Genomic DNA, 53,133 nt, shown 5'->3' with positions numbered 1-53,133 from the left:
GATGCTCCTTGGGCGTGACGTAGCAGAGCATCGCCGTGCCGTACCAGCCGATCATCGCCGCACCGATGCCGCTGGTGATGTGGTCGTAGCCCGGCGCGATATCGGTGGTGAGCGGCCCCAAAGTGTAGAAGGGCGCTTCGCCGCACACCTCCAGCTGCTTGTCCATGTTTTCCTTGATCTTGTGCATCGGCACGTGGCCGGGGCCTTCGATCATCACCTGCACGTCCTGCGCCCAGGCGCGGTGGGTGAGCTCGCCCAAGGTGTAGAGCTCGCTGAACTGCGCCTCGTCGTTGGCGTCGGCGATGCTGCCGGGGCGCAGGCCGTCGCCGAGGGAATAGGCGATGTCATACGCCTTCATGATCTCGGTGATCTCGTCGAAGCGTTCGTAGAGGAATGATTCCTTGTGGTGCGCGAGGCACCATTTCGCCATGATGCTGCCGCCGCGGCTGACGATGCCGGTGACGCGCTTGGCGGTCATCGGGATGTAGGGCAGGCGGACGCCGGCGTGGATGGTGAAATAGTCGACGCCCTGCTCGGCCTGCTCGATCAGCGTGTCGCGGAAGATCTCCCACGTCAGCTCCTCGGCGATTCCGCCGACCTTTTCCAGCGCCTGGTAGATGGGGACGGTGCCGATGGGCACGGGCGAGTTGCGGATGATCCATTCGCGCGTGTCGTGGATGTTGCGGCCGGTCGACAGGTCCATCACCGTGTCGGCGCCCCAGCGGATCGACCAGACGAGCTTGTCGACTTCGCTGGCGACGTTGCTGGCGACGGCGCTGTTGCCGATGTTGGCGTTGATCTTCACGAGGAAGTTACGGCCGATCGCCATCGGTTCGGATTCGGGGTGGTTGACGTTGTTGGGGATGATCGCGCGGCCGCGGGCGACCTCGTCGCGGACGAATTCGGGCGTCACGAAATCGGGGATGGCGGCGCCGAAGGATTCGCCGTCGCGGGCATATTCGCGCAGCCGCTCGCGGCCGAGGTTTTCGCGGGTCGCGACATATTCCATCTCGGGCGTGATGATGCCGCGGCGGGCGTAGTGCATCTGGCTGACGTTGGCGCCGGCTTTCGCCCGCAGGGGGCGGCGGACGGTGTTGGGGAATTGCGGCACGCCGCCCGAACGGTCGGGACCGAGCTGGCCGTTGTCCTCCGGCCGGATCTCGCGGCCGTCATAGGCCTCGACGTCGCCGCGGGCCATGATCCAGTCGCGGCGCAGCTGCGGCAGGCCGGCCATGATGTCGATGCGGGCGTTGGGATCGGTATAGGGACCCGACGTGTCGTAGACGCGCAGGGGCGGCTCGCCCGAGGCGGGGTCGAGGTGGATTTCGCGCATGGCGACGCCCAGCGGGCCGACGTGGACCTTGTGCGATCCGCGGATCGGCCCGGTGGTGACGCCGATTTCGGTGCGGGCGGGAACGTCGGCCATGGTCTTGCTCTCCAATGGACGGAGAGCGGGCGGTTCATGGGTGTGAGACCGCTCCCTCCCTCCGCCGGTGTCAACCGGATCAGGTTCAGCGGGTCGAGGGCTGCGGCCCTCCTCTCAAGCGCCGGTTATCGCGCTCCCCCGGGGATGGGGAGGGTGTACGCGCTTTTTGGGACATTGGCCAATCGAAACGTCGCGCCTGTGGCTAGCCCTTAACTGCGCGCTCCTCCCCTGCTGCCCAGGGGAGGAGCGTGCGAGGTCAGCCGCTGGCGGCGCTGGTGCGGATGTTGCCGTTGACGCCCGAGGGGAAGAACCCGCCCGATCCAACCGCGGCCTTGTTGAGGTAGACGATGTTGAGCACCTGGCCGGTCGACCGGCTGTAGGCGAGGCCGTTGGTGTCGGTGGGGACGATGTTGGCCGTGGTTGCGTCGCCGATGCCCTGGTCGATATCGCCGCTGCCATCCAGGCTGTCGCGCGCATCGGAGATGAGGCGGGCGTTGTTGAGGATGGTGGGGTTGTAGAGCGCCTGGGTCGCATCGACGCCCTTGCGGTAGAGCGTCGAGCGGATCAGGCCGGCGTGGTAGCTTTCGGTGGCGAGGATGCCGGCCGCCGCCTCAAGGAACACCGCATTGTTGATGAGCGGCGAGGCGCCCTTGTACGCGGACACGCCGACATCCTCGAACAGATAGGCGCCGAGCAGGAAGCTGATGTCGTCGGCATAGGGGTTGAACACCCCCGTCGCACCGACGACGCCCGCCGCGCGCGCGGCGGCGGTGAAGGCGCCGGTCGCATCGCCGGCGATGTTGATCGCCGGCATCGCCACCGCCGAACTGCCGAGCACGGAGCGGAGGAAGACGACGTGCTGGATCTCGTCGAAGGCGATCTCGCGCGCATATTGCGCGACGATGGGATCGGAGAAGCTGACGGCGGCACCGCCGGTCACCGCGCCCAGCGTGCCGATGCCGGAGGTGAGGCCGGCGGACAGCGGCTGGCCGAACGCCGCCCAGCTGTAGAATTGCGCCTCGAGATATTCGAGGTTCAGCGCGAAATTGAGCACGTCGGCATCGGCGCCGACGGTGGGCACGGTCGCACTGGGCGTCGGCGTGGGCGACGAACTGCCGGTGTCGCCGCCGCAGGCGTTGAGCAGCGACAGCGCGCCGGCCGACGCGGCGGCGCCGCCGGCATAGCGCAGGAAATTGCGGCGTTCGGCGCGGCGTTCGGCGATCTTGTCGAAGATGGCGGCGTTGCGCGCGATGTCGGTCGAATGGTCGGTCATCGGGTCAGATCCCCTGGATACGCGAGGGTGAGGGACGAGCGGACGGATCAGGAGGCGACCGCCGCCTTGATCGTGCCGTTGAGGCCGGAGGGGAAGAACCCGCCCGCGCTCGCCGCCGCGGCGTTGAGGTAGACGATGTTGAGCACCTGGTTGGGGGTGCGGGTGTAGGTGATGCCGTTGGCATCGACCGGCGCGATGTTGGACACCGTATAGGACACCGAGGGCGTCGGCGTCGGCGACGGGGTGGCCGTGGAGGTCGGCGTGGGCGTGGGCGTCGGAGTCGGCGTCGCGGTGGACGAAGGCGTCGGGGTCGGCGTGACCGAGACGGTGCGCGTCTGTGCGGCGATGCCCTGGTCGATATCGGTGCCGCCATCCAGGCTGTCGCGCGCGTCGGAGATCTTGCCGGCCTGGTCGATCAGCGTCGAACCGGTGGCGAGCCCCTTGCGGTAGAGTTCGCTGCGGATCGTCGCGGCATGATAGGCCTCGACGGCGAGGATGCCGGCGGCCGCCTCGACATAGGTCTTGGTGAGCAGCGGGGCCGCGCCCTTGTAGGCGGTGACGCCGACGTCCTCGAACAGGAAGGCGCCGAGCAGGAAATTCTCGTCGCTGGCATACGGATTGAAGGTGCCGCCGGCGGTGATCAGCCCGGCCGCGGTCGCGGCGAGCGAAAAGGCGGTGCCTGGCCCGACCGAGATGTCGATCACCGGCTGCGCCACCGCGACGCTCGCCCCCAACGTGTTGCGCAGATAGGTGACGTGGGCGAGTTCGTCCGCCGCAATCTCACGCGCGTAGCGGGCGATGACGGGATCGCTGAACTGCACCTGCTGGCCGCCGCGCACCGCGCCTGCGGTGCCGGTGCCGCCGAGCAGGCTGGCGGGCAGGCCGGCACCGGTGGTGGCGTAGGCATAGAATTGCGCCTCGAGATATTCGAGGTTCAACGCAAAATTGAGGATATCCTGATCCGTGTAGGTCGTGGTCTGCGCCTCGGCCCGCTGCGCCAGCGTCAGCGCGGCGGTGCCGGCGGCGGTGACCGCCATCGCGCCGAATGCGTTGCGGAAGAAGTCGCGGCGTTCCTCGCGACGGGCGACGCGGGCGTCGAGCGCCGCGGTCATCACGGCGCTGTCGATATCGGTTCGGGCGGTCATTACTCGGGTTCTCCCCATGACGCGGGCGGAAACGAGCCGCCCAGGATGCCCGCAGCCGTTCCGCATCCGGCCCGGTGCGTCAAGCCCGGACGCGTGCGAATCGGCCGGTCGGAGGCGATGAGCGGCACGATGGACGCGTCTGCCGCCCGTTTCGCAGGCACGCCGGCGCCTTGACACGCTGCTGCCATGGCATGGCAGGATGCCAAACGGGAGGACGATGGCCGATGTCTCGCGCGCAGCGACTGCTCGATCTGATCCAGGCGCTGCGCCGGCATCGCCGCCCGGTGGCAGGCGCGGTGCTGGCCGCCGATCTCGGCGTGTCGCTGCGCACGGTGTATCGCGACATCGAGACGCTGAAGGCGCAGGGCGCCGATATCGAGGGCGAGGCGGGCCTGGGCTATGTGCTGAGGCCGGGCTTCCTGCTGCCGCCGCTCATGTTCTCCGAGGAGGAGATCGAGGCGCTGGTGCTCGGCTCGCGATGGGTGTCGGACCGGGCGGACGGCGCGCTGGGCGCCGCCGCGCGCAACGTGCTCGCCAAGATCGGTGCGGTGCTGCCGGAGGCGCTGAAGGAGGGCATGGGGGCATCCGGCTTGTTGATCGGTCCCGGGGAACGGATCGCGACGCGGGAGAGCGACCTCGTCGCCATCCGTCATGCGATCCGGTCCGAATGCAAGATACGGATCGGTTACGCGGACGAACGGGGGAGCACCACCGAGCGGACGATCTGGCCGCTCGCCCTCGCCTTCTTCGATCGGGTTCGCGTCGTCATCGCCTGGTGCGAACTGCGCGGCGGCTATCGGCATTTCAGGATCGATCGCATCGCCTCGCTCGATCCAACGACGGAACGCTACGCCGGGCGGCGCGCGAGGCTGCTGAAGGCATGGCATGCCGTGCAGAACGTGCTCGAACAATGACTGCTGACAGAAACTGACAGTGACGCGTCGTACCCCGTACATCGGCCGGCGCCCGATCCTGCGCGCCGCCGAGGAATGAGGGGATCGTGATGCCGGAGTTCAATTTTCTGCTGCTGCATGTCGCCGATCCGGCTGCCAGCGCGGCCTTGTACCACGCGCTGCTGGGCATCCCGATCGTCGACCGGAAGCCGCACATCGCGCTGCTGCCCCTGCGCGAGGGCGTGATGCTGGGCCTGTGGTCGCGCGAAACGGTGGAGCCGGCGAGTTCGGGCGGGACGGGCGCGAGCGAGATCGCCTTTGCCGTCCGCGATGCCGCGACGGTCGAGACGATGCACGCCGATTGGCGGCAGCGCGGCCTGAGGATCGTACAGGCGCCGACTGCGATGAGCTTTGGCATGACCTTCGTCGCGCTCGATCATGATGGCCACCGGCTGCGGGTCTTTGCGCCGTCGGCGGTGTGAGCGCGCCGTGGGGGGCGGATGTGGAGATCGACCTGCCCAATCCCCTCCCTGGACCGCAGGGGTTATCGGATATAGCTTGAACCGCTGCCGGCTTGGGGTGGAGGGGCATGCCAGACCGGTATTCCCCCGTCACCCCGGACTTGGTCCGGGGTCCACCGCGCCGCAAAATTAGTAGCGTATGGGTATGCGGCACGGTGGATGCCGGACCAAGTCCGGCATGACGGAGGTTGAAGAACACCACCGCGGATTGGACAGCCAATATGCGATAGCCCTCATCCAGACCGGGAGGCGTGTCGGGAAGCGTCGTAATCGATGGAGTGAGGATGATGGGTGGACCGACAGCCGCCGACGCGCTGTTCGCGCGCTTCGCTCGCCCGCCCTGCGCCGATACATTGGGCTGGCAGCTGGTCGCGGCCGATCCGGCGGCGGGAACGGTGCGAGTGACGATGGAGGGGCTGCCCGCCTTCTGCAATCCGGGTGGCACCATCCAGGGCGGTTTTCTCGCCGCGATGCTGGACGATACGCTGGGCCCCGCATTGCTCGTGCGGTCGGGCGGGATGCATTATGGCGCGACGATCGCGCTCAACGTCAGCTACCTGCGCCCTGCCCGGCCCGGCCGGTTCACCGGCATCGGCCGGGTGGTGGAAGCGGGGAAGACGATCGCGTTTCTGGAGGCGGAATTGCTGGACGCCGATGGTCGGTGCGTTGCGCGTGCCACCGCGTCGGTGCGGGTCGTTGCGATGGCCGCTATCGGGCAAGCCGAGACGCCGGGGGCTGGAGGGACAGTGCCCCTCCAGCCCTGACGGTGCGGTTATCCGAGGCCGACGGTGAAGGCCGGGTTGGGATTGTTGGTGCCGCTCGGGAAGAATCCGCCGCGGGTGCGGTTAGAGCCGTTGACGTTCAGATAGGCGATGTTGTGCACCTGTTGCGTGGTTCGGCTGTAGGCGATCGCATTGGTGTCGGCCGGCACGATGTTCGATACCGCGGTGGCGAGGACGCCGATGTTGGTGCCGGCGATGCCCTGGTCATCGTCACCCGATCCGTCGAGCAGGTCGCGCGCGTCGGAGATCTTGGTGGTGGCGGTGATGAGGTCGGCATTGCTGACGCCGCGGGTGTAGAGCGCGGTGCGCACCAGACCGGCATGATAGGCCTCCGCCGCCAGGATGCCGGCCGCCGCGTCGAGGTACATCGCCGAGATCACCGGCGAGGCGCCCTTGTAGGCGGTGACGCCGATATCCTCGAAGATATAGGCGGCGAGCAGGAAGTTGGTCGGGCTGGCATAGGGATCGAACGTGGCGTTCGCCCCGACCACCCCGGCCGCGCGGGCGGCAGCGGTGAATGCGCCGGTTGCGGTGCCCGAGATGTCGATCGCCGGCTGTGCCACCGCCGACGCGCCGAGCGCATTGCGCAGGTAGATGACGTGCGCATTCTCGTCGCCCGCAATTTCACGCGCATACTGGCCGATCAGCGGATCGCCCGAGAAATCGACCGCGCGCGGGAAGCCGGCGCCGGAGCCGGTGACGACCGCTCCTTGCGTGCCGGTGCCGGTGAGCACGGCCGGCGACAGGCCTGTGCCGAACGCCGCATAGCTGTAGAATTGCGCCTCGAGATATTCGAGGTTGAGCGCGAAATTGAGCACGGCGACGTCGGTGCTGGCCGTGGTCGCCGTGGGGGTCGGCGTCGGAAACGGCGTCGACATGGCGCCGTCGTCGTCACCGCAGGCGGCGAGCAGCGAGAGGCCGCCGACGGCGGCGGCGCCGCCGGCTGCGGCCTTGATGAAGGCCCGGCGCGCATTGCGGCGGGCGATGGTCGCGTCGACGATGTCGAGGACCGAGCTGTCCTGGGTCATGGTGCGTCCTCTTCCGATCAGTTCGCTGCGCTCGCGCGGAGCGCGGTGTTGCCGTTGTTGATGCCGTTGGGGAAGAATCCGCCCGCGGTGACCGACTTCGGATTGAGGTAGACGACGTTGAGCACCTGCGCCGGCGTGCGGCTGAAGGCGAGGCCGCTGGGATCGAGCGGCGCGATGTTGGCGACGATGCCGGTCGCGTTGGTCGTCGGCGAGATGCCCTGGTCGAGATCGGTGGAGCCGTCCACCGAATCGCGCAGGTTGGAGATGGTGTCGGCGGTGGTGCGCAGCGACGGGGTGTTGAGCCCGCGCGCATAGAGCGCGGTGCGGACGAGCGCGGCGTGATACGCCTCTACCGCCAGGATGCCGGCCGCCGCCTCCAGATAGGTCTTGTTGTTGAACAGTGCGCCGGCTGCGCCCTTGTAGGCGGTGACGCCGACGTCTTCGAAGACGAAGGCGGCGAGCAGGAAGCTGTTGTCGTCCGCATAGGGATCGAAGCCGGTGATGGCCGGGCTGGCGGCGGCTGCCGCAGCGGCGAAGGCACCGCCGGCCGATCCCGAGATGTTGATCTGCGGCATCGCGGCGGTCGAGGCGGCGCTGCCGATCGCATTGCGCAGGAAGGTGACGTGCGCGACCTCGTCGGCCGCGATCTCCCGCGCATAGGCGGCGATCGCCGGATCGCTGAACTGCACTTGGCGGGCCGAGCCGGCGCCGGTGCCGGTGACCACCGCGCCCTGCGTGCCGACGCCGCCGGTCAGCAGGTTGTTGGGCAGGCCGGTGCCGAACGCCGCATAGCTGTAGAATTGCGCCTCGAGATATTCGAGGTTCAGCGCGAAGTTGAGCACGTCGATCTCGGAGGGGCCGGTGGACTGCGCCTCCGCCTCGCTCGCCATCGACATCGCCGCCGCGCCGGCTGCGGTCACTGCCGCGACGCCCATGGCGTTTTTGAAGAATGCGCGACGATCGTCGCGCCGCCTGGCGCGCGCGTCGAACGCCTCGATGATCTGGTCCGCCTGCGTCATCGTCAGCAACCTCCCACAACCTAATTCCGTCAAACGCCGCCGCCGTGCCACTGCACGGATCGACCCGGTTAACTTCGATCAGGTACGCGCGGACCCGGCAAAGGATGCGGAGGATGAAAAAGAAAAGCGCCGAACATCCGATCGAACCTGGATCAAACCGGCAAGTTCGCAACGGGTTGTTGCCCGATGGTGCAAGTGACGTTAGCCATGGACGCCGTGTCCGCGACCGACCCCAATCCGGCCGATGCTGCCCGCGCCGCCCTGGTGGACGCCCTGATCCGTACCGGCGAAGAGGATCGCGAGGCATTTCGTGCGGTGTACCAATCGACATCGGCGAAGCTTTTCGGGATCTGCCTGCGTATCTGCGACGACAGGCAGGGTGCCGAGGACGTGCTGCACGACGTATATCTCACCATCTGGAACCGCGCGGGCGCCTATCAACCGGGGCGGGCGAGCCCGATTTCCTGGCTGGCGACGATCGCGCGCAACCGGGCGATCGACTGGCGCCGGCGGCAGGGGCGCAGCCAGGCCGCGCCGGTCGAGGCGGCCGACGCGCTGCCCGACGCTGCGCCGGTGCAGGACGACGTGCTGCTGGCGGAGGAGGCGCGCGCCCGGCTGCACCTGTGCCTGGATGCGATCGAGGGGCGGCAACGCACGGCGATCCGCAGCGCGTTCTTCGGCGGGCTGACCTATGCCGAACTCGCCGAACGGCAGGCGGTGCCGCTGGGGACGATGAAGAGCTGGGTGCGGCGCGGGTTGCTGGCGCTGCGGAGGTGCCTGGATGCCGCCTGATCCCGCCCTGCCCGATCCAGCGGGGACCGATCCCGACCTCGTTGCCGCGGAGCTGGCGCTGGGGCTGCTCGACGGCGCCGAGCGCGAGGCGGCGTTGCGGCGGCTGGCGCGCGAGCCCGGCTTCGCCATCGCGGTGGAATGGTGGCAGGCGCGGCTGGCGGCGCTGTTCGCGGCTTGGCCCGGGGTGGAGGCGCCGGCCGCGGTGGCGCGGCGGATCGAGGCGACGCTGGATGCGCGCGGCCGCGCGGCGAACGACGATGCCGCGCCGGTGGCTGCGCAGCGGGCGGCACGCTGGCGGCGGGTGGCGATCGGTGCCGCCATGGCCGCCTGCCTGTTGCTGGCGGTGACCGCGACGCTGCTGCTGCGCCCCCCGCCCGCGCCGGTGCGCGTGGCGGTGCCGGTGCCGGTGCCCGTGGCAGCGCCGCCGCCGCTGCTCGCCGCGATCGTGCCGAGCGGCTGCGGTGCGCCGATCGCGGCCGCCTACGATCGCACCGCCGGCACGGTGCGGATCGCGGGCGCGGTGGCCGCGCCGGCCGGGCGGGTGGCGGAGCTGTGGGCGATCCGGGGTGCCGAGCCGCCGCGCTCGCTGGGGCTGCTGCCGACAGCGGGCGCGGCGCGGATCGCCGTCGCGCCGGCGCTGCGCCCGGTGCTGGCGGCGGACACGGTGCTCGCCGTCTCGATCGAACCGGCCGGCGGATCGCCGACCGGCCTGCCGACCGGACCGGTGGTGGCGACGGGCAAGCTGAGCGGTTAGGCCCCCTCCCGACCCAGGAGGGGACGCCCGGCGTCAGAAGGTGTAGGCGATCCCGACCGCGCCGAGCCACTGGTTCTTCGAACCGGCGATGCTGACCAGCGGGCTGTTGGCGAAGTCGTTGAGCATGCGGCGGTAGGTGGCGCCGGCGACGACCTTCCACCCCTGCAGCAGGTTGCCGGTCAGCGAATAGGTGGCGAGGCCGCCCAGCGTATAGTTCTTCCACCCGCCGCGCGCGTAATAGGTCGGCAGGCCGCTCGCGACCGTCTGCTGCGGCGACACCGAGAAATAGGTGGTGGCATAGCCGCGGCCGGCGCGCTCGGCGGAGGCGAACAGGCCGACCGCCGCCTTGGTGCTGAGCGGCGTCAGATAGTTGACGCTCGGCTGCCAGATGCCGCTGTCGTGCGCGCCCGCCACGTCGTGGCGGTAGCTGACGGTCACCGACAGTTTGTCATAGGGGCTGGTGATGACGCCGGTCTTGCCGATGCCGACATAGCCGCCGAGCTCGATCGCCGTATCCACCTCGCCCAGCGCGCGAACGCGGCGATCGTCGATGCTCTTGACGCTGTTGCGGTTGAAGTTGACGACGCCGATCGGCCCGGCCTGCAGGTCCCACACCGGCCCCGGCTGGTTGCGGATGAGATCGACGCTGAGCCGGTTGCCGGCGAGGGTGAAGGCATAGCCCTTGATCGAGCCGATCGCCGCAGGCGCGGGCACGAAGCGATAGTCGTTCGAGCCTTCGTAATCGGTCAGGTAGACGCCGGCGACACCCGCGGTGATCATATCGCGATCGACGTCGAGCTGCGCCGCGGTGGCGGCCGAGCCGGTGTCGGGCGGCAGCCCCTGCGCATCCTGGGCGAAGGCGGGCGCAGCGACCGTGGCAGCCGCAACGGCCAGCGGCAGGAAAAACTTGGACGACAAAGGGTTGGCTCCGAACCTGTTACGTCGCCGTAACGCGGCGCGATCCCTTATGGCTCCACCGTTCGGACTAGAGGATGTAACGCATCGTGATCTGTTGCCGGTTTGCATCACCCGTCACCGCGAACCGGGCGGCGGCGAAGCGCGGCGGGCCGAAGCGGATCGCCGGATTGCGCGAAAAGCCGAAGCCTTCGCGCGGGATGCCGGCGAAGGTATCGAGCTTGGCATTGCCGTTCTCGTCATGGATCACCGCCACCGCATAATTGCCGAGCGGCAGGCCGTCGAAATGCATGGCGTGCGCGCCGGCGGGCACTGAACGGGTGATGGCATCGGCATCGTCTACGCAGGCGGGGAAATTATCCGGATCGGCGGTCAGGCAGACGCGCAGCAGCCCCTTGGCCGAGCGCATATGGTCGACGCCGACGTCAAGCCGCGCGATCGGCGCCGCGCCGAGCACCAGCGCCGCCGCTGGCAGCAGCGCCGCCAGCCGGGCCACGCGCCGCCGCCCGGGCATGCGAGCGCGCGAAATCACCGACCCCCCGGTCGGTGCCGCACAGGCGATCCCAGAAGCGGAAATAGAGCCCATAGTTACACCCGTATTGCTCGTGGTGGCGTTGATGATGGCTTGCGGTGATCAGCCATGCCCCCAATGGCCCCCGCCACATGAACCGCGGGAAAACCTCCCACCCCATATGATTGGTCACACCCATAACCGTCATCACCGCCAGCACGAAGCCCAGAGCGCCGACGTGGATCGGAATCAGCAGCACCAGTAGCGGAATTGCCACAGCCCCGGTCACCGCCTCGATCGGGTGGAAGGCCATCGCCGCCCAGGCGGTCGGCGGGCGGCTGGCGTGATGCACCGCATGCGCCGCCTTGAACACCGCGGGCCGATGCATCCAGCGATGCGTCCAGTAGAACCAAGTGTCGTGGAGGACCAGGTAGGCGAGCACCGACACCGGCAAATACCATAGCGGCCGGGCGTGCACGTCCTCGTAGATGCGCGTCCAGCCATGCGCCTTCCACCCCCAGGCGAGGACGCCGGCGGGGATGCCGTAGATCGCGGCGGAGGCGAGGCTCCAGGCGATCTCGCGCCGCATCTGCGCATCGAGGCCACGGTAGAGGCCGGGATGCCGCACCCGCGTCGCCGCCGCGAACGCGCCCGAGACGATGAGGTAGCGGACCCCGACGATCAGCGTCATCGCCAGGGCGGACAAGGTGATGGCGAGCAGCATGGGTGCGGTATAAAGGAAACGGGCCGGCGGGGGCAGGTGTTTATTGGGTCGGCTGGTGACGGTAGCCAGTGAGCCGGGAGCGTCGTGCGTGCGGAGACGCCCCCTCCCCCGCTAAAGCGAGGGAGGAAGCGGTTACCCCCCCCGCCAGGGCAGGGCTGGCGCATATGGGCCGCCTGATCCCGGGCACTGGTTTTTAACCTTCGTCATGCCGGACTTGGTCCGGCATCCACCGTGCCGCACACCAATACGCTATTGGTTGCGCTGCACGGTGGACCCCGGAACACGTCCGGGGTGACGAAGGGTATTGGGAGGGCATGCCCCTTTACCCGAAGCCAGCAGCCATCCCAGCCATAGGCGCCCTCCCCCGCCAGGGGGAGGTGGCCGCCGCAGGCGGTCGGAGGGGGAGGTAAGCCGCGAAACCGATGCTTGCACGACACGCCTCCCGCCGGCGCCGTTCACCGCTCCAGCACGCATACCGCCCGGCCGTTGTACGCCGCATCGCGCGCCGGCCGGTAGCCGAGCTTCGCCGCGAGCCGCAGCGATGGCGCGTTGGCGGGATCGATGATGCAGGTGGTGCGCGCGATGCCCTGCGTCGCCGCCCAGGCGAGGATCGCGGTCAGCGCCTCCCCGGCATAGCCCCGGCCGTGCACGGCGGGCGCGAGCACCCAGTTCGCCTCGGGCAGGATCAGCGGCGGATCGATCGCGCGCCGCGCCTCCATCAGCCCGCCTTCGCCCACGACCGTGCCGGCGGCATCGCGCCACACCCAGCTGCCATAGCCGAACGCCTGCCACTGCCCGATCGAACGCAGCAGCCGCAGCCACACCTCCTCGCGACTCCGCGCCACGCCGCCAATCATCGCGTAGACGGCGGGTTCGGCCCACATCGCCGCCAGCGCGTCGAGATGCTCGGGGTGGTGCGCGACGAGCGAGAGGCGATCGGTGGCGAGGGCGGGCGCGGTCATGGCGAACAGGCTAGGAGCGGCAGGAAGGGATTGGAACGGTACACAGTCGCGGGGCGGCCTGACAAAGCGGCCTTCAGGTCAGCAGATCCCAGACGGCGCTGCGACATTCTGGGTGAAAATCGTGACAAGCCGTACTTGAGTTTGGAGTTGGCGAACATTTCTTGTTCATGATACGCAAGTCGGGTGGCTGAGCGTTACGAACCCTCTTCAGCTTTTCTGAAAGCGGTTGCGGCAGAGGAACTGCCGCTCACAGGTTCGGTATTCGCTGACGAGAACATGCGACAGCTCATCGCAATGACGCAGGATGACGACCTCTCCAACCGTGACTGGGCGACGATGCTTCTCGCATCAGAAGAAGCCGATACGCTCTACATCCGCGAGGCGCTGCTATCGGCAGCAAAGGACGAAAACGACTTTGTACGCGCAGAGGCGCTTGTCGGTATTGCGCAGCGTGATCCAAGTTTGGCGCTACCGCTCGTTCTTGAGGCGTTATCTGGTGAACAGGTAAGTATGCCCGTGTTCGAGGCGGCCGCGTTGATTGCTGATCCCGCCTTGGTGGATGTGCTACGGCCTTGGACGCAGCCGTCGGATAACGAGTGGCTCGACCAGCTAGCGCGCGACGCCTTGGCAGCTTGCGAAGGTGGCAAATCCGTCCTCTAGCCGCTGGATGACCGCTAACAGGCGGCAGCGGACCATGTCTCACCGACATGCGTGATCCACCCACCCGCCCGCGCGCTTCAGAAATCCCGGTTCTCGCCCGCTCCGCTTTCGGCTAGGCGCTTCAACGATGGGTAGGACGATCCCTTGCGACGTGGCGATCGTCGGCGGCGGGCTGGCCGGTGGGCTGATCGCGCTGGCGCTCAAGGCGAAGCGGCCCGATTGCGACGTGCGCGTCATCGAATCGGGGGCGGCGTTCGGCGGCGATCATGTCTGGTCGTTCTTCGGCAGCGACGTGGAGAGCGCGGACCGCTGGCTGGTCGCGCCGCTGGTGGTGCATGGCTGGCGCGGCTATGACGTCGCCTTTCCCCGGCTGAAGCGGCAGGTCGATGCGACCTATTATTCGCTGACCAGCGAACGGCTGGACGCGGTGGTGCGCGAACGGCTGCCGGCGCAGGCGGTGATGACGGGGCGCAAGGTGCTCGCCGCCTCCGCCACCGCGGTGGTGCTCGCCGACGGCGACCGGGTGGAGGCGGGCGGCGTGATCGATTGCCGCGGGCCGGGCGACCTCGCCACGCTGGACCTCGGCTGGCAGAAGTTCGTCGGGCAGGAGCTGGCGCTGCGCGAGCCGCACGGTGCCGGCGGGCCGACGGTGATGGACGCGACGGTCGCGCAGATCGACGGCTATCGCTTCGTCTACTGCCTGCCCTTCGCCGAGCGGACGATGTTCGTCGAGGATACCTATTACAGCGACACGCCCGACCTGGACGGCGCCGCGATCGGCGCGCGCATCGCCGATTATGCCGCGCAGCGGGGCTGGCAGGTCGAGGCCATCGTCCGCGGCGAGGCGGGGGTGCTGCCGATCACGCTGGGCGGGGATTTCGACGCCTATTGGCGCTCGACCGGCGGCAACATCGCCAAGGCGGGGATGCGCGCCGGGCTGTTCCAGCCGGCGACGGGCTATTCGCTGCCCGATGCGGTGCGGCTGGCGGTACGGATCGCCGGGCTGACCGACCTGTCGGGCGGGGCGCTCGCACGCTTCACCCACGATCATGCGGCGGCGGCGTGGAAGCGCGGCGCCTTCTATCGGATGCTGAACGCGATGATGTTCCGCGCCGGCGATCCGGCGGAACGCTGGCGCATCATCGAGCGCTTCTACCGGCTGGACCCGACGCTCATCACCCGTTTCTATGCCGGGCGATCGAGCCTGAGGGACAAGGCGCGGATCCTGACCGGCAAGCCGCCGGTGCCGGTCGGTGCCGCGATCAGGGTATTGCGGACGACACAATGGCGGTGACGGTGTGGCCGGGGACGGTGTGGCGATGACGAGACAGGGAATGGACAGCATGCAATCGGCAATCGTCATCGGTTCGGGCTTCGGCGGTTTGGCGCTGGCGATCCGGCTGCAATCGGCAGGCGTGCAGACGACGATCGTCGAGGCGCGCGACAAGCCGGGCGGCCGCGCCTATTATTGGGAGCGTGACGGCTTCACCTTCGATGCCGGGCCGACCGTCATCACCGATCCCGCCTGCCTGAAGGAATTGTGGGCGCTGACCGGGCGCGACATGGCCGAGGACGTGACGCTGGAGCCGGTGTCGCCCTTCTACCGGCTGAACTGGGCGGACGGCACCAACTTCGACTATTCGAACGACGAAGCAGCGTTGCAGCGCGAGATCGGCAAGCTCAACCCCGCCGACGTCGCCGGGTACCACCGTTTCCTCGAATATGCGGAAGGGGTGTATCGCGAGGGATACGAAAAACTGGGGCATGTCGCCTTCCTCGACTTCGCCTCGATGGTGAAGGCGGCGCCGGCGCTCGCCAAATACCAGGCGTGGCGATCGGTCTATTCGATCGTGTCCAAATATGTCGCCAACGAGAAGCTGCGCGAGGCGCTGAGTTTCCACACCCTGCTGGTCGGCGGCAACCCGATGACGACCAGCGCGATCTATGCGCTGATCCACAAGCTGGAGCGCGACGGCGGCGTCTGGTTCGCGCGCGGCGGCACCAACCGGCTGGTGGCGGGCATGGTGGCGCAGTTCCAGCGGATCGGCGGCACGCTGCGGCTCGGCGATCCGGTGACCGCGATCGAGACGCTGGGCGACCGCGTCACCGGCATCACGACGCAAAGCGGCTGGTCGCAGACCGCCGACGCGGTGGCGGCGAACAGCGACATCATGCACACCTATCGCGACCTGCTGTCGACGTCGCGCAGTGCGCAGCGGACGCGCGGCAGCCTTGAAAAGAAGCGCTATTCGCCGTCACTGTTCGTGGTGCATTTCGGCATCAAGGGCGCGTGGCCCGGCATTCCGCACCACATGATCCTGTTCGGCCCGCGCTACAAAGGGCTGCTGGAGGATATCTACGACCATGGCGTGCTGGCGCAGGATTTCTCGCTGTACCTGCACCATCCGACGGTGACCGACCCGAGCCTGGCGCCCGAGGGGCATTCGACCTTCTACGCGCTGGCGCCGGTGCCGCACATGGGCAAGTTCCCGGTCGACTGGAACGAGGTCGGGCCGATCCTGGAAAAGCGCATCCTCGACGAGGTCGGGCGGCGGCTGATCCCCGACATCCACGAGCGGATCGTCACCAAGTTCAGCTATGCGCCGAGCGATTTCGCCACCGACCTCAACGCGCACATGGGCTCGGCGTTCAGCCTGGAGCCGATCCTGACGCAGAGCGCCTATTTCCGCGTCCACAACCGCGACGACCATATCCCGAACCTGTATTTCGTGGGGGCCGGCACCCATCCGGGCGCGGGGATTCCGGGCGTGGTCGGCAGTGCGAAGGCGACCGCGGCGCTGATGCTGGGGGGACGGTAGACCCGGTCCCATCCAAGGACCGGCGGCGCGGCGAACGTGCGCGTGCGTCCGCCCGGCCGCATCGGCGACTAACCTGCGTTGGGGTATGGCCTTGATCCATATCTATACTGCCGCCATGACAACGAAGACGCGCACGCACGCGGCATGGCGCCACCGCCGGGACAGGCGCTCGCTGGCGCAGAGACGGCGCGCGTCGCCGTTCCGGCGCACGCTGATGCAGCGCCTTCGCCACTGGTTGGCGACGGTGCTGCGGCACCTTTGACGGTGGCGCCGCTTTCCCGACACCGACACTGATACCGACATTGGCACGATCGGGCGGCTGATCGGCGAAGCCCGCCCCATGCTGCGGGACCAGCCGCGGCATGGGGCCGGTGGTCAGTTCGGTTGCGAGCGCTCGTTCGTACTGCTCATGTTGAGCGCCCTGCGGAAATCGGTGACGCCTTGCTGGGTGACGCCGTCGAACCGCGCCCATTCCGCCTCCGTGTTGCAGACGCGCGTCGGCAGGAACGATCCCGTCGGGGTCAGCGAACGGCATTTCTTTTTCGGCTTGGCCGGAGGCGTCATATCGTCGGCCCTGGTCTGTGCCGCTGCCGGCGCGACGAGCAAGGCGATGGCGAGCGCCGCTGCTGTGCCATGGACGTACCTGAACATGCGTGCCGTTTCCCCGGTTGTTTCGGGCAGAGGTTGCGACAGCGCAGCTGTCTTATCAAGCCGTTGAATGACGCACGATGTCGTCCGGCGAAACGGACACGAGCCTGCATGAGGACGGGCGCAAGGCTTGTCCCTGCCCGGCCCTTGGCGTAGCGCCGGCCCATGAAACGCCTCGCCATCTATTGCGGCTCCGCGACGCCGGCCGACCCCGTCTACATCGAATCCGCCCGCGCGATCGGGCGCACCCTTGCCACACGCGGCATCGGCGTCGTCTATGGCGGCGGCCGGCTGGGGCTGATGGGGGCGATCGCCGACAGCGCATTGGAGGCGGGCGGCGAGGTGATCGGCGTGATCCCGCAGGCGCTGGTCGATGCGGAGGTGGCGCATCGCGGCCTCACCGAACTGCACGTCGTCGCCGGCATGCACGCGCGCAAGGCGGCGTTCACCGACCTCGCCGACGGCTTCGTCACCATTCCCGGCGGCACCGGCACGATGGACGAATTGTGGGAAGCCTTGTCCTGGGCGCAGCTTGGCTATCATGCCGATCCGGTCGGGCTGCTCAACGTCGCGGGCTATTACGATCACCTGATCGCCTTTTGGGAGAAGTCGGCGGAGGTCGGCTTCCTGCGGCCGCAGCATCGCGACCTGCTGATCGTCGACGATACGCTGGACGGGCTGCTCGCCAAGATGGACGCCCACGTGCCGACGCAGCCGATCGTGCGGATGAAGACGTCTGACCTTTGAAGCCGCTGGAATCGTTGGTGCTGAGCCTGTCGCAGCACAGGTGAGTCTCATCGCCCTTCGACACGCTCAGGGCTAACGGGAGTAGGTGAACGCCGTGTCCGCTTCATCAGCGCCCTCGCCCAGCCGCGACGCGATCGTCGCCACCGCGCATGAATCGATCGCGCGCGGATCGAAGAGCTTTGCGGCGGCGAGCCTGTTGTTCGATCCGCGCACCCGCGAACGGGCGTGGCTGCTCTATGCCTGGTGCCGCGCCTGCGACGATATCGCCGACGGGCAGGATCATGGCCACGACCTGCGCGCGGTGGAGGATGCGCCGCGGCGGATCGCGGCGATGGCGACGCTGACCGAAGGCGCGCTGGCGGGAGAGACGATCGGCGTTCCCGCGTTCGACGCGCTGCGCATCGTCGCGGGCGAGACCGGGCTGCCGGCGCGGTTCGCGCGCGACCTGATCCAGGGCTTCCGACTGGACGGCGAGGGCTGGCGGCCGTGGTCGGAGGACGACCTGTACCGGTACTGCTACCATGTCGCCGGCGTCGTCGGCTGCATGATGGCGGTCGTCATGGGCGTGGCGCCGGACGACGAGGCGGTGCTCGACCGCGCCTGCGACCTCGGCATGGCGTTCCAGCTCGCCAATATCGCGCGCGATGTGGACGAGGATGCGCGCGGCGGGCGCTGCTACCTGCCCGGCGCGTGGCTGGCGGAAAAGGGCATCCCTGCGGATGCGGTCGCGGCGCCGGAGCATCGCGAGGCGATCGCCGACCTCGCGCGGCGGCTGACGGATCGTGCTGCGGCGTTCGAGGCGAGCGCGCGGCAGGGGACGCGGGCGCTGTCGTTCCGCTCGGCCTGGGCGGTGCTGGCGGCGGCGGCGATCTATGGCGCTATCGGGCGCAAGGTGGCCGCGCTGGGGCCGCGGGCGTGGGATGCGCGGGTGACGACGTCGAAGGGGGACAAGCTGCGCTTCATCGCGCGGGCGGCGGTGGAGGCGCGGGGGCGAGGGGCGTTGCCGTTCGTGGCGCGGGATGCGGGGTTGTGGACGCGCCCTCGATAGGGTTTCGCTCTCACCCTTCGGCCGCTTCGCGGCCTCTTCCCTCTCCCAACGGGAGAGGGAACTTGGATCAATGACTCCGGCCGAAGTCGGGCTTGGCGTCGTCCTGGCCCTGTTCGATGATCGAGCGGCGGATCGCGCGGGTGCGGGTGAAGAGGTCGAACAATTGGTCGCCGTCGCCCCAGCGGATCGCGCGCTGCAACATGGTGACGTCTTCGGTCAGGCGCTGCAGGATCTCCAGCACCGCCTCGCGATTGTTGAGGAAGACGTCGCGCCACATCGTCGGGTCGGAGGCGGCGATGCGGGTAAAGTCGCGGAAACCGCCGGCGGAGAATTTGATGACCTCGCTCTGGGTCACCTCCTCCAGGTCGCTGGCGGTGCCGACGATCGAATAGGCGATCAGATGGGGCACGTGGCTGGTCACCGCGAGGACGAGATCGTGGTGCCGGGGCGTCATCACCTCGACCGCGGCGCCCAGCGCTTCCCAGAAGGCGCGCAGGCGGGCGACGGGGGCTTCCGGCGTCCCCTCCTCCGGCGTCAGGATGCACCAGCGGCCGCGGAACAGCGTCGCGAAGCCCGCCTCCGGCCCGCTGTGCTCGGTGCCGGCGACGGGGTGGCCGGGGACGATCGTCGCGTGCGGCAGCACGGCGCGCAGCGCGGCGAGCACGCTCTCCTTGGAGCCGCCGACGTCGCTGACGATCGCGTCCGCAGGCAGATCGTCGGCGAATTCGGCGGCGACCGCGCCCATCGCCCCGACGGGGACGCAGAGCATGACGAGATCGGCGTCGACCACCGCCGCGCCGGCGCTGTCGGCGATATCGTCGGCAAGGTCGATGCGCGTCGCGATGGCGCGCACCTCCGGCGAGGCGTCATAGCCGGTGATCCGCACCGTCGGCATCGCCTGCCGCACCGCGCGGGCGACCGACGAGCCGATGAGGCCCAGGCCGATGATCGTGACGCGTGCGAAGGGGAGCATCAGCCGGTCCGGTCGGTCTCGGCGCGCAACACGGCGACGACGTCGCGCATCTCGGCTTCGGTGCCGATGGTGATGCGCAGGCCGTGGGGCAGGCCCTGCCCCGGCAGCCAGCGCGTCGCATAGCCCGCCGCCATCAGCGCCTTGTAGGCGTCTTCCGCGGTCAGCAGCCCTTCGAACAGGACGAGCACGAAATTGGCCTTGCTCGGCACCGCGCGCAGGCCGGGCAGCGCGTCGACCTGTTCGCTGAACCACGCGCGCCATTGCCGGTTGTGTTCGCGGCTGTGCGCGACGAACCCGGCGTCGCCGAGCGCGGCGATCGCGGCGGCCTGCGCGCCGATGCTGAACGCGAAGGGCGCGCGGATACGGTGCATCGCGGCGATGATCTCAGCGCTGGCATAGCCCCAGCCGACGCGTTCGGAGGCGAGGCCGAAGATCTTCGAGAACGTACGCGTCACCAGCACGTTGGGCTGGCTGCGGGCGAGTTCCAGCCCGCCGTCGTCATCCTCGGGATCGAGATATTCGGTGTACGCCTGGTCGAGGACGAGCAGCACCGATTTGGGCAGACCGGCGTGGAGGCGCGCGATCTCTTCGCGGGTCGAGTAGGTGCCGGTCGGATTGTTGGGGTTGGCGACGAACACGACCTTGGTCCGCTCGGTCACCGCGGCGAGGATCGCGTCGACATCGGTCGCATAGTCGCGGTCCGGCACCACGACCGGCGTCGCACCGACGCGGCGCGTCGCGATCTCGTACACCGCGAAGCCGTAGCGGACGTGGATGATCTCGTCCCCCGGCCCGGCGAAGGTGCCGGCGGCGAGGTGCAATACCTCGTCCGAGCCGGTGCCGTAGATCAGCCGGTCCGCCTCGACGCCGTAATGCGCCGCCAATGCGGCGCGCAGGTCGACCGCGGCGGCATCCGGATAGCGTTCGAGGTGCGTCGCGGCGTCGCGATAGGCGGCGCGTGCGCCCTCGGGCGTGCCGAAGGGGTTTTCGTTCGACGACAGCTTGGCGACCTTGCGGCCGTCCTCGCTGGTGGCGCGGCCGGGGACATAGGGCGCGATGCCGAGGATCCACGGCTTGGGGGCAGGTGCGGTCATGGCTGCGGCCATAGCGGCCGCGACCGAACGTTGACAACTTGCTTCCGCGCGGCGTGGGCCGTAGCGGACGCATCACGATGACCGACGATCAGCGCTTCGGATGTGGCCGCCACGTGACGCTGCCGGGGCCGCTGCGGCTCGACGGCGGCGTGCTGCTGTCGCCGGTCGAGATCGCGTACGAGACCTATGGCACGCTGGCCGCAGACGGCGGCAACGCGATCCTGATCTGCCATGCGCTGACCATGGACCAGCATGTCGCATCCGCGCATCCGCGCACCGGCAAGCCCGGCTGGTGGATCAGCATGGTGGGGCCGGGCAAGCCGATCGACACCGACCGCTATTTCGTGATCTGTTCGAACGTGCTCGGCAGTTGCATGGGATCGTCCGGCCCGGCGAGCATCAATCCCGCGACCGGGCGGCCGTGGGGCATGGCGTTTCCGGTCATCACCATCCGCGACATGGTGCGCGCGCAGGCGCTGCTGCTCGACCATCTCGGCGTCGGCCGATTGAAGGCGGTGGTCGGCGGGTCGATGGGCGGCATGCAGGCGCTCTCCTGGCCCGCGACCTTCCCGGATCGCGTGGCGGCGGCGGTGGTGATCGCCTCGACCGCGCGCCATACCGCGCAGAACATCGCCTTCCACGAGGTCGGCCGGCAGGCGATCATGGCCGATCCGACCTGGGCGGGCGGCGATTATTACGGCGGCGAGCCGCCTGCCGCCGGCCTCGCCGTCGCACGGATGGCGGCGCACATCACCTATCTCTCCGAAGCGGGGCTGACCGAGAAGTTCGGCCGGCGGTTGCAGGCGAGGGACGCCAAGAGCTTCGGCTTCGACGCCGATTTTCAGGTGGAAAGCTATCTGCGCCACCAGGGGTTGAGCTTCGTCGACCGGTTCGATGCCAACAGCTACCTCTATATCACCCGCGCGATGGACTATTTCGACCTCGCCGAGGAGCATGGCGGCCTGCTCGCCAACGCCTTCCGCGCCAGCGCCGCGCGCTTCTGCCTGGTCAGTTTCGATACCGACTGGCTGTATCCGACGATCGAATCGCGCAGCATCGTGGCGGCGCTCAACGCGGCGGGCGCGCCGGTCAGCTTCGTCGAGCTGTCCAGCCCCTATGGCCACGACGCCTTCCTGCTCGAGGCGCCGGAGATGAACCGGGTGGTCGACGGCTTCCTGAAGGGGGGACGATGATCGCGCTGGACGACGATCGGGCGCGGCTCGACGTGGCGCGCATCCATGGCTGGCTGGCCTCGAGCTATTGGTCGCCGGGGATCGACCGCGCGCTGGTGGAACGCGCAATCGCCGGGTCGCACTGCCTCGGCGCCTATGCGGATGGCGCGCAGGTCGGCTTCGCGCGGGCGATCACCGATCACGCCACCTTCGCCTGGATCGCCGATGTATGGGTGGACGAGGGCGCGCGCGGCCGCGGGCTGGGCCGGCGCATGGTCGGCTGGTTCGTCGACCATCCGCGCTTCGCCGGCATCCGCCGCATCGGCCTGGTCACCGCCGACGCGCACGGCGTCTACGAAGCGCTGGGGTTCCATGCCCCGCTGCGGCCCGACCGCTATATGGAGCGGCTGTCGCCGGACGCGGCGGCGCAGCTGCGGGCGGCACCATGAGCCTGCGACCCGACCTGGCGGTGATCGCCAGCCACGTCGCCACCGGTGCGCGCGTGCTGGATATCGGCTGCGGCGACGGCGCGCTGATGGCGGCGCTGCGCGACACCCGCGGCTGCGACGCGCGCGGGCTGGAGATCGATGCGGGCAACGTCGCGGCGGCGGTGGCGCGCGGGCTGTCGGTGATCCAGGGCGATGCCGACGTCGATCTCGCCGCCTATCCCGACAAGAGCTTCGACTATGCGATCCTCAGCCAGACGCTGCAGACCGCGCGGGCACCCGACGTGGTACTGGAGCATCTGCTGCGCATCGGCCGGCGGGCGTTCGTCAGCTTTCCCAATTTCGCGCAATGGCGCGTGCGCCTGTCGCTGCTGTGGGGCGGGCGGATGCCGGTGACGCGGCAGCTGCCCGAGCAATGGTATGACACGCCCAACATCCACCATGTCACCATCGACGATTTCCGCGCCTTCCTGAAGGAACGGCGGGTCGTGGTGGAGGATGCCTGGTTCCTGTCGGGCGACCGCGAGCGCAGTTCGGCGGCCGCCAACCTGCTCGCGCAGCATGCGGTGTTCCTGTTGCGGCGCTGACACGCGCGTGTCGAATTCGGACACACCAGCGAAAAATCGTGGAACCAAAGCGATTAACCTGGGTTTGGCTATGCCAAGCCAGGATGCACGATGACCAAAACAGCCCTGATCGTCGAGGATGAGATTTTCGTTGCTCTCGACCTTGAACGTATCCTGCTCGACGCGGGATATGCGGTTGCCGCCATCGCCGCCGACAGCGCGAGCGCGATCGAGGCGGCGCCGGGATGCGGCTTCGCCTTCGTCGACGTGAACCTGCGCGATGGGCCGACCGGCCCCGGCATCGCCGAGCGGATGGCGCGCGATTATGGCGTGAAGGTCGTATTCGTCACCGCCAACCCGTCGCAGATCGATTGCAGCAGCGATTGCGCGATCGGCTACATCCGCAAACCGTTCAGCGAAGCCGCGATCCTGGCGGCCGCCGCGATGGCGACCGAGCCCGAGGCGGCGCCTCCCGCCAATGACGATGTCGTGGTGTACCGTTCGACGGGCAGCTGATCGGCGCGCAGGGGAATAACGAAGACGGGTAGATCAACCCGCCGCAGGGGTGTCACCCCGTCACGCCGATGCCATCACGTCCGGCTGAACGCGGCGAGCGGTACGCGGATCGTCGCGACCAGGCCATCCGGCCGCCAGTCGCGATCCACCGCCCCGCCGAGCTGGCGCACCGCGGACAATTCGATGAGCTGGCTGCCGAACCCTGCGGACAGATCGGGTTTGATGACGGCCGGGCCGTGCCGTTCCACCCAGCACAAGGTCGCCTCGCGCCCGGCGCGCGTGACCGTCAGTTCGACCTCTCCGGCATCGGCGGACAGAGCGCCATATTTGGTGGCGTTGGTGGCAAGCTCGTGGAACAGCAGGGCGAGCGGCGTCGCCGAGCGATCATCGATCTCGATCTCGTCGCCGCGGATCACGATCGGATGGCGATCGGCGCGACGATAGGGTTCGAACAATTCGCCGAGCAGGCCGTGCAGGCTGTTCTGCTGCGCCGAGGGCCGCGACGCCGGGCTGTGCGGGCGGACGAAGTCGTGCGCCCGGCCCAGCGCGGTGATGCGCTGGCGCAGATCGCTCGCCGCCGGCGCGAACTCCGGCCGGCTGCGCGCGGCAAAGGAGATGAGGCCGGAGATCACCGCAAAGATGTTCTTGATCCGGTGCGACAGTTCCTGGCTGATGATCTCGCGCTCGTGCAGCGCGAGCTTTTGTTCGTGGATGTCGGTGCAGGTGCCGAACCAGCGGGTGATCCGCCCGTCGGCGTCGCGGATCGGCAGCGCACGGCCCAGCACCCAGCGATAGCTGCCGTCGAAATGCCGCAGCCGGTATTCGATCTGATAGGGATCGCCGGTGGCGAGCGAATGGCGCCACACCTCCCACGCCCGTGCCTGGTCCTCGGGATGGAACACGCCGTTCCATCCTTCGCCGTCGGTCGATCCGGGCGGGGTGCCGGTGAAGTCGTACCAGCGCGCGTTGTAGTAATCGTGATAGCCGTCGGGCAGCGTCGACCAGACCATCTGCGGCATGGTGTCGGCGAGCGTGCGGAAGCGATCCTCGCTATCGGTCAGCTGGCGCTGCACGTCGCGTTCCGCCGAGCGATGCGCCGCCGCCTCGCGACTGCCGCGCAACCGCGCCATCACCGCCTCCGCCAGCGTCACCAGCCCCTGTGCCTGCAACGGGGTCAGCCCGGCGGCGCGCGGCACGGTGTCGATGATGCACAAGGCGCCCAGCGGCACGCCGTCGTCGGCGATCAGCGGCGCGCCGGCGTAGAAGCGGACCTGCATGTCGCCGGTGACCAGCGCATTGTCGGCGAAGCGGGGATCCTGCGTCGCATCGGGGATGACCATGATCCCGCTCTGCCGCATCGCATGCTGGCAGAAGGACAGGTCGCGCGCCGTTTCGGCGAGCACCAGCCCGCTGCGCGCGAGGAAGCTCTGCCGCGTTTCCTCGACCAGGCTGACGAGCGCGATCGGCGCCTCGCACAAGGCGGCGGCGAAGTCGGTGATCCGCTTCAGCGCCGCGCTGCCGCGCAGCGTATCGACGTCGTGCGCCGCGATCGCGGCGGCGCGCGTCTCCTCGTCGATCGCAGCCTCCGGCGTCACCGCGCAGAGCGCCCCCGGTGCCGTCATCTCCGGCGCCGTCACATCGGGCGGGGGCGTGCTCAGAACGGCACGTCGTCGTCGAGGTCGTCGGCAAAGCCGCCGCCCTGACCGAAGCCGCCACCGCCGCCGCCGCCACGGCTGGCGCCGCCGCCCGACGAACCGCCACCACGGCCGCCGCCGCCATAGCCGCCACCCGACGAACCGCCGCCGCTGCCGCCACCGAAGTCGCTGCCGCCGCCGCCCCAATCGTCGCCACCGCCGCGGCTACCGCCGCCGCCGCCACCCTGGCCGCCGCCGGCGCCGTCGAGCATGGTCAGCACGCTGTTGAAGCCCTGCAGCACGATCTCGGTCGAATAGCGGTCCTGCCCCTGCTGGTCCTGCCATTTGCGGGTGGTCAGCGCGCCCTCGATATACACCTTGGAGCCCTTGCGCAGGAAGCGCTCGGCGACGTTGGCAAGGCCTTCGTTGAAGACCTTCACCGTGTGCCATTCGGTCTTTTCCTTGCGCTCGCCGGAATTGCGGTCCTTCCAGCTTTCCGACGTCGCGATGCGCAGTTCGACGACCTTGCCGCCGTTCTGGAACGACCGCGATTCGGGGTCGCGCCCCAGGTTGCCGACGAGAATGACCTTGTTGACGCTGCCCGCCATGCCTTGCCTTTACGAAGATGCTAGAGGCCGGCGAACACCGCCAGCCAGTATGTGAGTCCGGCCATGATGTAGGCGGCGGCGAACAAATAGCCAACCATGAACAGCGGCCATTTCCAGCCGTTGGTCTCGCGCCGGGTCACCGCGATCGTACTGATGCATTGCGGCGCAAAGACGAACCACATCAGGAAGGCGAGCGCGGTCGGCAGCGTCCAGCGGCCGCGGATCTGGTCGGTGATGCGGTCGGTGCCGCTGCCGTCCTTGTCGTCGATCGCATAGACGGTGCCGATCGCCGACACCGCGACTTCGCGTGCCGCCATCGCCGGCAGCAGCGCCAGCGCGATGTCGCGGTTGAAGCCGATCGGCTTCACGACATATTCGATGGCATGGCCGATGCGGCCGCCGACCGAATAGTCGACCGGGCTGATGCCGCTCCCTTCCGGCGGCTTGGGAAAGCTGAGCAGCAGCCACAGCACCATCGTGGTCGCGGCGATGATCGTGCCGGCGCGCTTCAGGAAGATCACGGCACGCTGCCAGAGCCCCAGCGCGACGTCGCGCATCCGCGGCATCTGGTATTTCGGCATCTCCATCATGAAGCCCGACGACGCGCCCTTGGTGACGGTGCGGCGCAGCACCAGCGCGGCGACATAGGCGCCGGCGATGCCGACGACGAGCAGCCCGAACATCACCACCCCCTGCAAGCGCACGAAGGGGGCGAGCGGCGTGTTGGGGATCATCGCGCCGATGATGAGCGTGTAGACCGGCCAGCGCGCGCTGCACGTCATCAGCGGCGCGATCAGGATGGTGGTCAGGCGATCCTTTTCATCGTCGATGACGCGGGTCGCCATGATCCCCGGCACCGCGCAGGCGAAGCTGGACAGCAGGGGGATGAAGGCGCGCCCCGACAGGCCGACGGTCGCCATCAGCCGGTCCATCAGAAAGGCGGCGCGGACCATATAGCCCGACGATTCGAGCACCAGGATGAAGAGGAACAGGATCAGGATCTGCGGCAGGAACACGATCACCGCGCCAACACCGGCAATCAGGCCGTCGGTGAGCAGCGAGCGCAGGAAGCCGTCGGGCATCGCCGCCTGGATCGCATCGTGCAGCCAGCCGAAGCCCGCATCGATCGCATCCGCCGGCACGCTCGCCCAGGTAAACACCGCCTGGAACATCACGAACAGGATGGCGATCAGCAGCAGCGGCCCGGCGACGGGATGCAGCGCGACCGAATCGAGCAGATGCGCCCAGCGTCGTCCCGCCGTTTCCGACACGGTCGCCGCCGCGGCGATCTGGCGCGCGCGGCGTTGCAGGTGGACGATATCGGCCTGCGTGCCCGCGCCGGGAGCGGGCTTGCGCGCCGCGCCGCCGACCGCATCGCCCAGCGCGGCGCGCAACCCGTCGAGCCCGCGCTTGCGCACCGCGACGGTGGCGATCACCGGCACGCCCAGTTCCCGCTCCAGCACCGCGGCGTCGAGCGTCAGCCCGTCGCGTGTCGCGAGATCGACCATGTTGAGCGCCACCACCACCGGCAGGCCCAAGGCGATCAACTGAAGCGTGAAGCGCAGGTGATTGTCGAGGTTGGCGGCATCGACCACCACGACCAGCGCGTCCGGCAGCCGTTCGAGGCTGCTGGCCCCGGTGACGACGTCGCGCGTGACCCGCTCGTCGGGGCTGGAGGGTTCGAGGCTGTAGGCGCCGGGCAGGTCGATCAGCTCGACCGGGCGGCCATCGTCCAGCACCATGCGGCCCGAATGGCGCTCCACGGTGACGCCGGGATAATTGCCGACCTTTTGCCGGGCGCCGGTGAGCGCGTTGAACAGCGCGCTCTTGCCGGCATTGGGATTGCCGACCAGCGCGACCAGCGGGGATGCGTGCAAGGGCTTATCCGGCGACGGCGGGGCTTACGTGAATGGCACCGGCGACGCCGCGGCGCAGCGCCACCGTCATGCGGCCGATGCGGCAGGCGATCGGGCCGCTGCCGAGCGAGGCACGGTGCAGCACCTCCACCGCGACGCCTTCGTCGAAGCCCAGTTCGCGCAGGCGCCGCGCCTCCGGCACCGCGAGTCGCGCCCAGTCGATGCCGGCGACGGTCGCCCGCTGGCGTCGGGGAAGCGACACGAGATCGAGGGCGGGGACGATGCTACGCGACATATCCATGCTGCGAGTGATTATCATTTACGCAGGGGGGAGTAAAGCGGGCCGGCGCTCGGTTCGACGTGGAAATGTCGGCTTTGGTGGAGTTTGCTCCCTCCCATCTTCCATCCCCCGCCAAGGCGGGGTCCATATCGGCTGACGTAGCTCACATGACATTCAATCCTCCCCCGCCAGGGGGAGGTGGCGCCGTAGGCGACGGAGGGGGAGGACTCCCAACGTCCGTCGTCGCTTACCTCCCCCTCGGTCAGGCTGCGCCTGCCACCTCCCCCTGGCGGGGGAGGACTATCGCTTATGGGCTGTCTGATCCGGGGGCGTTCTTTAATCCTCCGTCATGCCGGACTTGGTCCGGCATCCACCGGGCCGCACACCCATACGCTCTTTATTTTTGCGGCACGGTGGACCCCGGAACGAGTCCGGGGTGACGAAGGATACCGCGATGGCATACCCCTTCACCTCAATCTAGCAGCCGTACCAGCCATAGGTGATAGCCTTGCCTTGGCGGGGGAGGATGAGCGGATGACGATTCGCGTGGATAGGATCACACCACCGGATAGCGCAACCGACCGACGAAGCGCGACAGGCTCGGTCGATGCTCGTAGCGTTTGATGAAACCCGCCTTGGCCTTTTCGAAGCGCATGATGCCGTCGATCCGCCGCGACAGGAAGGCGCGGGTGTCGGCATGGTCCTCGCTCTCGTCGTCGAGGAAGACGGTGACGGTCGCGCCATAGACCGCGAGCAGCATCGCGCGCTTGGTATAGTGATTGTAGTCGGTCGCGGTATCGCCGGCGAGACGCCACATCGTATCGGCGCTGCGCCAGCCGAGGCGCGCGCCCCGCGCGACATTCTGCGGCAGGGCGAGGATCGCCAGGGCGCGGCGCAGCGATTCGCGGTTGGGGGCGACGGCGGCCAGCCGCGCCTCGACCAGCGCGGCGATCCGCGCGCGGATCTTCATCGCGGCCAGCACTTCGGGCGGCAGTTCGGCGGCCATTACGTCGTCGACATGCGCAAACCAGGCGTCGATCATCGTCACCGCACCGTCCGCGAAGGCGAGCCGGGCAAGGTCACGGTCGATCCCGGCCGCGTCGGCCGCCATGTCGCGTGCGGCATCGCTCCAGCCGTCGAAGGCGGCATTGTCCGCGATGCCGGGGGCGAGCGCGGCGCGGATCTCGTCGAGGGTCAGGTCTTCGCTCATGGCACCATCTCCTGCTCCCGGCCGCGCGCCGGCGCAACCTCCGCGCGGCGTACCAGCACCAGCGCCACCGCAACCAACGCGACACCGATCCAATCCGCTCCCTGCAGCCGCTCGCCATAGGCGATCCAGCCGACCGCGCCGGCCACCACCGGCTGGATCAGCAGCGCGATGCCGACGACCAGCGGCGACAATTGGCCGAGCGCGAAGATCATGCATCCCTGCCCCAGCACCTGGCTGACGAGCGCGAGGCCGATCAGCGGCGTCCACTGCTGCGGCAGCACCTGTTCGTGCAGGGCCAGCGCGAACAGCAGCAGCGGCAGCGCGGTGGCAGCGCTCGCCAGCGCCAGCGCCGGCAACGGCCGCATCGCCCCCCTCACCCGCGCCATCAGCACGATATAGACGGTGTAGAGGATGCCGGCGAGGATGCAGAGCAGATCGCCCGCGAGGTTGCGCGGATCGAGCTGGTAGGAGCGCCCCATCAGCAGCCCCGCCCCGATCGCGGCGAGCAGCAGCGCCACCCCTTGCGTCCGCGACGGCCACGCGCGCGCGGCGATGAAGCCGTAGAGCGGGTAGATCAGGATCGCCGAATTGCCGAACAGCGTCGCATTGGCCATGGTCGTGCGGACGATGCCGAGATGCCAGCTGCCGAGATCGGCGGCGAAGGCGACCCCGCCGATCGCGATCATCACCCACAGCGCCGGCGGCATCCGCACCGGCCGCGCCCCCGTGCCGACCGCCAGCGCGGCGAGGAACGGAATGGCGACGGTGATTCGCCAGAACCCCGCCGCGACCGGTCCGACGTCGGCGAGGCGGACGAACCACGGGCCGAAGGCGAGCGCGACATTGGCGACGACGAGCGCGGCGAAGGCCAGACCGGTGGATGCCGTAGCGGCAGGCGCCGGCGTTGCGTCCGGGACAGTTTTTCTTGTGGCGGCGCGCGCGTGCATGCCGCCCTGTAGCCGCCTATCTCCGCCGCGTCAGGCTTTTAAGGAGTAGTCATGCCAAGCCTTTTCGATCCCATCCAGCTCGGCGACATCCACGCCGCCAACCGCGTCCTGATGGCACCGCTGACCCGCGGCCGGTCGACCGACGACCATGTCCCGACCGAACTGATGATCGATTACTACCGCCAGCGCGCCGGCGCCGGCCTCATCATCAGCGAAGGCACCGGCGTCAGCCGGCAGGGCCTCGGCTGGCCCAACGCGCCGGGGCTGTGGACCGAGGCGCAGGTGGAGGCGTGGAAGCCGGTGACCGACGCGGTGCACGCGGCGGGCGGTCGGATCGTCGCCCAGATCTGGCACATGGGCCGGCTCGCCCGCCCGGATGTGATCGGCATGACGCCGCTGTCCTCGTCGGCGACGCGCGCGCCCTATCACAAGCCGGACAATCCGTATGCCGAGGCGCAGGCGGCGAGCCTGGACGACATCAAGCGCGCGCAGGACGATTACGCCACCGCCGCCACCAACGCGATCCGGGCGGGCTTCGACGGCGTGCAGCTGCACGGCGCCAATGGCTATCTGATCGACCAGTTCCTGCGCGACGGCACCAACCTGCGCGACGACGATTACGGCGGGTCGCCTGAAAACCGCATCCGCTTCATGCGCGAGGCGGTCGAGCGGGTGATCGATGCGATCGGTGCGGGCCGCACCGGCATCCGCCTGTCGCCCAACGGCGAGACGCAAGGGGCGGACGACAGCGATCCCGCCAGCGTCTTCGTCCCCGCCGCGGCCGCGCTCGACGCGCTCGGCATCGCCTTCCTCGAACTGCGCGAGCAGGCGCCCGACGGCACCTTCGGCAAGAGCGACGTGCCCAAGCTCAGCCCGCAGATCCGCGAGGTGTTCAAGGGGCCGCTGATCCTCAACCAAGATTACAGCCTGGAAGGCGCGCAGGCGGACCTCGACTCGGGGCTGGCGGACGGTATCGCCTTCGGCCGCAAGTTCATCGCCAATCCGGACTTGGTCGAACGCCTTCGCCGGGGCGCGCCGCTCAACGCGGACAACCAGGCGACGTGGTATTCGAAGGGGCCCGAGGGCTATACCGACTATCCGGCGCTGGAAACCGAGGCGGCGTAGTGGGCTGACGGCGCGCTGTTACGACGCGCGTCGCTTACCTCCCCCTCCGCCATGCCTTCGGCATGCCACCGCATCGGGAATGCGCAAGTCCTCCCTCGGCGCAGCCGGGGGAGGGGGACCGCCGGCGAAGCCGGTGGTGGAGGGGGCGGCTCCGCGGGCGGGACGCTTGCCGTTTCGCCCAGCGAACGTCGGACCAGATCCGTTAGCCCTGAGCCTGTCGAAGGGCATCGTGCCGCGAGCGTACTGCTTGTGGAGGCCCGCCCTTCGACAAGCTCAGGGCTAACGCGGTAGAGTGAACCGGATCTGTTGCGCGATGCCGTAGCCTTACCGCCCCAGGTCGGGCACCAGCCGCTTGAGGTCCGCCGGCGCTAGGCGCCGCACGTCGAGGGCATCGACGCCGGCGACCAGGATCTCGCCGAGGCTGCGTTCGCCGGTGTCGATCAGGATGCCCTCCGCCGTCGAGCGCAGCGCGCCCCAGGCGACCTCTCGCACCGCGATCCGCTTGCCGCGACGCTGCATCACCGCGACGCGGCCGGCGCGATCGATCGCCAGCGCGCCGCCGCCATCGGCGCCGACCACCGCGCCCTGCGTCTCGAACCCGGCCAGCGACGCCTCGGCCGCCTCCGCCGCATCCTCGGGCGTGCCGATCCGTTGCGGCCGCGCCCGCAGGCGCAGCAGCGCCCATCCCCCGACGGCGACGAGCAGCAGGATCGCTGCCGCGACGCCGGCCAGCAGGCGCGGATCGCTCTCCATTGCGATCACTGCGCGCCGGCGAGCGCATCCAGCGTCGGCCGCATCGCCGACAAATCGTAGCCGGCTGCCCTCGCCTGGTTGACCAGCAGTTCGGGATTGCGCCCCGCCTTTGCCGCGGCGAGCGCCCACAGGTTGCAGCTGCGCGTGCCCGAACGGCAATAGGCGAGCACCGGACCGTCGGCGTGGACCAGCACGTCCGTCATCGCATCGATCTGCGGGTGCGAGAAGCCGGCGTGGGTGACCGGGATGGCGGCATAGCCGAGCCCGGCCGCCTCCGCCGCCGCGCGGATCGCGTCGCCGGCGGGCTGGCCCGCCTCTTCCTCGTCGGGGCGGTTGTTGACGATCGCGACGAAGCCCGCCGCCTTGATCGCGGCGACGTCCTCCGGGGTGATCTGCGGGGCGACACTGACGGATTCGTTGACGGTGCGGATATCGGCCATCCGGTGCCGATACGCGATCGGCCGAGGCGCGTCAGCCGTTTTCGGACGTATCGCGGATCACTTGCAGGAACGCATCGCCATAGGCGTCGAGCTTGCGCGCGCCGATGCCGGAAAGGTGCATCAGCTCGGCGCGGCTGGCCGGCCGCTGCGCCGCCATCTCGCGCAGCACCGAATCGTGGAAGATGACATAGGGCGGCACGCCCGCCTCCTTGGCGAGATCGCGCCGGCAGCTGCGCAGCGCCTCGAACAACGGGTTATCCGCCGGATTGATGGCGACGCCGGTATCGCGCTTCCTGCCCCGCGTGCGCTTGGGCGGCAGCACCAGCATCACCCGCGCGCCCTCCTTCAGGATCGGCCGCGCGCCGGGGCCGAATTCCAGCCCGCCATGCTGGTTGGTCCTCAGCGCGTCGCGCAGCAGCAGCTGACGCGCGACCGGCTTGACCAGCCCCGCCTCCTCGCCCTCGACGATGCCCCAGACCGACAGCGATTCATGCCCGCGATCGATGCTGCGGTCGGTCGACTGGCCGATCAGCACCTGCTCGATATAGCCGACGCCGAACAGCTGACCGGTGCGGAACACCGCCGACAGGAATTTCTGTGCGACCGTCGTCGCGTCGACCGCATCGGGTGAGCCGAGGCAATTGTCGCAATTGCCGCAATCCTCTTGGGCGTCCTCGCCGAAATGCTTGAGCAGGATGCGGCGGCGGCAGCCCGCGGTTTCGACCAAGGCGCCGAGCGCGGCGAGGCGGGTGCGTTCGCCGGCCTGGCGCTCCGGCTCGACCTCGCCGATGCGCTGGCGGGCGCGGGCGAAATCCTCCGCCCCCCAGAAGAGGTGCGCGACCGCCGGATCGCCGTCGCGGCCGGCGCGGCCCGTTTCCTGATAATAGGCCTCGATCGATTTGGGCAGGCCGGCATGCGCGACGAAGCGGACGTCGGGCTTGTCGATCCCCATGCCGAAGGCGACGGTGGCGCAGATCACCATGTCTTCCGACGCGACGAAATCGGCCTGGTTCCTGGCGCGGATATGCTGTTCGAGGCCGGCGTGATAGGCGCGCGTCGGCCGGCCGGTTCTGGCGAGCGCCTCGGCCAGTTTTTCCGTCGCGGCGCGCGTCTGCGCATAGACGATGCCGGGGCCGGGCGTCGCGGCGATGATGTCGGCGATCTGCTTGTTGGTGTTCGCCTTGGGGGTGATCGCGTAGCGGATGTTGGGCCGGTCGAAGCCCGATACGATCAGCCCGTCCTGCGGGATGCCGAGCTGTTGCAGGATATCGCTGCGGGTGTGCGCGTCGGCGGTCGCGGTCAGCGCAAGGCGCGGCACATCCGGAAAGGCGTCCATCAGCGGCGCGAGCAGGCGGTAATCGGGGCGGAAATCGTGCCCCCATTCGCTGACGCAATGCGCCTCGTCGATCGCGAACAGGCTGAGCGGCGCTTGTCCCAACAGATCGCGGAAATGCCCGGTCGAGGCGCGCTCGGGCGCGATGTAGAGCAGGTCGAGGTCGCCGCCCTTGAAACGCGCGATCGTCTCGGCCCGGTTCTGGTCGGCGCTGGTCAGCGTGCCGGCGCGGATGCCGACCGCCTCGGCCGCGCGCAGCTGGTCGTGCATCAGCGCGATCAAGGGAGAGACGACGACGCACGTCCCCTCCAGCATCACCGCGGGCAGCTGGTAGCAGAGCGACTTGCCCGCCCCAGTCGGCATGACGCCAAGCGTGCGCTCGCCCGCCAGCACGCGACTGACGACATCCTCCTGCACGCCGCGGAACCCCGCGAAACCAAAGACGCGGGAGAGGACGGGCAGCGGATCGGGGATCATCGTGGGGCCCATGTAGGCGCGCGAGGCCGCAGCGTCGAGGCGCGCCGTCGCGTCCATGCCCGAATCGGCCTTGATTGCGCCATCGTAACGACATGCTCCCGACGCTTGATCACGCCGGACACAGGGGAGCGGGAACGATGCGGCGGACGATCACGGCGCTCATGGCCATGATGGCGATCGGCGCTACGCGGGCGCCGCAGGAGCGGGTGATCGCCGCCGACGGAATCGTCTCCGGCCGGATCGGCGACACGCCGCTGCGCCTGCGCATCGACCCCGCCGCCCCTGCCATGCCGCTCGTCACCACCGCCGTCGCCGAGCGCGCGGGGTTGAAGGGTGGCATGTTCGGTACGGTCTACGGCGTCGGGCCGCTGCGCATCCCGGGACGCACGGCGTTGACGCGGATCGATTTCGGCACCGGTGCGGTGAAGCGCCGGGTGTCGTTCGCCCCCCGAGCCTATGCCGCCGGCTTCGACGGCGTGGTCGGGCCGGGCGGGCTGGAGGAGCCGGTGGTCCGCTTCGTGTTGCGCGGGCCGCTGCCGGGCGAACGCACGGTCGCGCTGCCGATGGTCGATCAGGGCGGCATGATGGGCGGCTGGGCGGAACGGTTCGCGTCGATCACCGTCGGCGGCGAGCGGCTGCGCGTCCGTTTCGACCCGCATCATCCGCGCACGCTGGCGACGGCGGCCGCGGGCGTGCGGCTGGCCGCGGCGTTCGGCGGCACGGTATCGGGCACGGCCGGGGAAGAGGAGATCGCCTTCGACATCCGCCGCCCGGTACGCGCGCTGACGCTCTCCCGCCCGATCGACATCGGGCCGATCGCCATCCGGACGCTGGGCGTGCGGACCACCGACAATGGCGACGCCTCGGCCATCGCGGAAGCGGGCGTGGAGCCCGATCCCAACGAGATCGTCGTCACCGCCAAGGGCAAGCACGATCCGGATCGCGATCGCCTGTCGCTCGGCGCGGACGCGCTGGCACGCTGTTCTTCGATCGTCTTCGACAAAGCGGCCAAGGTGATCCGGCTGACCTGCGCCTGACGCGCTATTCCGCCGCCAGCGCGCCCTCGCCGGTGCCCGCCACGTCGGCGTCGTCGCGCTCCTGCGCCTGGCGTGCCCACATTTCGGCATAGAGGCCGCCCTGCCGCAGCAGCGCGGCGTGCGTACCGCGCTCCGCCACCCGGCCGCCGTCGAGCACGACGATCTGGTCGGCGTGGACCACCGTCGACAGGCGGTGCGCGATGACGATGGTGGTGCGGCCGCGCTCGATCGCCTGCAGCGTGTCGAGGATCTCCGCCTCCGTCCGGCTGTCGAGCGCGCTGGTCGCTTCGTCGAGGATCAGGATCGGCGGGTTCTTGAGCAGGGTGCGCGCGATGGCGACGCGCTGCTTTTCGCCGCCGGACAGTTTGAGGCCGCGTTCGCCGACGCGGGTGTCATAGCCCTCGGGCTGGCGCTCGATGAACCCGGCGATCGCCGCGCCTGCCGCCGCCGCCTCGATCTCCGCCCGGCTCGCGCCTTCGCGGCCATAGGCGATGTTGTAGCCGATCGTCTCGTTGAACAGCACCGTGTCCTGCGGAACGATGCCGATCGCATGGCGCAGGCTCGCCTGCGTCACGGCGCGGATATCCTCGCCGTCGATCGTGATCCGGCCGCCGCCGACGTCGTAGAAGCGGTACATCAGCCGCGCGAGCGTCGACTTGCCGGCACCCGACGGGCCGACCACCGCCAGCGTGCTGCCCGCCGGCACGTCGAGGTCGAGGCCGTCGAGGATCGTGCGATCGGCATCGTAGCCGAAGCGCACGCCCTCGAACCGCACATGGCCCTTGCCGATCGCGAGCGGCGGCGCGTCCGGCGCATCGACGACCTCGGCCGGCATGTCGATCAGGTCGAACATGCTCGCCATGTCGATCACCCCCTGGCGGATCGTGCGATAGACCATGCCGAGCAGGTCGAGCGGACGGAACAGCTGCGACAGCAGGGTCGAGACGAACACCACGTCGCCCGCCGAGAAGCGGCCTTGGCTCCACCCCCAGGCGACGAACGCCATGCCGCCGCCGAGCATAACGTTGGTGATGAGCGCCTGCCCGACGTTGAGCCAGGCGAGGCTGTTTTCGGACTTGGTCGCCGCCGCGGCATAGGCGGAGATGGCGGCATCGTAGCGCCGCGCCTCGCGCTCCTCGGCACCGAAATATTTCACCGTCTCGAAATTGAGCAACGAATCGACCGCATGCGCGACCGCGCCGGTATCGAGGTCGTTCATCCGTGCCCGCAAGGCGTTGCGCCAGTCGGTCACCCGCTGCGTGAAGAGGATATAGACCGCGACCATCACCACCGTCGCGGCGACCAGCGGCCAGCCGAAGCTGGTCCAGAAGATCGCCAGCACCATGGCCAGTTCGAGCACGGTCGGCGCGATGTTGAACAGCAGGAAATACAGCATCGTATCGATGCTCTTGGTGCCGCGCTCCACCACCTTGGTGACCGCGCCCGTCCGCCGTTCGAGGTGGAAGCGCAGCGACAGGCCGTGCAGGTGGCGGAAGACGTTGGCCGCCAGCCGCCGCGTCGCATCCTGCCCGACACGCTCGAACACCGCGTTGCGCAGATTGTCGAACAGGGTGGTCGAAAAGCGCGAGGCGGCATAGCCGACCACCAGCAGGATGACGATCGTGGCGAGGCCGCGGTCGCCCACGGCCATCCGGTCGACGGCGTATTTCAGCGTATAGGCGGCGCCGAAGACCTGGACGATCTTGCTCGCGACGACGAGCGCCATGGCACCGACGATGCGCGCCTTCAGCCCCGTCTGTCCGGCCGGCCAGAGGTAGGGAAGAAAGCGGCGGAGGGTCGGCAGCAGCGGCTGGTCGGCGCGGGTCTGGTTGGTCGGATCGGCGGGCGGCATCGCCTGCCATGTAGTCACGGCACGCCCCACGCGAAAGCGACGCGGCGGAACATATTGCGCCCCTTACGGATTTTACCGGACAAGAGCGGAGGGACTTATGGAACCGTTGTTCTACGTGATGGCGATCATGGGCTGTGCCGACGGCAACGTCCAGTGCACCGAAGCTCGGATCATCCCGGCCCGCTACCAGACCATGGCACAATGCCGAGCGGCGCTGCCCGCGCAACTCGCGCGCAACACCGACGTGCCCTACCCGATGATCGGCGCATCCTGCCGTACCGCGGGTGCGCAGGTCGCCAAGGCCGACGGCAAGATTCGGCGGTCCTGACGGTCCCGGTAACCGGCAGGCAGCCGCATCTATCCGATCAGGCTCAGCCTCGCATGATTCCGCTGGCTCCGCCCGATCCTTCGTCCAGCACGTTGATCGCCTGATACACCCGCGCCTCGATCTCGCCGCGCGGCAGGCCGGGCGGAATGATCTCACCCAGCCGGATCGTCACCAGGCCCGACCGCTTGGCACCGTGCTTCGGCCACACCCTGCCCGTATCCAGCGCGATCGGCACCACCGGCATCGCCAGCGTCCGATAGAGGCCGGCGAAGCCCGCCTGCAGCGGCGGCCGCTCGCCGGGCAGCACCCGCGTGCCCTCGGGATAGATCAGGATCGAGCGCCCTTCCGCCTTCAGCGCCTTCGCATCGCGCATCATCGATCGCAGCGCGGCGGCCGATGCCTCGCGATCCGCGACGATCCCGCCATAGCGTCGCGCCGCCCAGCCCCATAACGGGATGCGGCTCAGTTCGCGTTTCAGCACCATGGCCGGGCCGCCGAGCAGCAATTGCAGCTCCAGCGTTTCGAACATCGCCTGATGCTTGGCGGCGTAGAACACCGGCCCGTCCGGCACGTGCCCCTCCACCCGCACCCGAATGCCCATGATCGTGCGGTAGAGCAGGCGGTGCATCTTCGCCCAGACGTGCGCGTGCGCGATCACCGCCTGCCGCCCGAACAGCGCCGATACCGGCACCGTCGCCACGATCGGCACGGACAGGCCGTAGAAGAACAGGCCGAACAGCAACGTGCGCAGCCGGTTCATACCCCCACCCCCAGCCACAGCGCGATCCGGCGCAGCAGCAGCTTGTTGTATTCGTTGACCAACGTGCCGAGCCGCGGCGTGCTGGGCACGCCATCCCCCAGTACGATCACCCCCGGCCCCATCGCCGCGGCCAGTTCCATGCGCGCGCGCGGCACATGCCAGTCGGAGGTGACGAGCCGCACGGTGCGATAGCCGTGCGTCTTGACCCAGGCGGCCGTTTCCTCGGCGTTGGAGCGGGTGTCGACCGCGTCCGCACCCAGATCGATGCAGCAGGCGAACAGCGCTGCGGGCGCGCGATATTCGCGCACCAGATCGGCCGGGCGGACGCCGGGGGCGACCCCCGTCACCAGCATCCGCCGCGCCTGGTGCGCCCGGAGCAGCGCGATGCCGCGATCGATCCGGCCCGCCCCGCCGGTCGGCACCACGATCGCATCGGTGGTGTTGCCGCCGAGCGGCTGGGGCAGCAGCAGCATGAACGCGGCAAAGCCCAGGCACCAGCCGAGCGCGGCGAGGCCGATCAGCCGCGCGATCACAGCGACCGCCTCAGCGCGGCGATCACCGTCACCCGCGCCGCGAGCGTCGCCAATGCGACGAAACCGAGCGGCAGCAGCACCAGCAGCGCCCAGTCTGCCGCCGCGAGCGTCAGCCCGCCGAGCAGCTCCGACCCCAGCGCCGCGACGCGGCTGCCGACGAACGCCAGCACCGCCAGCGCCGCCAGCCCGCCGCCGGTGCTGCCGAGCGCCGCGTCGAGCGCGATCCGCCGCTGGAACAGGCGCGCGACCTGCACGTCGGTGGAGCCCAGCATGTGCATCACCTCGATCGTCGCGCGGTGCGTCTCCAGCCCCGCGCGCGCCGCCAGCATCACCACCGCCGCCGTCGCCGAGAGCATCAGCACGACGAGGGCGAGCGCCAGCCAGGTCAGCGTGTCGAGGAAAGCACTCACCGGCGACATCCAGCGCTGATGCCGGTCGATACGCGAGGCGGCGCTGACCTGCCGCACCGCCGCGACGACGCGGCTTGCATCGGCGCGGGGGGAGAGATCGACGTCGATCATCGCCGGGATCGGCAGATCGGCATCGGCACCCGCGCGGCCCAGCCACGGTTCGAGCAGGCTCATCAGCTCGGCGCGGTCGACCGGCGTCGCGCGCCGCACCTCGGGCAGCGCGCGCAGCACGGTGAGCGTGCGCGCCGCCAGCGCATCGCGCGTCACCGGGCTGCCCTCCACCACCTGCACGGTCAGCCGACCGGCGAGCTGCCGTTCCAGCGCCGCGGCGGACTGGCGCGTGCCCAGTCCCGCGGCGGCGGCGAGCACGGTCAGGAACAGCATGATCGCCATGACCCAGGTCATCGCGCGCAGGCCCCCCGCCTCGTCCAGCACCCGCCGGTCCGCGCCGCTCACGCCCCCCTCCTCACGCATGCCCCCGCGCCGACGGCGGATAGCGCAGCACGCCGGTGGGATCGAGCAGCCGCCCCTTGTCGAGGCGCATCATCTGCGCGCCGGGCACCCGGCTGAGCAGCTGGAAATCGTGGGTGGCGACGACCACGGTGGTGCCAAGCTTGTTGAGCGATTCGAACAGGTGGATCAGCCGGTCGGCCATGTCGGGATCGACGTTGCCGGTCGGCTCGTCCGCCACCAGCACCTCCGGCCGGCCGATCACGGCGCGGGCGATGGCGACGCGCTGCTGCTCGCCGCCGGACAGTGTCGCGGGCCGCGCCTGCGCGCGTTCGGCCAGGCCGACCCAGGCGAGCATCTCGCGCACCGGCTGTTCGATATCCGCCTCCGGCACGCCCGCGACGCGCAGCGGCAGCGCGATATTGTCCCACGCCGACAGATGGGGGACGAGGCGGAAATCCTGGAAGACGACGCCGATCCGGCGGCGGAACCCGGGCAGGCGGCCGCGCGGCATCGTCACCGCATCTTCGCCGAACAGGCGGATGATGCCGCGGCTGGGCCGCTGCGCGAGATAGAGCAGCTTCAGCAGCGACGTCTTGCCCGCGCCGCTCGCGCCGGTGAGGAAATAGAAGGCGCCGCTGCCGAGCGTGAAGCTGATATCCGACAGCGTTTCCTGCCCGGTGCCGTACCGCAGCCCAACATTTTCGAACTGCACGATATTTGCCATGCGCGCGGCCGCGATCGCTCCAGAAGATGATGGTCGGGCCGCTTCGCCCCTCCCGAACAGCCTTCGCATGGCCGGCGCGCGGCTTCAAGCTTGCCACGCGGGGCGCCGACGTGCTTAGAATCGCGGCGGCTCGCCGGTATCGGTCGGCGGGCACCGTCCGTGAAGCGTTGCGCATGATCCTCGAATGTCCCGAATGCAGCACCCGCTATCTGGTGCCCGACAGCGCGATCGGGGCCGAGGGACGCACCGTGCGCTGCGCCAATTGCCGGCACAGCTGGTTCCAGGACGCCGCCCCCCCGCCACCCGCTCCACCCCCGCCTGCTCCGCCGCCACCGGAGCCTGTCGCCCCGTCCGTCGATCGGATCGAGGAGGATGACGAGGCGACGCCGCCGTTCCTCGAACCCGCCGCCATCCCGTCGCTGCGCACGCCCGCTGCCGCGGCGGCGCCCGAGCCCGTGGTCGCCGCGCCCGGCTACGACGCCTTTGCGCACCGGCCGCCGTTCCGCCCGCGCCGCAACACCGCGCGCCGCTGGACGGTGATCGCGGTCGCCGCCGGGCTGCTGATGATCCTGGGGGTCGGCGCCATCCTGTTCCTCGGCGCGCCCGGGCTGCTCGCGCGCGTCGGCCTGCCCGTGGGGGCCGAGGAATCGCCGCTGCGGCTCAAGGACAATCCGATCGAGCGGCGCGAGCTGGAGAATGGCTCCGAACTGTTCGCGGTCAGCGGCCAGGTGACCAACCCGTCGGGCGAGCGCCAGCGCGTGCCCGACATCCGCGCCGAACTGCGCGATGCGCAGGGCCGCATCGTCTACAGCTGGACGATCACGCCGCAGCAGCGCACGCTCAATCCCGGCGGGTCGATCGACTTCAATTCCGCCAAGCTCGACGTGCCGGCCAATTCCAAGCGGCTCGAACTCAGCTTCGCCGGCGAAGACGCCAGCTGAGGATCGCGAATCGGCCGCCGTGCAGCAGTGCGGCGGCCAGCATGCCGATCCCCGATGCCCAGGCGAGCGCCATCGGCTCCCAGCCGTGATGGACCAGCCACCAGCCGATGCCGCCGGTGACCAGGAAATAGGCGATGATGCTGTTGATGCCCGCCACCACCTGATCGCCCAGGCTGCGCAGCGCATAGACGAGCACCACCTGGATGCCGTCGAAGACGATGAACGGCGCCCAGATCGGCAGCATCGCCGCGGCGATCCCATGCACCTCGCGCGTCGCCGGGAACAGCGCGACCAGCCGCCCGGCCCCGGCCGCCAGCAGCCCCGCACCCAGGCCCAGCGCACAGACGGCCAGGCACAAGGCGATCGCGGTGCGGCGGATCGCCGCCTGCGGCCGCCCCTCGCCCACCGCATTGCCAGCGCGCACCCCCGCCGCCGATCCCAGCCCCAGCGCCACCGCAAAGGTGACGTTGTGCATCGAGAACACGATCTGGAAGGCATGCGCCGCGGCATCGCCCAATTGCGTCGACAGCGCGATCAGCACCGAAAATCCGGCCAGTTCCAGTCCCGACGCCACCGCCGGCACGATGCCGAAGGCGGCCAGCGCCACCACCCCGCGCGGCACGCCCGCCCAGGCCGCACGGTCGACCCGCCGCACGCCGCGCTCGCGCGCCCGCGGCAGCGTGACCGCACTCGCCACCATGCCCGCCGCACCCAGCAGCGAGGCGATGCTGGTCGCCAGCGCCGCCCCCACCGCGCCCAGCGCCGGAAGCCCCAGATGCCCCGCCGACAGCGCCCAGGCGAGCAGGGCGTTGACCGGCAGGACCGCAAGGTTGACCACGGTGACCCGCCCCGGCCGGCTGACCCCTTCGAGGAAGAAGGCGGCGGCGACGTTCACCAGCTGAAAGGGATAGGCGACGGCGAAGGCGCGCACGACGCGCGCGCTCTCGTCGATCCGGGCCTCCGCGACGCCGATCATCGCGAGCAGCGGCTCGGCAAAGGCGAGGAACGCCGCACCGATCGCCAGGCCGAGCAGCAGCCCCAGCACCAATCCTTCGCGCAGCACGCCGCCGGTGCGCGGCAGGTCACCCGCCCCGTCGGCACGCGACGCCATCACCAGCACGCCCGACAGCCAGGCAAGCCCGGTGACGATGCCGACGAAGCCCAACGCCCGACTCGCCCCCAGCGCCGCCACCTCCTCGGTCGAGACGAGGCCGACGACCATCACGTCGGTGACCTGCAACAGCGTCCAGTTGAGGCTGGTCAGCACCACCGGCCAGGCAAGGCCGAGCAGCCGCCGCGTCTCGGCGCGCGTCGTCGTCGGGGGCAGCGCACCGGTCATGCCACGGGCGCTACCCGCCCGCGCGGCATAGGAAAAGCGCAGGCCGCGCAAAAAGGGGCGTTGCGGAGCGGAAAAGCCTTTGCTAGGGGCCTGCGCCTGCCAGATGCCGGCTTCGCCCGGCGTTCTTCACGTGCGGCCGTGGCGGAATTGGTAGACGCGCAACGTTGAGGTCGTTGTGGGCGAAAGCCCGTGGAAGTTCGAGTCTTCTCGGCCGCACCACTCATCCTGATCGATGAACCAGCCTGCAATCCAATGGGTAGCGGGTTTGCGCTTGCCTTGTTGGAAAATGTTGCTCCTATGTTCTCGTCACATCGGCAGGTGAGGCGCTATGATAGAGGCAACGGACGACAGGCAACGGCGGGCGTTTTCGCACTGGCTGCGCACGGGTAGAGTGCCTCCCGCGCTCGGTCCCGACGGGCTCGAGCTGAAGTTCAACCCGTGGCATGATCCGGCGGACGGCCGGTTTACCTTTGCCGGTGCGGGCAGCCGGCACGGCACCGGTGGCAAGCAGCGCTTGCGCGCCGGTACGATCGGCCACATTTCCAGGAAACCGGCACCCGCGGTCAAGGCGAAGACGACGGCCACGCCGCGTCAACGGCCGAATCCGGCGCTCGAATTCGCCGGTGGTATCGGCGAAGGGCTTCGCGACGTCGCCAAGGACACGGCTGCAGGGATCCGGTCGACGCTGACGACCAACCCCGTCACGACATTGCGCGACACGACCCAGGGCATCGCCGCCATGATCGATGGCGCGATCGCCGCGGAGGACACGCCGGCGCGCATCCAGATCGCGCGGGGACGACGCGCCGTTGCCAATGCCTCTGCGCGGGACCTCGGTCATGCGACGGGGTCCGCGATCGGTAACGGCGCGCTGACGGTAGCGCCGGCCGGTGCGATCACCAGAGTCTCGCGGGCGCGCTATCTCCGCAAGATCGGGCCACGCCCGACCTTCGAACCGATCAAGATCGGCTGGGCCAAGGAAAATCTCGGAAAAAAGGACACGGAGTGGAGGCGTTACAACGACGCCGCGGATGGCGCCCGCCCCGGTGAGGCGCCGACGCTCATGCGCACGATGCCGGATGGATCGAAGCGACCGGTCAAGTTCGACGGCATTCGCGCCGATTACGTCATCGATCGCAAGTGGAAGGTCGTCGGTCGTCCCCGTAGCCGGGCACAGGTCTTGAGGCAGGCGCAGGCGCTGACCGAAAACAAGCAAATCGGGGTGTGGGAGGTACCCAGCCCCATACAGAAGACCAAGGCACTCAAGCTGCTCAGAGAATTGAACGTCACCACCATCAAAGTAAGGATCGTCAAGCCATGATAGCCGAGCAAGTCGCCCGCATCATCGCGGTTTTCATCTTGTTCCTCGAGACGACCGATGAGGATAAACTCGATCCGGACGAGGCCGTCGAGGTCATGGAATATATCGGCAAGCTGATGGACGAGTTCGACAAGGGCTTTCTTCGGGAATTGATCGACGCCTTTGCAACGATCGCACCCGAATTCAAGGGCGCCTCACAGCAGATGGTGCGCGACATCCCCTTCGATTTCTACCTCGAAGAAACGCTTGCCGCCGATGATCCGGTGAGAATGGCCGAACTGGATCGGCTGCGCGACGAGCGGGACGAGGCGAGCCCGGTGTGAACAACGGCGATCGAGGCCCTCGTTCGCGAACACGCGCGCCTTCAACGGCGGCACCCGCCGCTCAGCTCTTCGCCGCCTTGCGCAGCGCGAGCCGGACGAGCGCGTCGAGCGTCGCTGTGGGGCCCAGGTCTTCCTCCGCCGCGCCGACCGCGCTCGCCGCCTCGGCGGGGCGGAAGCCGAGGTTGAGCAGCGCCGACACCGCGTCCGCACTCGCGCCGACCGGCATCGCCTGCGCCGCCGCGGCGGGGCCGAGCGCGACGCTGCCGACCTTGTCCTTCAATTCGCGCACAATCCGCTCGGCGAGCTTGGGGCCGACGCCATTGGCCCGCGCGATCATCGCCTTGTCCTGCGCCGACACCGCGCGCGCGATCTCGGCGGTGTCGAGCGCGGACAGGATGGCGAGCGCGACGCGGGAGCCGACGCCCTGCACCCCGGTGAGCAGGCGGAACCAGTCGCGCTCCTCGGCGCGGGCGAAGCCGACCAGGCGGATCGAATCCTCGGCGACCAGCATCTCGGTGTGCAGCATCGCCGCCTCGCCCACCGGCCCGATCGCGGCGAGCGTGCGCGCCGAGGCGCCGATCAGATAGCCGACGCCGCCGACGTCGATCACCGCATAATCGACGCCCGTCGCGTCGAGCCGCCCTTTGAGATGCGCGATCATGCCGTAATCCTCGCCCGCCGCGCCATGCCCTGCGCGCTCGCCAGATGGTGCGCGTGGGTGATCGCCACCGCCAGCGCGTCCGCCGCATCGGGGCCGGCGAGCTTCGCGCCGGGCAGCAGCACCGCCATCATCGCCTGGATCTGCCGCTTTTCGGCGCCGCCGGTGCCGACCACCGCCTTCTTGACGGTGGAGGGATGATATTCGCCGATGTGCAGCCCCGCCGACGCCGCGGCGAGCAGCACCACGCCGCGCGCCTGGCCGAGCTTCAGCGTCGATTGCGCATTGGTGTTGCCCAGCACCTCCTCGACCGCAGCCCCGTCCGGGCGCTCGGCGAGGATCACGTCGGTCAGCGCGGCGTGCAGGTTCGACAGGCGGCGCGGCAGCGGCATGGAGGGATCGGTGCGGATCTGGCCGTTGGCGATATGCGACAGGCGGTTGCCGTCGGCATGAATCACGCCCCAGCCGGTGGTGCCGAGCCCCGGATCGAGGCCGAGGATGATCACCTCCGGTCCTCCCCCGCTTCAGCGGGGGAGGGGGACCGCTCGCCGCAGGCGAGTGGTGGAGGGGGGCCGCCGTGGAACGGCGGCTGCGCCGCCGCCCCCTCCACCATGCTGCGCATGGTCCCCCTCCCCCGCTGCGCGAGGGAGGACTGGATCATCAACCCAGCTTCTCCATCACCTCGTCGGACACTTCGTAATTGCCCCACACCGTCTGCACGTCGTCGTCGTCGTCCAGCGTGTCGATCAGCTTGAACAACGTCGCCGCATCGCCCTCGTCGACCGCGACCATCGTCTGCGGGCGCCAGGCGAGCTTCGCGCCCTCCGGTTCGCCGAGCACCGGCTCCAGCGCCTTGGCGACTTCGTGCAGGTCGCCCTGCGCGGTCCAGATCTCGTGGCCCTCGTCGCTCGAGGTCACGTCCTCGGCGCCGGCCTCCAGCGCCGCCTCGAACACCTTTTCGGCGTCGCCGGCGGTGGCGGGATAGCTGATGAGGCCCATCCGGTCGAAGGCATGGCTGACCGAGCCGGAGGCGCCGAGGTTGCCGCCGTTCTTCGCCACCGCGGTGCGCACGTTGGTGGCGGTGCGGTTGCGGTTGTCGGTCAGCGCCTCGATGATGAGGCTGACGCCGCCGGGGCCGAAGCCTTCGTAGCGGATTTCCTCGTAATTTTCCGTATCCCCCTTGGACGCCTTGTCGATCGAGCGCTGGATATTGTCCTTGGGCATCGACTGCGCCTTGGCGGCGTTCACCGCGGCGCGCAGGCGCGGGTTCATGTCGGGATCGGGCAGGCCCATCTTGGCCGCCACGGTGATTTCGCGGCTGAGCTTGGAGAACATGCCGGAGCGCTTCTTATCCTGCGCGCCCTTGCGGTGCATGATGTTCTTGAACTTGGAATGGCCTGCCATGGGAACCTTCGCAAAGTGGTACTTTGCGGGGACCCCGGCGAAGGGGTGCAACCCGCAAACGAACGCGTCCTCTAACCCCGCGCCGCGAGCCTGTCGATCTTCTCCTCCAGCGCGGCGAGCCGATCGAGCACCACGCCGTCGAGCTTGTGGTGGAGGCGCAGGATGTCGAGCTCGGCGCGCAGGTTGGTTTCGTAATCCAGGCTGGCGGCGAGACGGTCCTTCGCCGCCTGCCGGTTCTGGCTCATCATGATGACCGGCGCCTGGATCGCCGCCAGCGTCGACAGCATCAGGTTGAGGAAGATGTAGGGATAGGGATCGAACGCCGCGCCGAAATGGACCAGCACGTCCGAATTGAGCAGCATCCAGCCGAGCAGCACCAGCGTGAAGGCGATGATGAAGCCCCACGACCCGCCGATCGCCGCCACCCGGTCGGCCAGCCGGTCGCCCAGGCTGGCGCGGGCGTCCGCCTCGTCGGCGGCGTCGCGGCTGACGATGGTGCCGTCGTCCAGGCTGGCGAGCACGCGCCGCTCCTCGGGATCGAGCGCGTCGGGCGATTTGCGCAGCAGCCGCAGGGCGAAATCGGCAAGCGGGATCTGGGCCATGCGCGGGCGTCCTGTAGGCTGGGGCGGGCGGCGGTGCCGTACCGGACCCGTTGCGCGGCGGCAACCGGTGCGGGAACCACCGCAAAGCGCTTGCCCCTGCCCGCGTGGATCGGCAAACGCCTGATCCATAATGACCGTCAGCGTAGACATGGGCAGCGACGACCGCGGCGCGCCCGTGACCATGGACCTCGAAGAACTGCTCGCCACCCGCTTGCTCGTCCAGGGCAATTCGGGATCGGGCAAGTCGCACCTGCTGCGCCGCCTGCTCGAAGGATCGGCGGGCCAGGTGCAGCAGGTGGTGATCGATCCGGAGGGCGATTTCGTCACGCTCGCCGGTCCCTACGGCCATGTCGTGATCGAGGCGGCGGATTATTCGGTGCCGGAGATCGCACGCATCGCGACGCGGCTGCGCGAACATCGCGCCAGCGTCGTGCTGAGTCTGGAGGGGCTCGAGGCGGAGGGCCAGATGCGCTGCGCCGCCGCGTTCCTGTCGGCGCTGTTCGACGCCCCGCGCGAACATTGGTACCCGGCGCTGGTCGTGGTGGACGAGGCGCAATTGTTCGCACCGACCACCGGCGGCGAGGTGGCGGAGGAGGTGCGCCGCGCCTCGCTGTCGGCGATGACCAACCTGATGTGCCGCGGCCGCAAGCGCGGGCTCGCCGGGGTGATCGCGACGCAGCGCCTCGCCAAACTCGCCAAGAACGTCGCGGCGGAGGCGTCCAACTTCCTGATGGGCCGCACCTTCCTCGACATCGACATGGCGCGCGCCGCCGACCTGCTCGGCATGGAGCGGCGCCAGGCGGACGGCATCCGCGATCTTGCCCGCGGCACCTTCCTGGCGCTGGGGCCGGCGGTGTCGCGGCGGCCGATCACCGTTAAGATCGGCCAGGTCGCGACCTCGGCACGCTCGGGCAGCCCCAAGCTGACGCCGCTGCCGACCGCGCCCGTCGAGAATTTGCAGGAGCTGATCTTCGCGCCCCCGCCCGAAGAGGCGCCGCAGCTGCCGATGAGCTTCGAATCGCGCCCGCGCCGGGTGCCGGCCGACGAACTGCTCGGCACGATCGAACGCCCTGCGCCACAGCCGGCGACGCTCGCGCCGCTGCCCGACAAGTCGGACGGCGAGGTGGAGGCGATCTACGCCGCGGTGCTGGAGGCGATCGTCGCCGATCGCGAATCGGCGCTGCGCCCGCCGTCGGTACTGTTCCAGGATTTCCAGGTGCGCTGCCGGATGGCGGGGCTCGCCAGGCCGCCGCTCGACCTGCCCGCCTTCACCCGGCGGCTGTCGGCGGCGCGCGCCGGCATCTTCGACGTCACCGATCCCGAATGGACGGAGGCGATGGAGCTCGCCAACACGCTGCCCGACGACATGGCCGGCGCCTTCCTGCTGATCGCGCGCGCCGCCAAGGCGGGAGAGCCCTGCCCGTCGGACGTCGCGCTGGCGGAAACCTACGGCACCAGTTCGCTGGGCCGGGTGCGCCGCCTGATCGCCTATATCGAAAGCCGCGAACTGATCGTCGCGCGCGTCGACCTCTCCGGCAAACGCTCGATCACCGTGCCGCGCCTCGGCTGGACCACCGCGGCGAGCGAAGCGGCGTGAGGGATCAGCGCGCGGGCGGGATCGGCGTATATTGCGCCGACACCAGCTTCCAGCCGTCGGCCATCCGCCACGCGACGTAGCGGACCCGAATCGCGCGGGTAACGGACGTGCCGTCGGGCCGTTGCACGGTGAAGCTGAGGCGTTCCGTCTCGATCGCGGCCGTGCCGTGCAGCACCACCTCCCGCTCGCTGCTCTGCATCGCCGGCGCGGGCTTGCGATCCTGGGGGCGGTAGAAGCCGAGGACCTTGGCGCGGTCGTCGACATCGCCGATCGGCGATATCTCCTCGTAATCGGGCGCCAGCGTCGCGGCCAGCGCCGCGCTGTCGAACCCGGCGCGCGCGGCGTTGAACCGCTCGACGAGCCGCTCGACCGCCACGCCCGGCCGATCGGCCGCTTGAACCGGCGTGGCCACCGCGATAGCGATCGCCGCGGCTCCAAATCCCCAATGCATCATGCCAACCCGCCCGATCCGATGTGATCTATGCAGGTAAGACAGTCGGGCGGTATCGGTCAATGCCGATCACCCGAGCAGCAGCGTCGCCAGCCCCAGCGCCATCCCGGCATGGACCATGGCGATCAGGTCGAGGCAGAGCGTGAACGGCTGTTTGCGCGTCTTGTGGCGGAAACGCCGGCGCGCCCACAGCGCGCCGGGCGAGCCGCCGATAAGCGCCAGTCCGAGCAGCGTCGATTCGCGCACCCGCCAGCCGCCCGTCTGCGCCCGAGCCTTGTCGTGCGCGAACGCTAGGATCGTCGTCAGATTGATGACGGCAAGCGCCAGCAGCAGAGCGATGGTCATGTCCGATCGTACGCCCCGACGCCCTGCCCGCCTGAAAGCCTGCCGACGTCAGATCATCCCCAGCGCCTGCATATAGACTTCCAGGATCGCTTCCTCTTCCTGATACTCTTCCTTCTTCTTCTTGCGGATGGAGAGGATCTTGCGGATCGCCTTGGGATCGTAGCCGCGGCCCTTGGCCTCGGCCATCACGTCCTTGATGTCGTCCTGGATGCCCTTCTTCTCTTCTTCCAGCCGCTCGGCGCGTTCGATGAGCAGGCGCAGTTCGTCCGCCGCGACGTGCCCGCCGCCCATGCCCTCTTGCCGGTCTTCCGCCATCGTCCCACCCCGCCGCAGGTCCTGCGGCCCTTCTTGATTCGCGTGAAAAGGATGCCGGCGCAGCGCCGGCAGGGGCGGGCGTTTAGGCGTTTACCACGTCTGGCTCAACCCCGGCCGGGCTCGGTCATCGCCGGCGGATCGCTTGCCGGAAAGCTTTCGTCCAAGGCCTCGTCCAGCGCCGCCTCACGCCCCTGATTGCGCTTCAGGCTCTCGTCCATCCGCGCCAGTTGTTCGGGCGTCGCCTCGGTCTGGTAGCGCGCCTTCCACTCCGCCTGCGGCATGCCGTAGATCGTTTCGCGCGCGGCCGCCTTGTCGAGGCCGCCCGCCTCCTCGATCCAGTCCGACAGGCAGTTGCGGCAGAAGCCCGACAAGCCCATCAGATCGACGTTCTGCGCATCGGTGCGGTGGCGCAGATGGCGGACGAGGCGGCGAAACGCCTGCGCGGCCACCGCATCGGGCAAGGTATCGAGGGGATCGGTCATGCGGCGTCCTTTGCGAAAGGTTGATCGCGGATAGATAGGGGCTAGAGGAAGGCGCGGCCATTCCCCAGGAGCCTATCCATGACCACTGCCATTGCGCCCCGTTCGCGGAAAGTGCGCGTGCTCGCGACCCTCGGTCCGGCGAGCAACACCCCCGAGATGATCGCGACGTTGTTTCAGGCCGGTGCCGATGCCTTTCGCGTCAACATGAGCCACGGCGACCAGCAGTCCAAGGTCGCGGTGATCGCGGCGATTCGCGGGCTCGAAAAGCAGTTCCAGCGCCCGACGACGATCCTCGCCGATTTGCAGGGTCCGAAGCTGCGCGTCGGCAAGTTTGAAGGCGGTCGCACCGTGCTGGAAAGCGGCAGCACCTTCATCCTCGATCGCGATGCCACGCCGGGCGATGCGACCCGCGTCGAGCTGCCGCACAAGGAGATCTTCGAGGCGATCGAGCCGGGCGCGCGCCTGCTGCTCGACGACGGCAAGCTGGTGCTGCGCGTCACCGATCACGGCCCCGACCGGATCGAGACGCAGGTCGAGATCGGCGGCCCGCTGTCGAACAACAAGGGGCTGAACGTGCCCGACGTGGTGCTGCCGATGGCGGCGCTGACCGAAAAGGATCGCAGCGACCTCGCCTTCGCGGTCGAACAGGGCGTCGACTGGATCGCGCTGTCGTTCGTGCAGCGGCCCGAGGATCTGGCGGAGGCGCGCAAGCTGATCGGCGGCAAGGCGGCGCTGCTCGCCAAGATCGAGAAGCCGGCGGCCATCGACCGCCTCGAGGAGATCGTCGAGATGTGCGACGGCGTGATGGTCGCGCGCGGCGACCTGGGCGTCGAGCTGCCGCCCGAATCGGTGCCGCCGCTCCAGAAGCGGATCGTCGAGACCGCACGCCGCCTCGGCCGGCCGGTCGTCGTCGCGACGCAGATGCTCGAATCGATGATCCAGAGCCCGTCGCCGACCCGCGCCGAAGTGTCCGACGTCGCCACCGCGATCTACGACGGCGCCGACGCGATCATGCTGTCGGCGGAAAGCGCGGCCGGCGCCTGGCCGGTCGAATCGGTTGCGATGATGAATTCGATCGGCATTTCGGTGGAACGCGATCCGATGCACGGCGACCGCGTCCACTTCACCGTGATGCGGCCCGATCCGACCACCGCCGACGCCTTGTCGGAGGCGGCGAAGCAGATCGCCAAGACGACGTCAGCGACCGCGATTATCTGTTTCACCACCTCGGGCTCCACCGCGCGGCGCATCGCGCGCGAGCGGCCGTCGGTGCCGATCCTGGTGCTGACCCCCAGCCGCGACACCGCGCGCCGGCTCGGCCTGCTCTGGGGCACGCACGCCGTCCACACCCGCGACGTCGAATCGTTTGAGGACATGGTCGGCAAGGCCAAGCGCATGGCGCTGCGCACCGGCATCGCGCATGCCGGCGACCGCGTGATCGTGATGGCCGGCGTCCCCTTCCGCACGCCGGGGTCGACCAACGTGCTCCACGTCGTGCGGATCATCGGCGACGAGCTGAAGGATTATAGCTGATACGGTCGGCGCCACCCGGAGGTGCCGCTCCTGGAGCGTATTGACTTGAAACCGTTCGTGCTGAGCCTGTCGAAGCACAGGTGAGACTCATGCCCCCTTCGACGCCGCCTGCGGCGTCGCTCTGGACAGGCTTCGACAAGCTCAGGGCGAACGGTAGGGGATCGGACCACAGTCATCATGCTCGCGAAGCGCCCGCGCCCTCGCCGCAGACACCCCCTTGCAAACCCCATACGTTACGTATGGATGACGGCCGCGGCAGGCGCTAAAGGTCGCGTCCCATGTACCGTCCCGCGCTGTCCGTCGTCATCCCCTGCTACAACGAGGCCGCGTGCCTCGACCTGCTGCACGCGCGGGTCGCGGCGGCGGCGCGCGCCGCGGTCGGCGACGATCACGAGATCGTGCTCATCAACGACGGCAGCCGCGACGACAGCTGGGCGGTGATGCAGCGCCTGTCCGCGCAGGACCCGCGGCTGGTGGCGATCAACCTGTCGCGCAACCACGGCCACCAGCTGGCACTGACCGCGGGGCTCGACCTGTGCTCGGGCGAACAGATCCTCATCATCGATGCGGACCTCCAGGACCCGCCCGAACTGCTCGCCGACATGCGCGCGACGATGGCGGCGCAACAGGCCGACGTCGTCTACGCCGTCCGCCGCAAGCGCGAGGGCGAGACGATCTTCAAGAAGGCGACCGCCGCCGCCTTCTACCGCGTGCTCGACCGGGTCACCGACACGCCGATTCCGCTCGACACCGGCGATTTCCGGTTGATGAGCCGCCGCGCATTGGATGCGTTGCTGTCGCTGCCCGAACAGGCGCGCTTCATCCGCGGCATGGTCGCCTGGGTCGGCTTCCGCCAGGTCCCCTTCCCCTACGATCGCGCCGAACGCCATGCGGGCGAGACCAACTACCCGCTCGGCAAGATGGTGCGCCTCGCCTTCGACGCGGTCACCGGTTTCTCCACTGCGCCGCTGCGCTTCGCCAGCCATGCCTCGGTGATCCTGGCGGGCGCGTCGCTGCTGCTGCTGTTCTACATCCTGTGGGGCTTCTTCGAAGGTTCGCCGGTGCAGGGCTGGACCTCGACCATGCTCGTGGTGACGGTATTGTCCGCCGTGCAGATGTTCGTGCTCGGCATGATCGGCGAATATCTCGGCCGGCTGTATATCGAATCGAAGCGGCGGCCGCTCTATCTGGTCGCCGACATCGCCGGGCCGGTGAAGGGCCATTCGACGCTGGGCTTCAACGCCGCCGAGCCGTCGCCGGAGTTCGAGGTGGCGGACGGCCGCAAGGCGGCGCAGTAACCCTCGCTCCCTCTCCCCGCCGGGGAGAGGGGGTCAGCGCGGCTCCGCCAGCGTGACGATCGACACCCCCGGCGTCAGCGGCACGCGCCCGACGGCGTGGCGCTCCAGCCGGAAGATCGTCTCGAACAGCGCATTCAGCGGCTTGGCCGGCGGCGAATCGTCGCTGTCGTCGCGCCCGGTCAGCCGCCCCGCGATCCGCGCCGCCGCCGCGAGCGGGAACAGCAGCGAGTTGAAATAGGTGAGCTTCGCGGGCTTCAGCCCCGCCGCGTCGATCGCCCTCGCCAGGCTCGCCTTCGAATAGCGGCGGTGGTGGTGGTTCACGACATCGTG

The 53,133-nt window shown here is 69.2% G+C and carries 59 protein-coding genes, 1 tRNA gene and 1 riboswitch (2 of these 61 running past the window's edge); of the genes, 24 read left to right on the top strand and 36 right to left on the bottom strand.

Going from position 1 to position 53,133, the window contains the following annotated elements; translation table 11 throughout:
- The 3 genes from thiC to AC4GY7_RS14180 form a co-directional block, all read right to left on the bottom strand.
- On the bottom strand, positions 1 to 1,426 hold the 5' portion of the coding sequence (gene thiC / locus AC4GY7_RS14190) for a phosphomethylpyrimidine synthase ThiC (protein ID WP_443583638.1). 473 nt of this gene lie to the left of the window's left edge; the window shows 1,426 of its 1,899 coding nt (coding positions 1–1,426); its start codon is at positions 1,424 to 1,426; its stop codon lies off the left edge, out of view.
- Between the two features lie 52 nt (positions 1,427 to 1,478).
- A riboswitch (TPP riboswitch) is annotated at positions 1,479 to 1,571 on the bottom strand.
- Between the two features lie 111 nt (positions 1,572 to 1,682).
- Complete coding sequence (locus AC4GY7_RS14185) at positions 1,683 to 2,699, bottom strand: ferritin-like domain-containing protein (protein ID WP_491115239.1); 1,017 nt, start codon at positions 2,697 to 2,699, stop codon at positions 1,683 to 1,685.
- Between the two features lie 47 nt (positions 2,700 to 2,746).
- Positions 2,747 to 3,844: a ferritin-like domain-containing protein gene (locus AC4GY7_RS14180; RefSeq protein WP_491115237.1), complete on the bottom strand. Its 1,098-nt coding sequence runs from the start codon at positions 3,842 to 3,844 to the stop codon at positions 2,747 to 2,749.
- A gap of 224 nt (positions 3,845 to 4,068) precedes the next feature.
- Here AC4GY7_RS14180 and AC4GY7_RS14175 point away from each other — a divergent pair, with 224 nt between their 5' ends.
- The 3 genes from AC4GY7_RS14175 to AC4GY7_RS14165 all read left to right on the top strand — a co-directional run bounded on the left by AC4GY7_RS14175 (position 4,069) and on the right by AC4GY7_RS14165 (position 6,022).
- A complete protein-coding gene (locus tag AC4GY7_RS14175) occupies positions 4,069 to 4,758 on the top strand; it encodes a helix-turn-helix transcriptional regulator (protein WP_491115235.1) in 690 nt (229 codons plus the stop codon).
- 89 nt (positions 4,759 to 4,847) lie between these two features.
- Entirely contained in the window at positions 4,848 to 5,219 is a 372-nt protein-coding gene (locus tag AC4GY7_RS14170; RefSeq protein WP_491115234.1) for a VOC family protein, read from the top strand.
- 326 nt (positions 5,220 to 5,545) lie between these two features.
- On the top strand, positions 5,546 to 6,022 hold the full coding sequence (locus AC4GY7_RS14165; protein WP_491115232.1) for a PaaI family thioesterase: 477 nt from the start codon (positions 5,546 to 5,548) through the stop codon (positions 6,020 to 6,022).
- A gap of 8 nt (positions 6,023 to 6,030) precedes the next feature.
- On the opposite strand, the gene AC4GY7_RS14160 is transcribed toward AC4GY7_RS14165, so the two are convergent.
- Positions 6,031 to 7,068, bottom strand: a complete 1,038-nt coding sequence (locus AC4GY7_RS14160; protein WP_491115230.1) for a ferritin-like domain-containing protein — start codon at positions 7,066 to 7,068, stop codon at positions 6,031 to 6,033.
- A gap of 17 nt (positions 7,069 to 7,085) precedes the next feature.
- The gene (locus tag AC4GY7_RS14155) at positions 7,086 to 8,087 is read right to left on the bottom strand and encodes a ferritin-like domain-containing protein (protein ID WP_491115229.1); all 1,002 of its coding nucleotides are present in this window, start codon (positions 8,085 to 8,087) and stop codon (positions 7,086 to 7,088) included.
- A 207-nt stretch (positions 8,088 to 8,294) separates the two neighbouring features.
- Here AC4GY7_RS14155 and AC4GY7_RS14150 point away from each other — a divergent pair, with 207 nt between their 5' ends.
- On the top strand, positions 8,295 to 8,879 hold the full coding sequence (locus AC4GY7_RS14150; RefSeq protein WP_491115227.1) for a sigma-70 family RNA polymerase sigma factor: 585 nt from the start codon (positions 8,295 to 8,297) through the stop codon (positions 8,877 to 8,879).
- A complete protein-coding gene (locus AC4GY7_RS14145) occupies positions 8,869 to 9,633 on the top strand; it encodes an anti-sigma factor (protein ID WP_491115225.1) in 765 nt (254 codons plus the stop codon). Before AC4GY7_RS14150 ends, AC4GY7_RS14145 begins: the two co-directional genes overlap by 11 nt.
- A 33-nt stretch (positions 9,634 to 9,666) precedes the next feature.
- On the opposite strand, the gene AC4GY7_RS14140 is transcribed toward AC4GY7_RS14145, so the two are convergent.
- From AC4GY7_RS14140 to AC4GY7_RS14125, 4 genes are all read right to left on the bottom strand, one after another.
- Positions 9,667 to 10,551, bottom strand: a complete 885-nt coding sequence (locus AC4GY7_RS14140; protein WP_491115223.1) for a MipA/OmpV family protein — start codon at positions 10,549 to 10,551, stop codon at positions 9,667 to 9,669.
- A 67-nt stretch (positions 10,552 to 10,618) separates the two neighbouring features.
- Entirely contained in the window at positions 10,619 to 11,062 is a 444-nt protein-coding gene (locus tag AC4GY7_RS14135; RefSeq protein WP_443583647.1) for a DUF2141 domain-containing protein, read from the bottom strand.
- Positions 10,974 to 11,783 (bottom strand): sterol desaturase family protein, encoded by an 810-nt coding sequence (locus tag AC4GY7_RS14130; RefSeq protein WP_491115221.1) that lies wholly within the window; start codon positions 11,781 to 11,783, stop codon positions 10,974 to 10,976. The genes AC4GY7_RS14135 and AC4GY7_RS14130 overlap by 89 nt, the downstream gene beginning before the upstream one ends.
- A gap of 455 nt (positions 11,784 to 12,238) precedes the next feature.
- Positions 12,239 to 12,745, bottom strand: coding sequence for a GNAT family N-acetyltransferase (locus AC4GY7_RS14125; protein WP_491115219.1), 507 nt, complete (start codon positions 12,743 to 12,745; stop codon positions 12,239 to 12,241).
- A gap of 183 nt (positions 12,746 to 12,928) precedes the next feature.
- On the opposite strand from AC4GY7_RS14125, the gene AC4GY7_RS14120 reads away from it, so the two are divergent.
- The 3 genes from AC4GY7_RS14120 (at position 12,929) to AC4GY7_RS14110 (ending at position 16,224) form a co-directional block, all read left to right on the top strand.
- Complete coding sequence (locus AC4GY7_RS14120; RefSeq protein WP_491115217.1) at positions 12,929 to 13,405, top strand: lyase; 477 nt, start codon at positions 12,929 to 12,931, stop codon at positions 13,403 to 13,405.
- Positions 13,406 to 13,532: 127 nt separating this feature from the next.
- Complete coding sequence (gene crtY, locus AC4GY7_RS14115; protein WP_491115215.1) at positions 13,533 to 14,699, top strand: lycopene beta-cyclase CrtY; 1,167 nt, start codon at positions 13,533 to 13,535, stop codon at positions 14,697 to 14,699.
- Between the two features lie 49 nt (positions 14,700 to 14,748).
- Positions 14,749 to 16,224, top strand: coding sequence for a phytoene desaturase (locus AC4GY7_RS14110; protein WP_491115380.1), 1,476 nt, complete (start codon positions 14,749 to 14,751; stop codon positions 16,222 to 16,224).
- Between the two features lie 375 nt (positions 16,225 to 16,599).
- On the opposite strand, the gene AC4GY7_RS14105 is transcribed toward AC4GY7_RS14110, so the two are convergent.
- Positions 16,600 to 16,875, bottom strand: coding sequence for a hypothetical protein (locus AC4GY7_RS14105; protein WP_491115213.1), 276 nt, complete (start codon positions 16,873 to 16,875; stop codon positions 16,600 to 16,602).
- A 162-nt stretch (positions 16,876 to 17,037) separates the two neighbouring features.
- On the opposite strand from AC4GY7_RS14105, the gene AC4GY7_RS14100 reads away from it, so the two are divergent.
- Both AC4GY7_RS14100 and AC4GY7_RS14095 read left to right on the top strand, forming a co-directional pair.
- Positions 17,038 to 17,619 carry an LOG family protein gene (locus AC4GY7_RS14100; RefSeq protein ID WP_443583652.1) on the top strand — a complete coding sequence of 194 codons (582 nt, stop codon included), beginning with the start codon at positions 17,038 to 17,040 and terminating at the stop codon, positions 17,617 to 17,619.
- A gap of 94 nt (positions 17,620 to 17,713) precedes the next feature.
- Positions 17,714 to 18,667 (top strand): phytoene/squalene synthase family protein, encoded by a 954-nt coding sequence (locus AC4GY7_RS14095; protein WP_491115211.1) that lies wholly within the window; start codon positions 17,714 to 17,716, stop codon positions 18,665 to 18,667.
- Between the two features lie 67 nt (positions 18,668 to 18,734).
- On the opposite strand, the gene AC4GY7_RS14090 is transcribed toward AC4GY7_RS14095, so the two are convergent.
- Together AC4GY7_RS14090 and hisC are read right to left on the bottom strand one after the other, a co-directional pair.
- Positions 18,735 to 19,640 carry a prephenate/arogenate dehydrogenase family protein gene (locus tag AC4GY7_RS14090; RefSeq protein WP_491115209.1) on the bottom strand — a complete coding sequence of 302 codons (906 nt, stop codon included), beginning with the start codon at positions 19,638 to 19,640 and terminating at the stop codon, positions 18,735 to 18,737.
- The gene (gene hisC / locus AC4GY7_RS14085) at positions 19,640 to 20,734 is read right to left on the bottom strand and encodes a histidinol-phosphate transaminase (protein ID WP_491115207.1); all 1,095 of its coding nucleotides are present in this window, start codon (positions 20,732 to 20,734) and stop codon (positions 19,640 to 19,642) included. The genes AC4GY7_RS14090 and hisC overlap by 1 nt, the downstream gene beginning before the upstream one ends.
- Before the next feature lie 77 nt (positions 20,735 to 20,811).
- Here hisC and metX point away from each other — a divergent pair, with 77 nt between their 5' ends.
- The 4 genes from metX to AC4GY7_RS14065 all read left to right on the top strand — a co-directional run bounded on the left by metX (position 20,812) and on the right by AC4GY7_RS14065 (position 23,434).
- Positions 20,812 to 21,927 (top strand): homoserine O-acetyltransferase MetX, encoded by a 1,116-nt coding sequence (metX, locus tag AC4GY7_RS14080; protein WP_491115205.1) that lies wholly within the window; start codon positions 20,812 to 20,814, stop codon positions 21,925 to 21,927.
- Positions 21,924 to 22,355, top strand: coding sequence for a GNAT family N-acetyltransferase (locus AC4GY7_RS14075; RefSeq protein WP_491115204.1), 432 nt, complete (start codon positions 21,924 to 21,926; stop codon positions 22,353 to 22,355). Before metX ends, AC4GY7_RS14075 begins: the two co-directional genes overlap by 4 nt.
- Complete coding sequence (metW, locus tag AC4GY7_RS14070) at positions 22,352 to 22,939, top strand: methionine biosynthesis protein MetW (protein WP_443583657.1); 588 nt, start codon at positions 22,352 to 22,354, stop codon at positions 22,937 to 22,939. Before AC4GY7_RS14075 ends, metW begins: the two co-directional genes overlap by 4 nt.
- Before the next feature lie 90 nt (positions 22,940 to 23,029).
- A complete protein-coding gene (locus AC4GY7_RS14065) occupies positions 23,030 to 23,434 on the top strand; it encodes a response regulator (RefSeq protein ID WP_443583658.1) in 405 nt (134 codons plus the stop codon).
- A 74-nt stretch (positions 23,435 to 23,508) separates the two neighbouring features.
- Here the strand turns inward: AC4GY7_RS14065 and AC4GY7_RS14060 are convergent, their stop codons facing one another.
- From AC4GY7_RS14060 to AC4GY7_RS14035, 6 genes are all read right to left on the bottom strand, one after another.
- Entirely contained in the window at positions 23,509 to 25,056 is a 1,548-nt protein-coding gene (locus AC4GY7_RS14060) for a sensor histidine kinase (protein WP_491115201.1), read from the bottom strand.
- 32 nt (positions 25,057 to 25,088) lie between these two features.
- Positions 25,089 to 25,676, bottom strand: coding sequence for a single-stranded DNA-binding protein (gene ssb, locus AC4GY7_RS14055; protein ID WP_491115200.1), 588 nt, complete (start codon positions 25,674 to 25,676; stop codon positions 25,089 to 25,091).
- Between the two features lie 20 nt (positions 25,677 to 25,696).
- On the bottom strand, positions 25,697 to 27,553 hold the full coding sequence (feoB, locus tag AC4GY7_RS14050; protein ID WP_491115198.1) for a ferrous iron transporter B: 1,857 nt from the start codon (positions 27,551 to 27,553) through the stop codon (positions 25,697 to 25,699).
- A 4-nt stretch (positions 27,554 to 27,557) separates the two neighbouring features.
- Complete coding sequence (locus tag AC4GY7_RS14045) at positions 27,558 to 27,833, bottom strand: FeoA family protein (RefSeq protein ID WP_443583662.1); 276 nt, start codon at positions 27,831 to 27,833, stop codon at positions 27,558 to 27,560.
- Between the two features lie 535 nt (positions 27,834 to 28,368).
- Complete coding sequence (locus AC4GY7_RS14040) at positions 28,369 to 29,022, bottom strand: COQ9 family protein (protein WP_491115195.1); 654 nt, start codon at positions 29,020 to 29,022, stop codon at positions 28,369 to 28,371.
- Entirely contained in the window at positions 29,019 to 29,969 is a 951-nt protein-coding gene (locus AC4GY7_RS14035; protein WP_491115193.1) for a DMT family transporter, read from the bottom strand. The genes AC4GY7_RS14040 and AC4GY7_RS14035 overlap by 4 nt, the downstream gene beginning before the upstream one ends.
- Positions 29,970 to 30,020: 51 nt before the next feature.
- Between AC4GY7_RS14035 and AC4GY7_RS14030 the strand changes: the two genes are divergently transcribed.
- The gene (locus AC4GY7_RS14030; protein WP_491115191.1) at positions 30,021 to 31,094 is read left to right on the top strand and encodes an alkene reductase; all 1,074 of its coding nucleotides are present in this window, start codon (positions 30,021 to 30,023) and stop codon (positions 31,092 to 31,094) included.
- Between the two features lie 324 nt (positions 31,095 to 31,418).
- Here the strand turns inward: AC4GY7_RS14030 and AC4GY7_RS14025 are convergent, their stop codons facing one another.
- The 3 genes from AC4GY7_RS14025 to recQ are packed head-to-tail and all read right to left on the bottom strand — an operon-like array spanning position 31,419 to position 34,097.
- Positions 31,419 to 31,847 carry a hypothetical protein gene (locus AC4GY7_RS14025; RefSeq protein ID WP_443583666.1) on the bottom strand — a complete coding sequence of 143 codons (429 nt, stop codon included), beginning with the start codon at positions 31,845 to 31,847 and terminating at the stop codon, positions 31,419 to 31,421.
- 5 nt (positions 31,848 to 31,852) lie between these two features.
- Positions 31,853 to 32,287 carry a protein tyrosine phosphatase family protein gene (locus AC4GY7_RS14020; protein ID WP_491115189.1) on the bottom strand — a complete coding sequence of 145 codons (435 nt, stop codon included), beginning with the start codon at positions 32,285 to 32,287 and terminating at the stop codon, positions 31,853 to 31,855.
- A 31-nt stretch (positions 32,288 to 32,318) separates the two neighbouring features.
- Positions 32,319 to 34,097, bottom strand: a complete 1,779-nt coding sequence (recQ, locus tag AC4GY7_RS14015) for a DNA helicase RecQ (protein ID WP_491115378.1) — start codon at positions 34,095 to 34,097, stop codon at positions 32,319 to 32,321.
- A 137-nt stretch (positions 34,098 to 34,234) separates the two neighbouring features.
- Between recQ and AC4GY7_RS14010 the strand changes: the two genes are divergently transcribed.
- Positions 34,235 to 35,134, top strand: a complete 900-nt coding sequence (locus tag AC4GY7_RS14010; RefSeq protein WP_491115187.1) for a hypothetical protein — start codon at positions 34,235 to 34,237, stop codon at positions 35,132 to 35,134.
- 4 nt (positions 35,135 to 35,138) lie between these two features.
- Here the strand turns inward: AC4GY7_RS14010 and AC4GY7_RS14005 are convergent, their stop codons facing one another.
- Positions 35,139 to 36,986: an ABCB family ABC transporter ATP-binding protein/permease gene (locus tag AC4GY7_RS14005; protein ID WP_491115376.1), complete on the bottom strand. Its 1,848-nt coding sequence runs from the start codon at positions 36,984 to 36,986 to the stop codon at positions 35,139 to 35,141.
- Between the two features lie 97 nt (positions 36,987 to 37,083).
- On the opposite strand from AC4GY7_RS14005, the gene AC4GY7_RS14000 reads away from it, so the two are divergent.
- A complete protein-coding gene (locus AC4GY7_RS14000; RefSeq protein WP_491115185.1) occupies positions 37,084 to 37,314 on the top strand; it encodes a hypothetical protein in 231 nt (76 codons plus the stop codon).
- Between the two features lie 43 nt (positions 37,315 to 37,357).
- Here AC4GY7_RS14000 and AC4GY7_RS13995 read toward each other — a convergent pair whose 3' ends face one another.
- From AC4GY7_RS13995 to ftsE, 4 genes are read right to left on the bottom strand one after another with little or no spacing between them, the layout of a single operon-like run.
- Positions 37,358 to 38,074: a lysophospholipid acyltransferase family protein gene (locus AC4GY7_RS13995; protein ID WP_491115183.1), complete on the bottom strand. Its 717-nt coding sequence runs from the start codon at positions 38,072 to 38,074 to the stop codon at positions 37,358 to 37,360.
- Positions 38,071 to 38,607: a YdcF family protein gene (locus AC4GY7_RS13990; RefSeq protein WP_491115181.1), complete on the bottom strand. Its 537-nt coding sequence runs from the start codon at positions 38,605 to 38,607 to the stop codon at positions 38,071 to 38,073. Before AC4GY7_RS13990 ends, AC4GY7_RS13995 begins: the two co-directional genes overlap by 4 nt.
- Positions 38,604 to 39,491, bottom strand: coding sequence for a cell division protein FtsX (locus tag AC4GY7_RS13985; RefSeq protein ID WP_491115179.1), 888 nt, complete (start codon positions 39,489 to 39,491; stop codon positions 38,604 to 38,606). Before AC4GY7_RS13985 ends, AC4GY7_RS13990 begins: the two co-directional genes overlap by 4 nt.
- Positions 39,484 to 40,194 carry a cell division ATP-binding protein FtsE gene (gene ftsE, locus AC4GY7_RS13980; protein ID WP_443583674.1) on the bottom strand — a complete coding sequence of 237 codons (711 nt, stop codon included), beginning with the start codon at positions 40,192 to 40,194 and terminating at the stop codon, positions 39,484 to 39,486. Before ftsE ends, AC4GY7_RS13985 begins: the two co-directional genes overlap by 8 nt.
- Positions 40,195 to 40,367: 173 nt before the next feature.
- On the opposite strand from ftsE, the gene AC4GY7_RS13975 reads away from it, so the two are divergent.
- Entirely contained in the window at positions 40,368 to 41,135 is a 768-nt protein-coding gene (locus tag AC4GY7_RS13975) for an MJ0042-type zinc finger domain-containing protein (RefSeq protein WP_491115177.1), read from the top strand.
- Here the strand turns inward: AC4GY7_RS13975 and AC4GY7_RS13970 are convergent.
- A complete protein-coding gene (locus AC4GY7_RS13970) occupies positions 41,107 to 42,474 on the bottom strand; it encodes an MATE family efflux transporter (protein WP_491115374.1) in 1,368 nt (455 codons plus the stop codon). The two genes, AC4GY7_RS13975 and AC4GY7_RS13970, sit on opposite strands and share 29 nt — an antisense overlap.
- A 132-nt stretch (positions 42,475 to 42,606) precedes the next feature.
- Between AC4GY7_RS13970 and AC4GY7_RS13965 the strand changes: the two genes are divergently transcribed.
- From AC4GY7_RS13965 to AC4GY7_RS13955, 3 genes are all read left to right on the top strand, one after another.
- Positions 42,607 to 42,693 (top strand) — tRNA-Leu (locus tag AC4GY7_RS13965).
- 109 nt (positions 42,694 to 42,802) lie between these two features.
- The gene (locus AC4GY7_RS13960; protein WP_491115175.1) at positions 42,803 to 43,795 is read left to right on the top strand and encodes a hypothetical protein; all 993 of its coding nucleotides are present in this window, start codon (positions 42,803 to 42,805) and stop codon (positions 43,793 to 43,795) included.
- Positions 43,792 to 44,118: a hypothetical protein gene (locus tag AC4GY7_RS13955; RefSeq protein ID WP_491115174.1), complete on the top strand. Its 327-nt coding sequence runs from the start codon at positions 43,792 to 43,794 to the stop codon at positions 44,116 to 44,118. The genes AC4GY7_RS13960 and AC4GY7_RS13955 overlap by 4 nt, the downstream gene beginning before the upstream one ends.
- 61 nt (positions 44,119 to 44,179) lie before the next feature.
- Here the strand turns inward: AC4GY7_RS13955 and ruvA are convergent, their stop codons facing one another.
- From ruvA to AC4GY7_RS13935, 4 genes are all read right to left on the bottom strand, one after another.
- Positions 44,180 to 44,779 carry a Holliday junction branch migration protein RuvA gene (gene ruvA / locus AC4GY7_RS13950; RefSeq protein WP_491115172.1) on the bottom strand — a complete coding sequence of 200 codons (600 nt, stop codon included), beginning with the start codon at positions 44,777 to 44,779 and terminating at the stop codon, positions 44,180 to 44,182.
- The gene (ruvC, locus tag AC4GY7_RS13945; protein ID WP_491115170.1) at positions 44,776 to 45,282 is read right to left on the bottom strand and encodes a crossover junction endodeoxyribonuclease RuvC; all 507 of its coding nucleotides are present in this window, start codon (positions 45,280 to 45,282) and stop codon (positions 44,776 to 44,778) included. Before ruvC ends, ruvA begins: the two co-directional genes overlap by 4 nt.
- Before the next feature lie 154 nt (positions 45,283 to 45,436).
- Complete coding sequence (locus AC4GY7_RS13940) at positions 45,437 to 46,180, bottom strand: YebC/PmpR family DNA-binding transcriptional regulator (protein WP_443583681.1); 744 nt, start codon at positions 46,178 to 46,180, stop codon at positions 45,437 to 45,439.
- A 71-nt stretch (positions 46,181 to 46,251) separates the two neighbouring features.
- Positions 46,252 to 46,782 (bottom strand): DUF1003 domain-containing protein, encoded by a 531-nt coding sequence (locus tag AC4GY7_RS13935; protein WP_491115168.1) that lies wholly within the window; start codon positions 46,780 to 46,782, stop codon positions 46,252 to 46,254.
- A 130-nt stretch (positions 46,783 to 46,912) separates the two neighbouring features.
- Between AC4GY7_RS13935 and AC4GY7_RS13930 the strand changes: the two genes are divergently transcribed.
- Positions 46,913 to 48,379 carry an ATP-binding protein gene (locus AC4GY7_RS13930; protein WP_491115166.1) on the top strand — a complete coding sequence of 489 codons (1,467 nt, stop codon included), beginning with the start codon at positions 46,913 to 46,915 and terminating at the stop codon, positions 48,377 to 48,379.
- 4 nt (positions 48,380 to 48,383) lie between these two features.
- On the opposite strand, the gene AC4GY7_RS13925 is transcribed toward AC4GY7_RS13930, so the two are convergent.
- The 4 genes from AC4GY7_RS13925 to AC4GY7_RS13910 all read right to left on the bottom strand — a co-directional run bounded on the left by AC4GY7_RS13925 (position 48,384) and on the right by AC4GY7_RS13910 (position 49,972).
- Positions 48,384 to 48,791 carry a nuclear transport factor 2 family protein gene (locus tag AC4GY7_RS13925; RefSeq protein ID WP_491115164.1) on the bottom strand — a complete coding sequence of 136 codons (408 nt, stop codon included), beginning with the start codon at positions 48,789 to 48,791 and terminating at the stop codon, positions 48,384 to 48,386.
- Between the two features lie 108 nt (positions 48,792 to 48,899).
- Positions 48,900 to 49,175 carry a DUF1294 domain-containing protein gene (locus tag AC4GY7_RS13920; RefSeq protein WP_491115162.1) on the bottom strand — a complete coding sequence of 92 codons (276 nt, stop codon included), beginning with the start codon at positions 49,173 to 49,175 and terminating at the stop codon, positions 48,900 to 48,902.
- 48 nt (positions 49,176 to 49,223) lie between these two features.
- Positions 49,224 to 49,490 carry a DUF2312 domain-containing protein gene (locus AC4GY7_RS13915; protein ID WP_443583684.1) on the bottom strand — a complete coding sequence of 89 codons (267 nt, stop codon included), beginning with the start codon at positions 49,488 to 49,490 and terminating at the stop codon, positions 49,224 to 49,226.
- 104 nt (positions 49,491 to 49,594) lie between these two features.
- Positions 49,595 to 49,972: a DUF1244 domain-containing protein gene (locus AC4GY7_RS13910; RefSeq protein ID WP_491115160.1), complete on the bottom strand. Its 378-nt coding sequence runs from the start codon at positions 49,970 to 49,972 to the stop codon at positions 49,595 to 49,597.
- 78 nt (positions 49,973 to 50,050) lie between these two features.
- Here AC4GY7_RS13910 and pyk point away from each other — a divergent pair, with 78 nt between their 5' ends.
- Together pyk and AC4GY7_RS13900 are read left to right on the top strand one after the other, a co-directional pair.
- Positions 50,051 to 51,505, top strand: coding sequence for a pyruvate kinase (gene pyk / locus AC4GY7_RS13905; protein ID WP_491115158.1), 1,455 nt, complete (start codon positions 50,051 to 50,053; stop codon positions 51,503 to 51,505).
- Positions 51,506 to 51,783: 278 nt separating this feature from the next.
- Positions 51,784 to 52,803, top strand: a complete 1,020-nt coding sequence (locus tag AC4GY7_RS13900) for a glycosyltransferase family 2 protein (protein ID WP_491115156.1) — start codon at positions 51,784 to 51,786, stop codon at positions 52,801 to 52,803.
- A 33-nt stretch (positions 52,804 to 52,836) separates the two neighbouring features.
- Here the strand turns inward: AC4GY7_RS13900 and AC4GY7_RS13895 are convergent, their stop codons facing one another.
- A protein-coding gene (locus AC4GY7_RS13895; protein ID WP_491115154.1) for a class I SAM-dependent methyltransferase crosses the window boundary here: on the bottom strand, positions 52,837 to 53,133 show its 3' end. It continues 432 nt past the right edge of the window; only the last 297 of its 729 coding nucleotides appear in the window; its start codon lies off the right edge, out of view; it ends in the stop codon at positions 52,837 to 52,839.

The organism is Sphingomonas sp. SP5, from assembly GCF_058313455.1.
The sequence above is the reverse complement of the archived record's forward strand: the minus strand, read 5'-3'. Positions and strand labels throughout refer to the sequence as shown.

Excerpts from the sequence above, each read along its gene's own strand:
- AC4GY7_RS13900 (WP_491115156.1), top strand. The coding sequence starts at position 51,784 with ATGTACCGTCCCGCGCTGTCCGTCGTCATCCCCTGCTACAACGAGGCC.
- AC4GY7_RS14005 (WP_491115376.1), bottom strand. The coding sequence starts at position 36,986 with ATGCCGCCCGCCGATCCGACCAACCAGACCCGCGCCGACCAGCCGCTG.
- AC4GY7_RS13955 (WP_491115174.1), top strand. The coding sequence starts at position 43,792 with ATGATAGCCGAGCAAGTCGCCCGCATCATCGCGGTTTTCATCTTGTTC.
- AC4GY7_RS14075 (WP_491115204.1), top strand. The coding sequence starts at position 21,924 with ATGATCGCGCTGGACGACGATCGGGCGCGGCTCGACGTGGCGCGCATC.
- pyk (WP_491115158.1), top strand. The coding sequence starts at position 50,051 with ATGACCACTGCCATTGCGCCCCGTTCGCGGAAAGTGCGCGTGCTCGCG.
- AC4GY7_RS14180 (WP_491115237.1), bottom strand. The coding sequence starts at position 3,844 with ATGACCGCCCGAACCGATATCGACAGCGCCGTGATGACCGCGGCGCTC.
- AC4GY7_RS13985 (WP_491115179.1), bottom strand. The coding sequence starts at position 39,491 with ATGCGTGAGGAGGGGGGCGTGAGCGGCGCGGACCGGCGGGTGCTGGAC.
- metW (WP_443583657.1), top strand. The coding sequence starts at position 22,352 with ATGAGCCTGCGACCCGACCTGGCGGTGATCGCCAGCCACGTCGCCACC.
- AC4GY7_RS14155 (WP_491115229.1), bottom strand. The coding sequence starts at position 8,087 with ATGACGCAGGCGGACCAGATCATCGAGGCGTTCGACGCGCGCGCCAGG.
- AC4GY7_RS14160 (WP_491115230.1), bottom strand. The coding sequence starts at position 7,068 with ATGACCCAGGACAGCTCGGTCCTCGACATCGTCGACGCGACCATCGCC.
- AC4GY7_RS13930 (WP_491115166.1), top strand. The coding sequence starts at position 46,913 with ATGACCGTCAGCGTAGACATGGGCAGCGACGACCGCGGCGCGCCCGTG.
- AC4GY7_RS13915 (WP_443583684.1), bottom strand. The coding sequence starts at position 49,490 with ATGGCGGAAGACCGGCAAGAGGGCATGGGCGGCGGGCACGTCGCGGCG.
- AC4GY7_RS14125 (WP_491115219.1), bottom strand. The coding sequence starts at position 12,745 with ATGACCGCGCCCGCCCTCGCCACCGATCGCCTCTCGCTCGTCGCGCAC.
- AC4GY7_RS13995 (WP_491115183.1), bottom strand. The coding sequence starts at position 38,074 with ATGAACCGGCTGCGCACGTTGCTGTTCGGCCTGTTCTTCTACGGCCTG.
- ftsE (WP_443583674.1), bottom strand. The coding sequence starts at position 40,194 with ATGGCAAATATCGTGCAGTTCGAAAATGTTGGGCTGCGGTACGGCACC.
- ssb (WP_491115200.1), bottom strand. The coding sequence starts at position 25,676 with ATGGCGGGCAGCGTCAACAAGGTCATTCTCGTCGGCAACCTGGGGCGC.
- AC4GY7_RS14035 (WP_491115193.1), bottom strand. The coding sequence starts at position 29,969 with ATGCACGCGCGCGCCGCCACAAGAAAAACTGTCCCGGACGCAACGCCG.
- ruvA (WP_491115172.1), bottom strand. The coding sequence starts at position 44,779 with ATGATCGCGCATCTCAAAGGGCGGCTCGACGCGACGGGCGTCGATTAT.
- AC4GY7_RS13935 (WP_491115168.1), bottom strand. The coding sequence starts at position 46,782 with ATGGCCCAGATCCCGCTTGCCGATTTCGCCCTGCGGCTGCTGCGCAAA.
- AC4GY7_RS14030 (WP_491115191.1), top strand. The coding sequence starts at position 30,021 with ATGCCAAGCCTTTTCGATCCCATCCAGCTCGGCGACATCCACGCCGCC.
- AC4GY7_RS14025 (WP_443583666.1), bottom strand. The coding sequence starts at position 31,847 with ATGGAGAGCGATCCGCGCCTGCTGGCCGGCGTCGCGGCAGCGATCCTG.
- AC4GY7_RS14110 (WP_491115380.1), top strand. The coding sequence starts at position 14,749 with ATGCAATCGGCAATCGTCATCGGTTCGGGCTTCGGCGGTTTGGCGCTG.
- recQ (WP_491115378.1), bottom strand. The coding sequence starts at position 34,097 with ATGATCCCCGATCCGCTGCCCGTCCTCTCCCGCGTCTTTGGTTTCGCG.
- AC4GY7_RS14185 (WP_491115239.1), bottom strand. The coding sequence starts at position 2,699 with ATGACCGACCATTCGACCGACATCGCGCGCAACGCCGCCATCTTCGAC.
- AC4GY7_RS14065 (WP_443583658.1), top strand. The coding sequence starts at position 23,030 with ATGACCAAAACAGCCCTGATCGTCGAGGATGAGATTTTCGTTGCTCTC.
- AC4GY7_RS14135 (WP_443583647.1), bottom strand. The coding sequence starts at position 11,062 with ATGCCCGGGCGGCGGCGCGTGGCCCGGCTGGCGGCGCTGCTGCCAGCG.
- AC4GY7_RS14045 (WP_443583662.1), bottom strand. The coding sequence starts at position 27,833 with ATGGATATGTCGCGTAGCATCGTCCCCGCCCTCGATCTCGTGTCGCTT.
- AC4GY7_RS13910 (WP_491115160.1), bottom strand. The coding sequence starts at position 49,972 with ATGACCGATCCCCTCGATACCTTGCCCGATGCGGTGGCCGCGCAGGCG.
- AC4GY7_RS14170 (WP_491115234.1), top strand. The coding sequence starts at position 4,848 with ATGCCGGAGTTCAATTTTCTGCTGCTGCATGTCGCCGATCCGGCTGCC.
- AC4GY7_RS14105 (WP_491115213.1), bottom strand. The coding sequence starts at position 16,875 with ATGTTCAGGTACGTCCATGGCACAGCAGCGGCGCTCGCCATCGCCTTG.
- AC4GY7_RS13920 (WP_491115162.1), bottom strand. The coding sequence starts at position 49,175 with ATGACCATCGCTCTGCTGCTGGCGCTTGCCGTCATCAATCTGACGACG.
- AC4GY7_RS14090 (WP_491115209.1), bottom strand. The coding sequence starts at position 19,640 with ATGCTCCCCTTCGCACGCGTCACGATCATCGGCCTGGGCCTCATCGGC.
- AC4GY7_RS14100 (WP_443583652.1), top strand. The coding sequence starts at position 17,038 with ATGAAACGCCTCGCCATCTATTGCGGCTCCGCGACGCCGGCCGACCCC.
- AC4GY7_RS14000 (WP_491115185.1), top strand. The coding sequence starts at position 37,084 with ATGGAACCGTTGTTCTACGTGATGGCGATCATGGGCTGTGCCGACGGC.
- AC4GY7_RS13970 (WP_491115374.1), bottom strand. The coding sequence starts at position 42,474 with ATGACCGGTGCGCTGCCCCCGACGACGACGCGCGCCGAGACGCGGCGG.
- AC4GY7_RS14150 (WP_491115227.1), top strand. The coding sequence starts at position 8,295 with ATGGACGCCGTGTCCGCGACCGACCCCAATCCGGCCGATGCTGCCCGC.
- AC4GY7_RS14130 (WP_491115221.1), bottom strand. The coding sequence starts at position 11,783 with ATGCTGCTCGCCATCACCTTGTCCGCCCTGGCGATGACGCTGATCGTC.
- AC4GY7_RS14040 (WP_491115195.1), bottom strand. The coding sequence starts at position 29,022 with ATGAGCGAAGACCTGACCCTCGACGAGATCCGCGCCGCGCTCGCCCCC.
- AC4GY7_RS14175 (WP_491115235.1), top strand. The coding sequence starts at position 4,069 with ATGTCTCGCGCGCAGCGACTGCTCGATCTGATCCAGGCGCTGCGCCGG.
- AC4GY7_RS14010 (WP_491115187.1), top strand. The coding sequence starts at position 34,235 with ATGCGGCGGACGATCACGGCGCTCATGGCCATGATGGCGATCGGCGCT.
- AC4GY7_RS14165 (WP_491115232.1), top strand. The coding sequence starts at position 5,546 with ATGGGTGGACCGACAGCCGCCGACGCGCTGTTCGCGCGCTTCGCTCGC.
- AC4GY7_RS13940 (WP_443583681.1), bottom strand. The coding sequence starts at position 46,180 with ATGGCAGGCCATTCCAAGTTCAAGAACATCATGCACCGCAAGGGCGCG.
- AC4GY7_RS14145 (WP_491115225.1), top strand. The coding sequence starts at position 8,869 with ATGCCGCCTGATCCCGCCCTGCCCGATCCAGCGGGGACCGATCCCGAC.
- AC4GY7_RS13960 (WP_491115175.1), top strand. The coding sequence starts at position 42,803 with ATGATAGAGGCAACGGACGACAGGCAACGGCGGGCGTTTTCGCACTGG.
- crtY (WP_491115215.1), top strand. The coding sequence starts at position 13,533 with ATGGGTAGGACGATCCCTTGCGACGTGGCGATCGTCGGCGGCGGGCTG.
- metX (WP_491115205.1), top strand. The coding sequence starts at position 20,812 with ATGACCGACGATCAGCGCTTCGGATGTGGCCGCCACGTGACGCTGCCG.
- AC4GY7_RS13975 (WP_491115177.1), top strand. The coding sequence starts at position 40,368 with ATGATCCTCGAATGTCCCGAATGCAGCACCCGCTATCTGGTGCCCGAC.
- hisC (WP_491115207.1), bottom strand. The coding sequence starts at position 20,734 with ATGACCGCACCTGCCCCCAAGCCGTGGATCCTCGGCATCGCGCCCTAT.
- AC4GY7_RS14020 (WP_491115189.1), bottom strand. The coding sequence starts at position 32,287 with ATGGCCGATATCCGCACCGTCAACGAATCCGTCAGTGTCGCCCCGCAG.
- AC4GY7_RS14060 (WP_491115201.1), bottom strand. The coding sequence starts at position 25,056 with ATGACGGCACCGGGGGCGCTCTGCGCGGTGACGCCGGAGGCTGCGATC.